The organism is Pseudomonas sp. PDM21 (assembly GCF_014852505.2).
Taxonomy (GTDB): Bacteria; Pseudomonadota; Gammaproteobacteria; order Pseudomonadales; family Pseudomonadaceae; genus Pseudomonas.
In genome coordinates this window covers 6123599-6181151 of record NZ_CM181223.1, presented here as the reverse complement: position 1 = coordinate 6181151, position 57553 = coordinate 6123599, and the positions used below count along the sequence as shown (strand labels likewise).

The 57553-nt window shown below is 65.8% G+C and carries 47 protein-coding genes (1 of these 47 only partly in view); 32 read left to right on the top strand and 15 right to left on the bottom strand.

Translation table 11 applies throughout. From position 1 onward, the window contains the following. Positions 1-210: 210 nt before the first annotated feature. Entirely contained in the window at positions 211-609 is a 399-nt protein-coding gene (locus tag IB275_RS28500) for a hypothetical protein (RefSeq protein WP_225601728.1), read from the bottom strand. A gap of 52 nt (positions 610-661) precedes the next feature. On the opposite strand from IB275_RS28500, the gene trmL reads away from it, so the two are divergent. After that, on the top strand, positions 662-1123 hold the full coding sequence (gene trmL / locus IB275_RS28495) for a tRNA (uridine(34)/cytosine(34)/5-carboxymethylaminomethyluridine(34)-2'-O)-methyltransferase TrmL (protein WP_081515348.1): 462 nt from the start codon (positions 662-664) through the stop codon (positions 1121-1123). A 325-nt stretch (positions 1124-1448) separates the two neighbouring features. Here trmL and ntrC read toward each other — a convergent pair whose 3' ends face one another. The 4 genes from ntrC to IB275_RS28475 form a co-directional block, all read right to left on the bottom strand. After that, positions 1449-2879 (bottom strand): two-component system response regulator NtrC, encoded by a 1431-nt coding sequence (ntrC, locus tag IB275_RS28490; protein ID WP_138213866.1) that lies wholly within the window; start codon positions 2877-2879, stop codon positions 1449-1451. 2 nt (positions 2880-2881) lie between these two features. Continuing rightward, positions 2882-3958, bottom strand: coding sequence for a nitrogen regulation protein NR(II) (gene glnL / locus IB275_RS28485; protein WP_192293288.1), 1077 nt, complete (start codon positions 3956-3958; stop codon positions 2882-2884). Between the two features lie 206 nt (positions 3959-4164). Beyond that, positions 4165-4755, bottom strand: a complete 591-nt coding sequence (locus IB275_RS28480; protein ID WP_192293286.1) for a DUF4124 domain-containing protein — start codon at positions 4753-4755, stop codon at positions 4165-4167. Positions 4756-4757: 2 nt separating this feature from the next. After that, entirely contained in the window at positions 4758-5306 is a 549-nt protein-coding gene (locus IB275_RS28475) for a DUF4124 domain-containing protein (protein WP_192293284.1), read from the bottom strand. A 193-nt stretch (positions 5307-5499) separates the two neighbouring features. On the opposite strand from IB275_RS28475, the gene IB275_RS28470 reads away from it, so the two are divergent. Continuing rightward, complete coding sequence (locus tag IB275_RS28470; RefSeq protein WP_192293281.1) at positions 5500-7707, top strand: mechanosensitive ion channel family protein; 2208 nt, start codon at positions 5500-5502, stop codon at positions 7705-7707. A gap of 12 nt (positions 7708-7719) precedes the next feature. Here IB275_RS28470 and IB275_RS28465 read toward each other — a convergent pair whose 3' ends face one another. Continuing rightward, a complete protein-coding gene (locus IB275_RS28465; protein ID WP_192293279.1) occupies positions 7720-8130 on the bottom strand; it encodes a hypothetical protein in 411 nt (136 codons plus the stop codon). 120 nt (positions 8131-8250) lie between these two features. Next, the gene (gene glnA / locus IB275_RS28460) at positions 8251-9660 is read right to left on the bottom strand and encodes a glutamate--ammonia ligase (protein WP_045215805.1); all 1410 of its coding nucleotides are present in this window, start codon (positions 9658-9660) and stop codon (positions 8251-8253) included. Between the two features lie 331 nt (positions 9661-9991). On the opposite strand from glnA, the gene thiI reads away from it, so the two are divergent. The 9 genes from thiI to IB275_RS28415 all read left to right on the top strand — a co-directional run bounded on the left by thiI (position 9992) and on the right by IB275_RS28415 (position 23501). Next, a complete protein-coding gene (gene thiI / locus IB275_RS28455; RefSeq protein ID WP_192293277.1) occupies positions 9992-11446 on the top strand; it encodes a tRNA uracil 4-sulfurtransferase ThiI in 1455 nt (484 codons plus the stop codon). Positions 11447-11616: 170 nt separating this feature from the next. Continuing rightward, a complete protein-coding gene (gene typA, locus IB275_RS28450) occupies positions 11617-13437 on the top strand; it encodes a translational GTPase TypA (protein WP_138523659.1) in 1821 nt (606 codons plus the stop codon). 201 nt (positions 13438-13638) lie between these two features. Continuing rightward, the gene (locus IB275_RS28445) at positions 13639-17352 is read left to right on the top strand and encodes a DUF2339 domain-containing protein (protein ID WP_192293275.1); all 3714 of its coding nucleotides are present in this window, start codon (positions 13639-13641) and stop codon (positions 17350-17352) included. After that, entirely contained in the window at positions 17349-18713 is a 1365-nt protein-coding gene (locus IB275_RS28440) for a DUF3999 domain-containing protein (protein ID WP_192293273.1), read from the top strand. Before IB275_RS28445 ends, IB275_RS28440 begins: the two co-directional genes overlap by 4 nt. A 100-nt stretch (positions 18714-18813) precedes the next feature. Beyond that, positions 18814-20721, top strand: coding sequence for an esterase EstP (gene estP / locus IB275_RS28435; protein WP_192293271.1), 1908 nt, complete (start codon positions 18814-18816; stop codon positions 20719-20721). A gap of 232 nt (positions 20722-20953) precedes the next feature. Next, a complete protein-coding gene (locus IB275_RS28430) occupies positions 20954-21967 on the top strand; it encodes a class 1 fructose-bisphosphatase (RefSeq protein ID WP_045215817.1) in 1014 nt (337 codons plus the stop codon). Then, positions 21967-22572: a DUF924 family protein gene (locus tag IB275_RS28425; protein WP_192293269.1), complete on the top strand. Its 606-nt coding sequence runs from the start codon at positions 21967-21969 to the stop codon at positions 22570-22572. The genes IB275_RS28430 and IB275_RS28425 overlap by 1 nt, the downstream gene beginning before the upstream one ends. 73 nt (positions 22573-22645) lie before the next feature. Beyond that, positions 22646-22900, top strand: coding sequence for an outer membrane protein assembly factor BamE domain-containing protein (bamE, locus tag IB275_RS28420; RefSeq protein ID WP_081515360.1), 255 nt, complete (start codon positions 22646-22648; stop codon positions 22898-22900). A gap of 37 nt (positions 22901-22937) precedes the next feature. After that, positions 22938-23501, top strand: coding sequence for a lipocalin family protein (locus IB275_RS28415; RefSeq protein WP_192293267.1), 564 nt, complete (start codon positions 22938-22940; stop codon positions 23499-23501). 85 nt (positions 23502-23586) lie between these two features. Here IB275_RS28415 and IB275_RS28410 read toward each other — a convergent pair whose 3' ends face one another. Continuing rightward, positions 23587-24951 carry a formimidoylglutamate deiminase gene (locus tag IB275_RS28410; RefSeq protein ID WP_192293265.1) on the bottom strand — a complete coding sequence of 455 codons (1365 nt, stop codon included), beginning with the start codon at positions 24949-24951 and terminating at the stop codon, positions 23587-23589. Between the two features lie 235 nt (positions 24952-25186). On the opposite strand from IB275_RS28410, the gene hutC reads away from it, so the two are divergent. Together hutC and IB275_RS28400 are read left to right on the top strand one after the other, a co-directional pair. Next, positions 25187-25897, top strand: a complete 711-nt coding sequence (gene hutC, locus IB275_RS28405; RefSeq protein WP_151188577.1) for a histidine utilization transcriptional repressor HutC — start codon at positions 25187-25189, stop codon at positions 25895-25897. Further along, positions 25894-26484 carry a HutD/Ves family protein gene (locus IB275_RS28400; RefSeq protein ID WP_192293263.1) on the top strand — a complete coding sequence of 197 codons (591 nt, stop codon included), beginning with the start codon at positions 25894-25896 and terminating at the stop codon, positions 26482-26484. The genes hutC and IB275_RS28400 overlap by 4 nt, the downstream gene beginning before the upstream one ends. Before the next feature lie 135 nt (positions 26485-26619). Here IB275_RS28400 and hutH (IB275_RS28395) read toward each other — a convergent pair whose 3' ends face one another. Next, positions 26620-28149 (bottom strand): histidine ammonia-lyase, encoded by a 1530-nt coding sequence (gene hutH / locus IB275_RS28395; protein WP_192293261.1) that lies wholly within the window; start codon positions 28147-28149, stop codon positions 26620-26622. Positions 28150-28384: 235 nt separating this feature from the next. On the opposite strand from hutH (IB275_RS28395), the gene IB275_RS28390 reads away from it, so the two are divergent. From IB275_RS28390 to hutG, 9 genes are all read left to right on the top strand, one after another. Next, positions 28385-29398, top strand: coding sequence for an ABC transporter substrate-binding protein (locus tag IB275_RS28390; RefSeq protein ID WP_192293259.1), 1014 nt, complete (start codon positions 28385-28387; stop codon positions 29396-29398). A 447-nt stretch (positions 29399-29845) separates the two neighbouring features. Then, positions 29846-31513 carry a urocanate hydratase gene (hutU, locus tag IB275_RS28385; RefSeq protein ID WP_192293257.1) on the top strand — a complete coding sequence of 556 codons (1668 nt, stop codon included), beginning with the start codon at positions 29846-29848 and terminating at the stop codon, positions 31511-31513. Positions 31514-31720: 207 nt separating this feature from the next. Further along, positions 31721-33133: a purine-cytosine permease family protein gene (locus IB275_RS28380; protein ID WP_192318837.1), complete on the top strand. Its 1413-nt coding sequence runs from the start codon at positions 31721-31723 to the stop codon at positions 33131-33133. 79 nt (positions 33134-33212) lie between these two features. After that, the gene (locus tag IB275_RS28375; protein WP_192293253.1) at positions 33213-34184 is read left to right on the top strand and encodes an ABC transporter substrate-binding protein; all 972 of its coding nucleotides are present in this window, start codon (positions 33213-33215) and stop codon (positions 34182-34184) included. A 62-nt stretch (positions 34185-34246) separates the two neighbouring features. Further along, positions 34247-35101, top strand: coding sequence for an ABC transporter permease (locus IB275_RS28370; RefSeq protein ID WP_045215843.1), 855 nt, complete (start codon positions 34247-34249; stop codon positions 35099-35101). Next, on the top strand, positions 35098-35913 hold the full coding sequence (locus IB275_RS28365) for a quaternary amine ABC transporter ATP-binding protein (RefSeq protein WP_192293251.1): 816 nt from the start codon (positions 35098-35100) through the stop codon (positions 35911-35913). Before IB275_RS28370 ends, IB275_RS28365 begins: the two co-directional genes overlap by 4 nt. Positions 35914-35962: 49 nt before the next feature. Then, positions 35963-37495 carry a histidine ammonia-lyase gene (hutH, locus tag IB275_RS28360; protein ID WP_192293249.1) on the top strand — a complete coding sequence of 511 codons (1533 nt, stop codon included), beginning with the start codon at positions 35963-35965 and terminating at the stop codon, positions 37493-37495. After that, a complete protein-coding gene (gene hutI, locus IB275_RS28355; RefSeq protein WP_192293247.1) occupies positions 37492-38688 on the top strand; it encodes an imidazolonepropionase in 1197 nt (398 codons plus the stop codon). Before hutH (IB275_RS28360) ends, hutI begins: the two co-directional genes overlap by 4 nt. A 277-nt stretch (positions 38689-38965) precedes the next feature. Continuing rightward, the gene (gene hutG / locus IB275_RS28350) at positions 38966-39769 is read left to right on the top strand and encodes an N-formylglutamate deformylase (RefSeq protein ID WP_192293245.1); all 804 of its coding nucleotides are present in this window, start codon (positions 38966-38968) and stop codon (positions 39767-39769) included. A 115-nt stretch (positions 39770-39884) separates the two neighbouring features. Here hutG and IB275_RS28345 read toward each other — a convergent pair whose 3' ends face one another. Then, positions 39885-40769, bottom strand: coding sequence for a tetratricopeptide repeat protein (locus tag IB275_RS28345; RefSeq protein ID WP_167523242.1), 885 nt, complete (start codon positions 40767-40769; stop codon positions 39885-39887). A gap of 129 nt (positions 40770-40898) precedes the next feature. Further along, positions 40899-41879, bottom strand: coding sequence for a LysR family transcriptional regulator (locus IB275_RS28340; protein ID WP_405307397.1), 981 nt, complete (start codon positions 41877-41879; stop codon positions 40899-40901). 63 nt (positions 41880-41942) lie between these two features. Here IB275_RS28340 and IB275_RS28335 point away from each other — a divergent pair, with 63 nt between their 5' ends. The 3 genes from IB275_RS28335 to IB275_RS28325 are packed head-to-tail and all read left to right on the top strand — an operon-like array spanning position 41943 to position 44502. After that, the gene (locus IB275_RS28335; RefSeq protein WP_192293241.1) at positions 41943-43187 is read left to right on the top strand and encodes a D-amino acid dehydrogenase; all 1245 of its coding nucleotides are present in this window, start codon (positions 41943-41945) and stop codon (positions 43185-43187) included. A 25-nt stretch (positions 43188-43212) separates the two neighbouring features. Beyond that, on the top strand, positions 43213-43563 hold the full coding sequence (locus IB275_RS28330) for a RidA family protein (RefSeq protein ID WP_192293239.1): 351 nt from the start codon (positions 43213-43215) through the stop codon (positions 43561-43563). 39 nt (positions 43564-43602) lie between these two features. Further along, positions 43603-44502 (top strand): transporter substrate-binding domain-containing protein, encoded by a 900-nt coding sequence (locus IB275_RS28325; RefSeq protein WP_192293237.1) that lies wholly within the window; start codon positions 43603-43605, stop codon positions 44500-44502. Positions 44503-44507: 5 nt separating this feature from the next. On the opposite strand, the gene IB275_RS28320 is transcribed toward IB275_RS28325, so the two are convergent. Together IB275_RS28320 and IB275_RS28315 are read right to left on the bottom strand one after the other, a co-directional pair. Continuing rightward, positions 44508-44984, bottom strand: coding sequence for an NUDIX domain-containing protein (locus IB275_RS28320; protein ID WP_192293235.1), 477 nt, complete (start codon positions 44982-44984; stop codon positions 44508-44510). After that, positions 44981-45409: a hypothetical protein gene (locus tag IB275_RS28315; protein ID WP_192293233.1), complete on the bottom strand. Its 429-nt coding sequence runs from the start codon at positions 45407-45409 to the stop codon at positions 44981-44983. The genes IB275_RS28320 and IB275_RS28315 overlap by 4 nt, the downstream gene beginning before the upstream one ends. 178 nt (positions 45410-45587) lie before the next feature. Here IB275_RS28315 and pip point away from each other — a divergent pair, with 178 nt between their 5' ends. The 7 genes from pip (at position 45588) to IB275_RS28280 (ending at position 54113) form a co-directional block, all read left to right on the top strand. Next, positions 45588-46559: a prolyl aminopeptidase gene (pip, locus tag IB275_RS28310; protein ID WP_192293231.1), complete on the top strand. Its 972-nt coding sequence runs from the start codon at positions 45588-45590 to the stop codon at positions 46557-46559. After that, entirely contained in the window at positions 46556-46993 is a 438-nt protein-coding gene (dtd, locus tag IB275_RS28305) for a D-aminoacyl-tRNA deacylase (RefSeq protein WP_081515381.1), read from the top strand. The genes pip and dtd overlap by 4 nt, the downstream gene beginning before the upstream one ends. Positions 46994-47194: 201 nt before the next feature. Continuing rightward, the gene (locus tag IB275_RS28300) at positions 47195-48763 is read left to right on the top strand and encodes a glucan biosynthesis protein G (protein ID WP_081515382.1); all 1569 of its coding nucleotides are present in this window, start codon (positions 47195-47197) and stop codon (positions 48761-48763) included. Further along, a complete protein-coding gene (mdoH, locus tag IB275_RS28295) occupies positions 48756-51329 on the top strand; it encodes a glucans biosynthesis glucosyltransferase MdoH (protein ID WP_192293229.1) in 2574 nt (857 codons plus the stop codon). Before IB275_RS28300 ends, mdoH begins: the two co-directional genes overlap by 8 nt. A 223-nt stretch (positions 51330-51552) precedes the next feature. After that, the gene (locus IB275_RS28290) at positions 51553-52350 is read left to right on the top strand and encodes a transporter substrate-binding domain-containing protein (protein ID WP_081515384.1); all 798 of its coding nucleotides are present in this window, start codon (positions 51553-51555) and stop codon (positions 52348-52350) included. Between the two features lie 73 nt (positions 52351-52423). Next, entirely contained in the window at positions 52424-53386 is a 963-nt protein-coding gene (locus IB275_RS28285; protein WP_192293227.1) for an amino acid ABC transporter permease, read from the top strand. Then, positions 53379-54113 carry an amino acid ABC transporter ATP-binding protein gene (locus IB275_RS28280; protein WP_081515386.1) on the top strand — a complete coding sequence of 245 codons (735 nt, stop codon included), beginning with the start codon at positions 53379-53381 and terminating at the stop codon, positions 54111-54113. The genes IB275_RS28285 and IB275_RS28280 overlap by 8 nt, the downstream gene beginning before the upstream one ends. A 347-nt stretch (positions 54114-54460) precedes the next feature. Here the strand turns inward: IB275_RS28280 and rhlE2 are convergent, their stop codons facing one another. Together rhlE2 and metF are read right to left on the bottom strand one after the other, a co-directional pair. Further along, the gene (rhlE2, locus tag IB275_RS28275) at positions 54461-56560 is read right to left on the bottom strand and encodes an RNA helicase RhlE2 (protein ID WP_192293225.1); all 2100 of its coding nucleotides are present in this window, start codon (positions 56558-56560) and stop codon (positions 54461-54463) included. Between the two features lie 154 nt (positions 56561-56714). After that, positions 56715-57553, bottom strand: partial view of a methylenetetrahydrofolate reductase [NAD(P)H] gene (gene metF, locus IB275_RS28270; protein WP_138213901.1) — the 3' portion only. Its footprint extends 10 nt past the window's final position; only the last 839 of its 849 coding nucleotides appear in the window; its start codon lies beyond the right edge, outside the window — the gene reads right to left on this strand; its stop codon occupies positions 56715-56717.

Sequence of the window (57553 nt, the reverse complement as noted above, 5' to 3'; positions counted from 1 at the left end):
GTCGCAGCCGGTTCGGGGGTCCTGGTACAGGCAGGCCGGGAAAGCCCCCTTTTTATGCCCGCAGGCGCGCCACGGCGCACCGCGCACCCGTTAGGGGTCCTGGTACAGGCAGGCCGGGTAAACCCCTCTTTTATGCCCGCGAGCCTCCTTTCGGAGGGTTCGCTTCCCGCTTCGGGGCCCCGGACCAGGCAGGCCGGGAAAACCCCGCTTTTATTCGGGCCGCGCGCTGATGGTCAGGCGCCACCGGCCCCCGACCTCGGTGCTGTCCCAGGTACCCTGCAGGCGCCGGGTCGACAGCAGCGTCAGCAGAACCCCACGCTCCCTTGGCTCCAGCTTCCAGCGCACCGGCGCATCGCCGATCCGCAACTGGCCCTGGCGTGCGTTGCCGCTGGCGTCGATCTGCACGGCCAGGGCGCCGTCCAGATGGCCGGCGCGAACGGCGGGCTGCGCGTCCAGAGTGACTACCAATCCATCGGCGGAAGGCTCTACGGCAAGGATCTGCGGAGGCCCCTCGTGTGGCGGATTCACCAGCCGGCCAAGCATCAGGCCCAGCAGCAGGCCGAGCACGCACAGCGAAACCAGCACCTTCAACCAGGGCCTGGGCCGCATTTGCTCCTTGGCGGGGGTAGAATGCCCGCCGTTCTCAGGCTCGGAGCGCTGCATGTTCCACGTAATCCTTTTTCAACCGGAAATCCCCCCAAACACCGGCAACATTATCAGGCTGTGCGCCAACGCGGGCTGCAGCCTGCACCTGATCGAGCCGCTGGGCTTCGAGCTGGACGACAAGCGCCTGCGTCGCGCCGGGCTGGATTACCACGAGTACGCCAGCGTGCGTCGGTACGCGAGCCTGGAAGAGTGCCTGGAGCAGCTTGGCCAGCCGCGCCTGTTCGCCTTCACCACCAAGGGTTCGCAGCCGTTCCACGAAGTGGCGTATGAGCGCGGCGACGCCTTTCTGTTCGGCCCGGAAAGCCGTGGCCTGCCGGAAGAAGTGCGTGACGCCCTGCCACCGGAACAGCGCGTGCGCCTGCCGATGCGTCCTGGCTGCCGTAGCCTGAACCTGTCCAACACCGTGGCTGTGACCGTCTACGAAGCCTGGCGTCAGCACGGCTTCGCGATGGATTGAGCGTTTTCTGATCAATTCTCGCAATCCCGCGCCAGGCGGGGAGCGCAGCGGGTTGCCCCAAGCTTATCCACAGGCGGGCACACAGTGGATGTGGGCAAGCCGGAAATTCCTGCACAGAAACCACGCAAACCTCCAGACCGCGCGTGCTCTGGGCTGTAGCACGTTCCTTCCCCGTTCCGTGCACAGTGTTATCCACAGATTCTGGGGATAGATGTTGCCGGGATATGACCGCGTTCAGCCTGCGTAGCCCTTGGGCCAGGGCCTTTTTTGGAGAGCGTCGCGCAAGAAAAAAGGGGCCTTCTGGCCCCTTTCTCGTGGAAGGACTTCAGTCCTCGCCGTCGTCATCCGGGCCGTCGATCTTCATGCCCAGTTCCTTGATCTTGCGGGTCAGGGTATTGCGGCCCCAGCCCAGCAGCACGGCGGCATCGCGGCGGCGGCCGGCGGTGTGCTTGAGCGCGGTCTCGATCATGATCCGTTCGAAAGCCGGCACCGCGGTATCCAGCAGGCTGGACTGCCCGCGGCCCAGCGCCTGGTCGGCCCAGTGGCGCAGGGCCTGCTCCCAGTTGGCGGCCGGTACGCTGTCCTGCGGCTGGGTCATCAGCTCCGGCGGCAGGTCATCGATGTGCACCTCGCGGCCGGAAGCCATGACGGTGATCCAGCGGCAGGTGTTCTCCAACTGGCGCACGTTGCCCGGCCAGCCGAGGTTCTTCAGGTATTCCTCGGTTTCCGGCTTGAGCAGCTTGGGCTCCACCGCCAGTTCCTGCGCCGCGCGGGAGAGGAAGTGCCGGGCCAGCGCGGGGATGTCCTCGCGGCGGTCGGCCAAACGCGGGATGTGCACGCGGATGACGTTCAGGCGGTGGAACAGGTCCTCGCGGAACTTGCCCTCGCGCACCAGGTTTTCCAGGTTCTGGTGAGTTGCGGCGATGATCCGTACGTCCACCTTCACCGGGGTGTGGCCACCCACGCGGTAGAACTCGCCGTCTGCCAGTACGCGCAGCAGGCGGGTCTGGGTGTCGGCTGGCATGTCGCCGATCTCGTCGAGGAACAGCGAGCCGCCGTCGGCCTGCTCGAAGCGGCCGCGGCGCTGGTTGGCCGCGCCGGTGAAGGCACCTTTCTCATGGCCGAACAGCTCGGACTCCATCAGGTCCTTAGGGATTGCCGCCATGTTCAGGGCGATGAACGGCGACGCCGCGCGGGGGCTGTGGCGGTGCAGGGCATGGGCGACCAGTTCCTTGCCGGTGCCGGACTCGCCGTTGATCAGCACGGTGATGTTGGAGTGCGAGAGGCGGCCGATGGCGCGGAACACCTCCTGCATCGCCGGCGCCTCGCCGATGATTTCCGGGGTGCGCGTCTGGTTGGCCGGCGCTTCCAGGCCTTGCTGCTCCTGGGCGTGCTGGTTGGCGCGCTTGACCAGGGAGACCGCCTCGTCGACGTCGAAAGGCTTGGGCAGGTATTCGAATGCGCCGCCCTGGTAGGAGGCCACCGCGCTGTCCAGGTCCGAGTGCGCGGTCATGATGATCACCGGCAGGCGCGGGTGTACCTCGCGGATCTGCGCCAGCAGGTCGAGGCCGCTGGAGCCGGGCATGCGGATGTCGGAGATGATCACGTCCGGCTGCTGCCGGCCCAGGCGGCTCATCACGCTGTCGGCGCTGTCGAAGCTGACGGTGTTCATGCCTTCCTGTTGCAGGGCTTTTTCCAGTACCCAGCGGATGGAGCGGTCGTCGTCGACGATCCAGACGGTCTCTGATCGGCTCATGGTCAATGCACTCCTTGTTCCAGGGGCAGGAACAGACTGAATACGGTGTGGCCCGGATGGCTGTCGCATTCGATCAAGCCCTGGTGCTGGCTGATGATGTTCTGGGTAATCGCGAGGCCCAGGCCTGTGCCGTCGGCACGCCCGCTGACCATCGGATAGAAGATGGTGTCCTGCAGTTCGGCCGGGATGCCCGGGCCGTTGTCCATGATCTCCACCTTGCACACCAGGCGATGACGCGTGTGGCCGATGGTGAACTGGCGCAGGGTGCGGGTGCGCAGGGTGATGCGCCCCAGCTTGAGTTCGTTCTGCGCGGAGATCGCCTGCATGGCGTTGCGCACGATGTTGAGCACGGCCTGGATCATCTGCTCGCGGTCGATCAGCAGGTCAGGAATGCTCGGGTCGTAGTCGCGCACCAGCGGGATGGTGCCCTGGGTCTCGGCTTCCACCAGGCTGCAGACGCGTTCCAGCACTTCGTGGACGTTGGTCACCGAGAGCTGCGGCAGCTTGTTGGAGCCGAGCATGCGGTCCACCAGATTCCTCAGGCGGTCGGCTTCTTCGATGATGACGTTGGTGTAGTCCTTGAGCGATTCCTCTGGCAGCTCGCGGGAAAGCAGCTGCGCCGCGCCGCGAATGCCGCCCAGCGGATTCTTGATCTCGTGGGCCAGGCCGCGCACCAGTAGCTTGGTGGTTTCCTGCTTGGACAGCTGCGCTTCTTCCTTGGTGATCCGCAGGAGTCGGTCGCGCGGGTGGACCTCCAGCAGCAGCAGGGTGTCGCGGCGGTCGAGGATCGGCGTCACCGCGTAGTCCACGGTGATGGTCTGGCCAGTCAGCGAGGTCAGGCTCGCCTCGCGCTTGGTGAAGGGATGCGCCTCTTCCACTGCCTGGCGCAGCGACTGCAGCGCCTCGGGCGATTCGGTGAACAGCTCGCTGATGAATTGCCCGTGGCTGCGCTGGCCACTGACTGCCAGCAGCATTTCCGCCGCCGGGTTCATGTACTCCAGGCGCAGCTCGGCATTGAGCAGGATCACCGCCGTGGTGAGGTTGTCGAGCAACAGGCGGAGCTGGGTTTCTGTAGGCATGGCGTAAGAGATGTCCCAAGACTGTGCGGGAAAATGCAAAAAGCAAACCAGGCCCTGAAAAGACGCGTATTTCGCGGCATCGCGCTGATTTGCGGTGCGCAGGAGGTCGATCCGGCCAGCGGAAGTGACCCGAAATGGGGAGAGTATAGAAAGTGGTGCAGGCGTATGCACCGATATGGTGCATTTGCGCCTGGCCGCACGCCGCGTCAGCGGTCGGCGGCAGCGAGCGGGTGGGAAGTGTCCAGATCGGCCGATTCGGCCACGGAAACGCGGAACATGTGGAAGGGCTGGCTGGGCGTCTGCTCGATGGTTCGGCCGAGGGTGTCGATGATCTCTACCGAAAGCTGGTGGGTGCCCCGGTCGATGTTGTTCAGCGGGAACACCGGGCTGCGGCCGGGCTCGCCCACGGGCTTGCCGTCCAGAAGCAGGCGGTAGAGATGCCCGGGCAGCAGGGCCGGGTCGCTGGTGGCGGAGACGATCAGTGCGCCGTCATTGGCTCGCACGGTGGCGTCAGGCTCCGGCACGATGATGCGTAGCAGCTGGTAGGCCGGCGGGCCGGGAGGCAGCTCGGGCGTGGCCGGCGCGTACAGCGGCGGCGGCATGCGCACGCCGTTGGGCGAGCCGGGCTGCGAGTTGATCGGCGCCAGTTGCAGCTTTTGCGCGTTGCCGCGCGGCGGCTGATCGGTGAAGACGCGATTACCTTCCTTGTCGATGTAGGTGTAGACCTCGGCGCTGGCCGACAGGCAGAACAGCGCCGACAACAGGGTCACCGACAGGAGAGTCGCCAGATAGCGCATCGTCAGCCGCCCGTCCTGGGTTGGACCTTGGGCCGTTGCGGACTGTTGGTGCTGATGCGTTGCAGGGTGAAACTCACCGGCGCGCTGGCCTGGATCACGCGGCTTCCCTGCAGCACCTGGACTGCCAGGGTGTGGTCGCCGCGGTCGATTTCCTGCAGGCCGATGCTGGTGCTGCTGGTCGGTGCGCCGTAGGGCTGGCCGTCGAGCACCAGTTGCAGCAGATGGCCGCCTGCCAGGGCGGGCTGCACCACGACATTGACGATGAAGGTGCCGTTGTTCTGCCGTAGCGACTCGTCATCCGGCAGGTTGCTCAGCGCAAGAATGGCGTAGGGAGTGGCGGTCTGGGTCGCAGTGCCGCTGTCGGCGGGCGCTGCGACCGGGCCTTGCGGGCCGACGGTGTTGGTCGGCGGCAGCTCCACGGGCTTGGCGTCGACATCGGTCGGCGGCTGGTTGGTGAACACTGTCTTGCCGTTGGCGTCGGTGTACTTGTAGATCTGCGCGCTGGCTGGCAATGCGGCGGCGAGCAGCAGGGCGGTGAGGATCAGGCGCATGAAAAATCTCCGGATGGTCATGCCAAGCCTTGCACCGCCGACGGCGGCTGGCAAGTTGCCTATTGTCTTTCAGCGGGGCGCCGCGCGTTGTGCGCTGCTGCTCGTGGGGGGACCTTTCCTGCGCGGGACGGGTCCGAGCTTGGCGCCGGCGTCTGTATGATGCGGCAAGCGTGATTGTCCATGTTGGTGGGGTATGCCTGTGAGTCCGATTCGTTACCTGCTTCGTCAGTGGCTGCTGCTGTGCTGTCTGGGCCTCGGCTTGTCCGTCGCCGGGCCCGCGCTGGCGGCGCTTCCCGGGCCGCTGGCCGGGGTGACGGGAGGTGGCGAGGCGAAGGTCAGCGACGCCCAGCTGGAGCAGTCGCTGAACCAGGTGATCAAGACCCTGGAGAACGACCAGCAGCGCGCCGACCTGCTGAAGAAGCTCAAGCAGTTGCGCGACGCCACGCAGAAGAGTTCCGAGGACCAGGGCGGCGTGCTCGGTCTGATCGGCGATACCCTGGGTAGCCTGGAGCGCCAGTTCGAGGGCGCCAACAGCCCGGTGGTGCGCTGGAGTGAACTGTTCCAGGGCGCCGGCTTTGAGCTCGACGCCCGCACCCCGTCGCTGGCGGAATGGCCGGGGATGATCCTCGATTTCGCCCTGGTCATCCTCATCTGGGCCTGCGTCGCGCTCGGCCTGCGCTGGATCGCCGGGCGCATGCGCAAGCGCTTCGGCCTGGAGGGCGAGCTGCCGCAACATCCCAAGACCCGCGACCTGCTGCTGTTCGCCCTGCGCAAGCTCGGTCCCTGGCTGGTGGCCTTCCTGATCACCGTCTACCTGTCCCTGGTGCTGCCCAGCTCGCTCGGCAAGCTGGTGGCGATGGTGATCGCCTACACCCTGGTGTGCGGTACGCTGTTCTCCGCGCTGTGCGTGATCTCCCTGTCGCTGCTCAGCGGCCCGCACCGCATGCGCGCGCTGGATATCCTGCGCCGCCGCGCCTTCCGGCCGCTCTGGCTGATCGGCAGCCTCGCGGCGCTGGGTGAAGTGATGCACGACCCGCGCGTCATCGAGAGTCTGGGGATGAACATCTCGCTGTTTGTCGGTTCTGTGGCGAACATCTGTGCCGCGCTGCTCACCGCGCTGTTCGTCCTGCAGTTCCGCCGGCCCATCGCCCACCTGATCCGCAACCAGCCGCTGGAGCGTCGCCTCAAGCGCCGGGGCCTGAGCGACCTGGTGGAGCTGATCGGCTCGATCTGGTTCCTGCCGGTGCTGGTGCTGGTGGGCATCTCGCTGTTCGCCACCATCGTCACCGCCGGCGACAGCAGCTACGCCCTGCGCCGCGCCCTGGTCTGCGCCGCCGTTGCGGTGGTGGCGATGACCGTCAACGGTCTGATCCGCCGCGCCCACCAGCGCTCCGCGCGGCGCGGTGCGCGTCGCCATGCGCCGTATATCGAGCAGTTGCAGAGCTTTGGCTACACGCTGCTACACATCGGCAGCCTGCTGTTCTTCCTGGAGATCGGCCTGCGCGTCTGGGGCATGTCGCTGGTGCGTTTCGCCGAAGGCGACGGCTCGCAGATCAGCCTCAAGCTGTTCAGCTTTGGTACCACCCTGCTGGTTGCCTGGCTGGTCTGGATTCTTACCGACACTGCGGTGCAGCACAGCCTCGGCCTGGGCGGCAAGAAGAGCGCCAACGCCCGCGCGCTGACCATGCTGCCGCTGATCCGAAACGTGCTGTTCGTGACCATCGCGGTGATTGCTCTGATCGTCGCGCTGGCCAACATGGGCATGAACGTCACGCCGCTGCTCGCCGGTGCTGGTGTCATCGGTCTGGCCATCGGCTTTGGTGCGCAATCACTGGTGGCGGACCTGATCACCGGCCTGTTCATCATCATCGAGGACTCGCTGTCCATCGACGACTACGTCGACGTAGGTGGCCACCTCGGTACGGTGGAGGGGCTGACCATCCGCACGGTACGCCTGCGTGACCTGGATGGCGTGGTGCACACCATCCCGTTCAGCGAGATCAAGAGCATCAAGAACTACTCGCGGCAGTTCGGCTACGCCATGTTCCGCTGGCCGGTGCCGGCAAGCATGCCGATCGATGACGCGCTGGCGCTGGTCAAGGAAGTCTCCGGCGAACTGCGCGGCGACCGCACCATCAACCGCGCCATCTGGTCGCCTCTGGAAATCCAGGGCATCGAGAGCTTCGACGCCGGCCAGGCGATCCTGCGCTTCCGCTTCAAGACCGCGCCGATCCGCCAGTGGGAAGTGCAGCGTGCCTTCAACCTGCGCCTGCGGCAGAAGCTCGACAAGGCCGGGCTGGAGCTCTCCATGCCGCGCCTGAACGTGCAGCTCTCGCGCATGCGCAAATCGCGCCGCGAGGACGACGAGGAGTCGGGCGTGCCGGCAGACGGCGGGATCTGATCCCGGAGGACTTCAGGGCATCTTCAGCGCACGGCAGGTGCGGCGCAGGTCACGATCGTCGATGCCTTCGCAATCAGCCGCGGTGCCGCTGGTCATCGCTCGACAGGTGCGGCGCATGTCGCGGTCATCAATGCTTTCGCAGTCGCCGGGGTTGTTGGTGACGATGGCCTGGCATTGCCGGCTGGTGTCACGGTCATGGATGTCGCTGCAATCGGTCCTGCCATTGTCGGGCGCAACCTTCGCCTCGCAGTACCGTCGGAGGTCACGGTCGCCAATGCTGTTGCAGTCCGTGATGCTGCCGCTCCTCACCGCCTCGCACATTCGTTGCAAGTCGCGATCTCGCACATCGTTGCAATCGGTCTGCGCGTGAGCGGAAAGCGGCAGGCAGAACAGCAGGGGCAGAATTCGGGACAAATGGTGCATCGAAACCCTTCCTGGGTAGTGGCGTCGGAGTGAAATCTAGTCATGGTCGATGCGGCCGGCAATAAAAAAGGCCTCCCGAAGGAGGCCTTAATGCTGTCGCTATTTATAGGTATTCGTGGATCAGACGCTGTAGTACAGGTCGTATTCCAGCGGGTGCACGAAGGTGCGCACCTTGATTTCTTCTTCCGACTTCAGCTCGATGTAGGCATCGATGAACTCGTCGGTGAACACGCCGCCCTTGGTCAGGAACGCACGGCCCTTGTCGAGTTCTTCCAGCGCCTCTTTCAGGCTGCCGCAAACCTGCGGGATTTCCTTCGCCTCTTCCGGCGGCAGGTCGTACAGGTTCTTGTCGGCGGCATCGCCGGGGTGAATCTTGTTCTGGATGCCGTCCAGGCCGGCCATCAGCAGAGCGGCGAAGCACAGGTAGGGGTTGGCAGCCGGGTCCGGGAAGCGCGCTTCGATGCGGCGGGCTTTCGGGCTGGAGACGTACGGGATACGGATCGAGGCGGAACGGTTACGGGCCGAGTAGGCCAGCATGACCGGGGCTTCGAAGCCCGGAACCAGACGCTTGTAGGAGTTGGTAGCCGGGTTGGTGAAGCCGTTCAGGGCCTTGCCGTGCTTGATGATGCCGCCGATGAAGTACAGGGCGGTGTCGGACAGGCCGGCATAGCCTTCGCCAGCGAAGGTGTTCTTGCCATCCTTGGAGATGGACATGTGAACGTGCATGCCCGAGCCGTTGTCGCCGTACAGCGGCTTCGGCATGAAGGTCACGGTCTTGCCGTAGGCGTCGGCAACGTTGTGGATGCAGTACTTCAGGGTCTGAACTTCGTCAGCCTTGGCAACCAGGGTGTTGAACTTCACGCCGATTTCGTTCTGGCCGGCAGTCGCCACTTCGTGGTGGTGAACTTCGATGACCAGGCCCATTTCTTCCATGGCGTTGCACATGGCAGTACGGATTTCGTGGTCGTGGTCGACCGGCGGTACCGGGAAGTAGCCGCCCTTGACGCCTGGACGGTGGCCTTTGTTGCCGGTCTCGATGTCAGCGTCGGTGTTCCAGGAAGCCTGCTCGGAGAAGATCTTGAACATCGAGCCAGAGATGTCGGACTTGAACTTCACTTCGTCGAAGATGAAGAACTCCGGCTCCGGGCCGACGAATACGGTGTCACCGATACCGGTGGACTTCAGGTATTCCTCGGCGCGCTTGGCGATGTTGCGCGGGTCGCGCTCGTAGCCTTGCATGGTGCTCGGCTCGATGATGTCGCAAACGATGATCAGGGTCGGCTCTTCGGTGAACGGGTCGAGCACGGCGGTGCTGTCGTCCGGGAGCAGGATCATGTCGGAGGCTTCGATGCCCTTCCAGCCTTCGATGGAGGAGCCATCGAACATCTTGCCGGCTTCGAAGAACTCGTCGTCCAGCGCGTCGCGGGCGGGCATGGTGACGTGCTGCTGCTTGCCTTTGGTATCGGTGAAGCGCAGGTCAACCCACTTCACGTCATGATCTTTGATCAGTTGTTGCGACTTGTACGACATGCTGTCCTCCAGGAGGGATTAGAGCTGGGAGCTTTCTGTGCCCCAGTAACGGGTGATGCCGGCCGGCATAGTCGGCCAGGGCAACCTGCCTCACAAGAGAGCAAGTTGCGTGCCAGTGCCCGTAAACGGGCAGGGGCCCTGAAATCACGGGGTGTAGCGGGTGTTGCAGAGAATTGCGCGATAATAGTGCACCGCTTTGGTGCTCCATCGTGGTGCGTCAGTCCATTTTGGTGCATCAAAAAGAAAGTCTCCGATTTCTGCTCAAGTCTTGAGCAATTTCGGATATAATTCCGCCCCTTTTTTTCAGTCCCATGGCAATCGCCCGATCCGCATGAAACTCATCGTCAAGGTCTTCCAGGAAATCACCATCAAGAGCCGGCCGGTGCGCAAGCGCTTCATCCGCCAGCTGGCGAAGAACATTCGCACGGTGCTCCGCGATCTCGATCCCGAGCTGCTGGTCGAAGGCGAGTGGGACAACCTCGAGGTCGAGACCAAGGTCACCGACCCGAAAGCCCTGCGCGAGATGATCGAGCGCCTGACCTGCACGCCGGGCATCGGCCACTTCCTGGAAGTGCACGAGTACCCGCTGGGCGATTTCGACGACATCCTCGAGAAGTGCAAGGCCCATTTCGGCGACAAGCTGCCGGGCAAGGTCTTCTCCATGCGCTGCAAGCGCGCCGGCAAGCACCTCTTCACCTCCATCGATGTGGAGCGCTACGTCGGTGGCGGCCTGCGCCAGCATTGCGGCGCGGCGGGGGTCTCGCTGAAGAACCCGGAAGTGGAAGTGCGCGTGGAAATCCGCCATGACCGCCTCTACGTGATCCACGCCCAGCACGATGGCCTCGGCGGCTACCCGCTGGGCGCGCTGGAGCAGGTGCTGGTGCTGATGTCCGGTGGCTTCGACTCCACCGTGGCGGCCTACCAGATGATGCGCCGCGGCATGATCAGCCACTTCGTGTTCTTCAACCTCGGCGGCCGTGCCCACGAACTGGGCGTGATGGAAGTCGCGCACTACCTGTGGAAGAAGTACGGCAGTTCCCAGCGCGTGCTGTTCGTCAGCGTGCCCTTCGAGGAAGTGGTCGGCGAGATTCTCACCAAGGTCGACGACAGCTACATGGGCGTGACCCTGAAACGCATGATGCTGCGCGCCGCGAGCCGCGTAGCCGAGCGCCTGGAGATCGATGCGCTGGTGACCGGCGAGGCGATTTCCCAGGTCTCCAGCCAGACCCTGCCGAACCTCTCGGTGATCGACCGGGTGACCGACACCCTGGTCCTGCGCCCGCTGATCGTCAGCCACAAGCAGGACATCATCGACACCGCGACGAAGATCGGCACCGCCGAGTTCGCCAAGCACATGCCAGAATACTGTGGCGTGATCTCGGTGAACCCGACCACCCAGGCCAAGCCGTACCGCGTCGACCACGAAGAAACCAAGTTCGACATGGCCGTGCTCGATCGCGCCCTGGAGCGTTCCACCCAGATGACCGTCGACCGCGTGATCGACGAACTGGGCAAGGACCTGGCCGTGGAAATGGTCGACGAAGTGCTGGCCGGGCAGATCGTGGTGGACATCCGTCACCCGGATGCCCTGGAAGATGAACCGCTGGCCATCGAGGGCATCGAAGTCCTGGCCATGCCGTTCTACGCGATCAACAGCAAGTTCAAGGAACTGGACCCCAATCGCCAGTACCTCCTGTATTGCGACAAGGGCGTGATGAGTCGCCTGCACGCCCACCACCTGGTCAACGAAGGGCACACCAATGTGCGTGTTTACCGTCCGCAATAAAGGCGCGGACCAACGCCGCCAGCCCGGACTGTTCGGCGGCAGTATCCGCCACCGACCTCCCGACACATTCGGTGCGTAGGCTCACGCCCTGACCTTTTGCACCGCCGCGCCAAGGCCCGGCCCCCGCTGCCGAAAACGGCAGCCGAAGATTCACTATCGAGACTGACACTGTGATCGAAAAACTGCGCAACATCGCCATCATCGCCCACGTCGACCATGGCAAGACCACCCTCGTAGACAAGCTCCTGCGCCTGTCCGGCACCCTCGACCGCAAAGAAGCGGAAAACGAGCGCGTGATGGACTCCAACGACCAGGAAAAAGAGCGTGGCATCACCATTCTGGCGAAGAACACCGCCCTGAAATGGAATGACTACAGCATCAACATCGTCGACACCCCCGGCCACGCCGACTTCGGCGGTGAGGTGGAGCGTGTGATGTCGATGGTCGACTCCGTACTGCTGGTGGTCGACGCCCAGGACGGCCCCATGCCGCAGACCCGCTTCGTGACCCAGAAGGCGTTCAAGGCCGGTCTGCGCCCGATCGTCGTCGTGAACAAGATCGACCGTCCGGGCGCGCGTCCTGACTGGGTCATCGACCAGATCTTCGACCTGTTCGACAACCTCGGCGCCACCGACGAGCAGCTGGACTTCCCGATCGTCTACGCCAGTGCCCTGAACGGCATCGCCGGCATGGACCACGAGAAGATGGACGACAACATGGACGCGCTGTTCCAGGCGATCATCGACCACGTTCCGGCGCCGAAAGTCGACGTCGACGGTCCGTTCCAGATGCAGATCTCCCAGCTGGACTACAACAGCTTCCTCGGCGTGATCGGCATCGGCCGTATCGCCCGCGGCAAGGTCAAGACCAACACCCCGGTCGTGGCCATCAGCGACGACGGCACCAAGCGCAACGGCCGCATCCTGAAGATCATGGGTCACTCGGGCCTGCAGCGCGTTGAAGTCGCTGAAGCCGAAGCCGGTGACATCGTCTGCGTCTCGGGCATGGACGAGCTGTACATCTCCGACACCCTGTGCGACCCGCAGAACGTCGAAGCGCGCCCGCCGCTGACCGTTGACCAGCCGACCGTGAGCATGACCTTCCAGGTCAACGACTCGCCGTTCGCCGGTAAAGAAGGCAAGTTCGTCACCAGCCGCAACATCAAGGACCGTCTGGACAAGGAACTGCTGCACAACGTGGCCCTGCGCGTTGAGCAAGGAGACTCCCCGGAGAAGTTCAAGGTCTCCGGCCGTGGCGAACTGCACCTCTCGGTACTGATCGAAACCATGCGCCGTGAAGGCTTCGAGCTGGCCGTAGGCCGTCCGGAAGTGGTCATCATCGAGACCGCCGAAGGCGAGAAGCAGGAGCCTTACGAGAACGTCACCATCGACATCGAAGAGCAGCACCAGGGCTCGGTGATGGAGCAGATGGGCCTGCGCAAGGGCGATCTGACCAACATGATCCCCGACGGCAAGGGCCGCGTGCGTCTGGAATACACCATTCCGGCGCGTGGCCTGATCGGCTTCCGTAACAACTTCCTGACCCTGACCTCGGGTACCGGCATCCTGACCTCGACCTTCAGCCACTACGGCCCGATCAAGGCAGGCGAAGTGACCAACCGTCAGAATGGCGTACTGGTTTCCATGGCCACCGGCACCGCGCTGACCTACTCGCTGGAAACCCTGCAAAGCCGCGGCAAGCTGTTCCTCGGCCCAGGCGACGAGATCTACGAAGGCCAGCTGGCCGGCATCAACAGCCGTGACAACGACCTGGTGATCAACCCCACCAAAGGCAAGAAGCTCGACAACATGCGCGCTTCGGGCAAGGACGAAGTTATCGCCCTGGTTCCGCCGATCCGCTTCACCCTGGAGCAGGCGCTGGAATTCATCGCTGATGACGAGCTGGTGGAAGTGACGCCGAAGTCGATCCGTCTGCGCAAGAAAATGCTCAACGAGAACGACCGCAAGCGCTACGAGCGCGCCAAGGTCTGATTCGACTGGTAGCAAGGAAAAGCCGGGCATTTGCCCGGCTTTTTCGTTTCTGCGTAGCCGAAAGGCTGTGTCCGACGTCTGATTCGATGAAGCTGAGAGTTAGTGGACGCAGGCCAGGGAACTGGGCCGATATACTCAGCCTGCCGGGCCTTGCTGCCCGGTTCGGGATGGATTCGCACAGAACCTCAAGGATTCGAAAGCATGCAATGGATTTTCATGCTGGTCGGCCTGGTCATCGGCGCCGCTGCGGGCGAGTCGATCGCCGGGGCGGTATTGGGCGCGGTGGTTGGCCTCGCGCTGGGACAGACCTTCGCGCTGCACAGCCTGCAGCGGGAGAACGCCAGCCTTCGCGGTGAGCTGAAGGCCTTTGGCGAGCGCTTCGACCAGGGCACCAAGGCCTTGTATGAGCGGCTGCTGCAGGTGGAACGTGGCGCGAGCGGGCAGACGCCGCCGGCCGTTGTCGAGTACGTTGCACCGGAAATGCCGGTTGCGCCGACCGTAGTCCAGCCCGAGGACGAGGCACCCGTCAGCGAACCCGCTGCCACCGAGCTTGATTGGAACATCGAGCTGCCCGCCGACGAGCTGGCGCCGGCCGCTGCCGCTGCCGCGCGGGTGGAAGAGCCCATCGAGTGGTCCGACCTGGTGCTCGAACCGATGCAAAGGCCCGCCTTCCAGGCTCGCGCCGAGGAGTCCGAGGCCCATCCGCAGCCGACTCCTGCCGCCCCACCGCTGCCACCATCTCCGCCCGCGCCGTCCCTGTTCGACCGCGCCTTCGGCGCCGCCCGCGACTGGCTGCTGGGCGGCAACACCGTGCTGCGCGTCGGCGTTGTGCTGCTGTTCCTCGGCCTGGCCTTCCTGCTGCGCTACGCCACCGAAGGCATGACCATGCCGCCGCAAGGCCCTTACATCGGCACCGCCGCCGCCGCGCTGGCGCTGCTCGGGCTCGGCTGGTGGTTGCGTCATCGTCGCCCGGCCTATGCCTTGGTACTCCAGGGTACCGGCGTCGCGGTGCTCTACCTGACGGTGTTCGCCAGCATCAAGCTGTACCCGGCGATGAACCATGGCGAAGTGCTGATCGACCCGAAAGCCGGCTTCGTGCTGCTGGTGGCGGTCACCCTGTTCTCGGCGATCCTCGCCATCCTGCAGGACGCCTTGGGCCTGGCCGCCGCCGCGGCGCTGGGTGGTTTCGCCGCGCCGATCCTGGCGTCCACCGGCGGTGGCAGCCATGTCGCGCTGTTCAGCTACTTCGCCCTGCTCAACGCCGGCATCTTCGCCATCGCCTGGTTCAAGGCCTGGCGCATGCTCAACCTGATCGGTTTCTTCGGCACCTTCGGCATCGGCCTGGCCTGGGGGCTGCGGTCATACAAGCCGGAGCTGTTCGGCACGACCGAGCCGTTCCTGATCCTGTTCTTCCTCACCTACGTCGCCATCGGCCTGCTGTTCGCCCGCCGTCGCCTGCGCGAGGCGGCTGGCGCGCCGGAGGACGACTCCCGCGAGGCGCTGCTGCGCTGGTCGGCGCGGCAGACCGACTACGTCGACGGCACCGTGCTGTTCGGCACGCCGCTGGTGGGCTTCGGCCTGCAGTACGGAATCATCCAGCACCTCGAGTTCGGTGCGGCGTTCAGCGCCCTGGCGCTGGGCCTGTTCTATATGGTGCTTGCCCGCCTGCTCGCCGGGCGCACCGCCGGCCGCGCGCTGCTGCTGGTGGAAACCTGCCTGGCGCTGGGCGTGGTGTTCGGCACGCTGGCGATCCCGCTGGGTCTGGACGCACGCTGGACCTCCGCCGCCTGGGCCGTGGAAGGCGCCGGCATCTTCTGGCTCGGCTTGCGCCAGCAGCGGCCGCTGGCGCGGATTTTCGCCTTGCTGTTGCAAATCGGTGCCGCGCTGGCCTTCCTCGGCGAACTGCGTGCCGTCCCGCAGTCGCTGACGCTGCTCGACGGCGCACCGCTGGGCGCGTTGATGCTCGGTGTAGCGCTGCTGTTCAGCTTCTGGAATCTGCGCGGTGCCGATGCGCAGACCCTGCGCAGCTGGGAGCCGAACGCCCGCCCGGTGCTGGCGGCCTTCGGTCTGGCATTCCTTTACCTGATCGCGCCGCTGCTGATGGGGGCGGACGGCACGGCCATGACCTGGGCCGTCGCCGGGCTGGCGACACTGTTCGCCGCGCTGCGCCTGCGTTCGCGCACCTTCCTGGCCTGCGCCTTTGCGGTGCAATTGCTGGGCGGTGCGGTGTTCCTCCTGCATCTGCACGGCGCGCAGGAGGGCAGTGGTGTGCTTGGCTCGGGATGGCGCGGGCTGGTGACTGCCTCGCTGATCGGCCTGGCGCTGATCGCCGCCATGCTCATCGCCTCGCGCGATTCACTGGTACGTGACGACCGCCGGCTGATGCTCGGCCTGAGTGTGGTTCTGCTGCTGGGCCTGGCCTTCATCAACCTCGCCGTACTCTTCGTGCTGCCTTGGCAGACCTCCGCCGCCGTCTGGGCCGGCAGCGGTCTGCTGATCCTCTGGCTGAGCCTGCAATTGCAGCAGCGCGCGGCCTTCGTCTTCGGCCTGGTGCTGCAGGTGATCGGCGCGGGAGCCTTCCTGCTCGGCGGCTCCGCACTGTTCGGCGACCTGCCCAGTGAAGGTCTGAGGCCGATGGCGCACATGGGCTTCTGGACCCCGGCGGTGCTGGCGCTGGCCGCGTTGGTCGGCGCCTGGCGACTGCACCGAGCCAGCGAGCGCGAGCGCAGCCTGGCGCTGGGTGGCCTTGGCCTGGAGCAACTGTCGCAACTTCTACTGGTGTGGGGCGCCGGCTGGTGGGCACTGACTGCACTGTGGGAGATCGCCCGATTCGTGCCGAGCGAGATGCGTGAACACACGGCGTTGCTGGTGGCAGCGGCCAGCGTCGGCCTCTGGTCGCTGCTGGCGCGGCGCGAACAATGGCGCGCGCTGGCGCTGCTGTGCCTGGCGCTGGTGCCGGTGTCGTTGGTGGCGCTGGCCAGTGCCTGGAACCTGCAATACCACCCGTTGGCGGAACTGGGCTGGCTCGGCTGGCTGGCGGTGTTCGCGGTGCATTTCTTCACCCTGCGCCGGCTCGCTGCACTGCTGCCGCACCGTGCGGCACAGGCAGCCCATGTGCTGGGCTGCTGGCTGATCCTCGGTGTGCTGGCGCTGGAGCTGCGCTACCTGTTCTTCGCCCTGGCCGAGCATTACAACGCCTGGCGCTGGCTGGGCTGGGCGCTGGTGCCGAGCCTGTTCCTCATCCTCATGGGCGGAGTCGCGCGCCTGCCGTGGCCGGTGGCGGCCTTCGAGCGCGAGTACCGCGCCATCGCCGCCGCCCCGGTAGCCCTGGCGCTGCTGGGCTGGTTCTGGCTGGTCAACCTGTTCAGCAACGGCGCGGCCGACCCGCTGCCCTACCTGCCGCTGGTGAACCCGTTGGAGCTGGGCATGCTCATCGTGCTGGCGGCGGTCTTCCAGTGGACGCGCCTGGGCCTGCCGCAATTGGGCGTGGCCGAGTCGACCCTGCGCCTGCCGGTGCAGGCGGTGCTCGGTGCTTCGCTGTTCGCCCTGCTGACCATGGCCGTGTGCCGCACCGCGCACCACTGGGGGAGCGTGCCGTTCGAGTTCGACTCCCTGAGCCAGTCCATGCTGGTGCAGGCCGGGCTGTCCATCGTCTGGGCGCTGATCGCCCTGGGCCTGATGATCGCCGGGCACCTGCGCGGCCGCCGCGACTTCTGGCTGGTCGGTGCGGTGCTGCTGGTCGTGGTGGTGATCAAGCTGTTCCTCGTCGACCGCGCCAGCGGCGGCAGCCTGGAACGCATCATTTCCTTCATCGGCGTCGGCGTGCTGATGCTGATCGTCGGCTACTTCGCGCCGCTGCCGCCGCGCCGGCCGGTGCCCGAAGCGCAACCGCAACAGGAGCAACCCTCCGCATGAAGCTCAAGACCCTCGTCCTGCTCGCAGGTGCCTGCCTGTCGGGCAACCAGGCCAGTGCCGCACCCACGCCGGCCGACTTCGCCCATCGTGTTCCGCTGGAGGTGTCCGGCGACGGTCCGTGGTACCGCGTGCAATTGCCTATCGAGGTGCTGTTCGCGGCCCGCCATGGCGACCTGCGAGACGTGCGCATCTTCAATGCCGAAGGCGAGGCGCTGCCCTACAGCCTGCGCACCAGCGCGGCCAGCGAGAAGGAGGTGCGCAGCGAAGTGCAGGCGCGCATCTTCCCGCTGCGCGGTGCTTCCGGCAGCGCGGCCGGCGACAACCTGAAGATCGTCCGCAGCACCACCGGCACCATCCTCGAAATCACTCCGAACGCGCCTGCTCAGGACAAGACCCAGGTACTGCGCGGCTGGCTGCTGGAAACCGGCTCCGGCGATTTGCCGCTGGACCGCCTGCTGCTGGACTGGACGGCGGACAGCGACGGCTTCCAGCGCCTGCGCATCGAGGCCAGTGACGATCTGGAGCACTGGCGTTCCCTGGGGGAAGGGCAGCTGGCGCGGCTGGATTTCAACGGCCAGCGCATCGAGCAGAACGACATCGCGCTGCCCGGCCAGACGGCGCGCTACCTGCGCCTGTGGTGGGAGTCGCCGGAGCAGGCCGCACAACTGATCGGCGCCACGCTCAGTGGCAGCCGCAGCAGTAGCGGGCCGGTGCCGATGCTCTGGTCCGAGCCGCTGGCGGCCAAGGCCGACAATAATGGCGATTTCAGCTGGAGCCTGCCGCTGGCGCTGCCGGTAGAGCGCGTGCGGATTCCCCTGCAGCAGGACAACACCCTGGCGCCGGTGGTGATCTCCGGCCGCCATGACGGCAATGTTCAGTGGACTCCCCTGGCGCGAGGCGTGCTGTATCGCCTGCCGGGGCAGGGCGGCGAAATCACCCAGGAGGAGCTGGAACTGCCCGGCACCACCCTGGGCCAGCTGCGTCTGCAGGTGGATTCGCGCGGTGGCGGCCTCGGCGGTTCGACGGCGCACCTGAGCGTGGGCGTCCGCGCCAGCGAACTGGTGTTCCTCGCCCGCGGCGGCGCGCCCTATGAACTGGCGGTGGGCAGCGGCTCGCTCAGCGATGGCAGCCTGCCCCTGACCACCCTGGTGCCCGGCTACGAGCCCAAGCGCCTGGCGAACATGGGCGAGGCGCGTCTCAAGGGCACTCTGCAGGCGCCGGCGACACAATTGCCCGCCGATGTCGCGAAAACCGATACCCGCTGGAAACGCTACGGCCTGTGGGCGCTGCTGCTGGCTGGCGTCGGCCTGCTCGCGCTGATGGCGCTGAGCCTGCTGCGGAGCAATCGCCAGGCGAGCTGATCGACGCGGATCGCCGCAAGATAGGGGTGTCGCCTGTAGAAATTCTGATACTGTCTGGGTTGTTCTGATTACCAATAACAACAAAGCATGGAGTAGCAGAATGATCAGAAAGGCGCTCACCCCGCTGGCGGCTGCGTGCGCGTTGGCCATTGCCACACAGGCCTCCGCAGCCCCTTCGCCGTATTCCACCCTGGTCGTCTTCGGCGACAGCCTGAGCGATTCCGGACAGTTCGCCGACGCCGGCGGCCCTGCCGGCGCCAGCACCCGCTTCACCAACCGCGTCGGCCCGACCTACCTGGACGGCAGCGGCGAGATCTTCGGCCCCACCGCGCCGATGATCCTGGGCGGCAAGCTGGGTATCAGTGGCACCGACCTGAACCCCTCGACCTCGCTGGTCCCCGGCACCGTGGACGGCAACAACTGGGCCGTCGGCGGCTACCGCACCGACCAGATCTACGACTCGATCACCGCTGCCGGTGGATCGGTCGTCACTTCCGGTTCCACCAGCCGCACCCGTGATGGCTACCTGGTGAACAACCGCGCCGACCCGAACGCGCTGTACTACCTCACCGGCGGCGGCAACGACTTCCTCCAGCTGCGCATCACCAACGACCCCACCGCACGTGCTGCGGCCGGCCGTCTGGTGGATAGCGTGGATGCGCTGCATAACGCGGGGGCGCGCTACATCATGGTCTGGCTGCTGCCCGACCTCGGCCAGACCCCGGCCACCAACGGCACCGCGCTGGAATCCTTCGGGACCCAGCTGTCGGGCATCTTCAACGAGGAGCTGGTCAGCCAGCTGGCCGCCTCCGACGCCAACGTCATTCCGCTGAACATCCCGGCGATGTTCAAGGAAGTACTGGCCAACCCGGGCGCCTACGGCCTGGCCACCGACCAGAACCTGATCGGCACCTGCTTCAGTGGCAACAGCTGCCCCGAGAACGCGGTGTACGGCCGCCACGGCAGCAACCCCGATCCGACCAAGCTGATCTTCAACGACGGCGTGCACCCGACCATCGCCGGCCAGAGCCTGATCGCCGACTACGCCTACTCGGTGCTCTCCGCCCCATGGGAAGCGACCATGCTGCCGGAAATGGCCCTGGGCACCTACAACGCCTACCAGGACCAACTTCGCAGCCAGTGGCTGGCGGACTGGGAAAACTGGCAGGGCACCGGCCAGTGGCGCGGCTTCGTCACCGGGGGCGCACAGCACCTGGACTACGACGACCAGGACAGCGCGGCCGACGGCTCCGGCTACGGTGCCAACCTGACCCTGGGCACCAGCTACCGCCTCGATGACGCCTGGCGTGTCGGCGGCTCGCTGGGCTTCTACCGGCAGAAGCTGGAGCTGGGCTCCGACGACTCCGACTACAAGCTCAACAGTTACCTGGGCAGCCTGTTCGTGCAGTTCCAGCAGAACCGCTGGTGGGCTGACGCGTCCGTGACTGGCGGCAAGCTCGACTACGAGGACGCCAATCGGAAGTTCTCCATCATCAACCACGAGGTCGAAGAGAAGGCCGATACCGACGGCAGCCTGCTGGCGTTCAGTGGCCGCCTGGGCTACGACATCGCCCAGGGTGGCGAGAACTGGCACCTGTCGCCCTTCGTCAGTGCCGACTGGGCGCGAGTGAAGGTGGACAGCTACGAAGAGGACAGCGGCCGCTCCACCGCGCTGGCCTTTGAAGAGCAGAACCGCTACTCCCGCCGCCTCGGCGTCGGCCTGCAGGGCAAGCTGGATCTGTCCCAGGACACCCAGCTGTTCGGCGAGGTCGCCGTGGAGCGCGAATACGCCGACGACACCCAGAACGTCGGGATGAACTTCACCAGCCTGCCGGACGTCGGCTTCAGCCTGCAGGGCTACACCCCGCAGAGCCACCTGCAGCGTGCCACCATCGGCTTCGCCCAGAAGCTGACCCCGGAGCTGTCGCTGCGCGGCGGCTACAGCGCGCACCGCAGCAGCGACGACCTGGCCCAGGGCATCAACCTGGCGCTGAGCCTGGACTTCTGATCGTCTGATCCGAGCGTCGCGGGGTGACGGGCGGTTGCGGCCGTCACCCCGCTTTCTTTCCAGTGCACCGCTCGCCGCGCGGCCGAAGGTCGCGGGGCCGATCGCCTTTGGGGAACTGCCCGTGCGCGGCGGGCTCCAAGCATTCGGCGAGCCTCTGCGCAAGGAGGCATCGCGGTCGTTTCCACGCTAGAATGCGCCCTGATTTTTTCCATCTTCTCCCCTGGAGTCTTCCATGTCCCGCGTTACCCTGAGCCGCTACCTGATCGAGCAGACCCGCAGTCACAACACCCCGGCCGACCTGCGTCACCTCGTGGAAGTGGTGGCCCGCGCGTGCAAGGAGATCAGCCATGCCGTGTCCAAGGGCGCGCTGGGTGGCGTGCTCGGCAGCATGGAAACCGAGAACGTGCAGGGCGAGGTGCAGAAGAAGTTGGACGTGCTGTCCAACGAAATCCTCCTGGAAGCCAATGAGTGGGCCGGCAATCTGGCCGGCATGGCGTCCGAGGAAATGGACCACCCCTACCAGATTCCGGGCAAATACCCCAAAGGCGCCTACCTGCTGGTCTTCGACCCGCTGGATGGCTCCTCCAACATCGACGTCAACGTCTCGGTCGGCACCATCTTCTCCGTGCTGCGCTGCCCGCAGGAATACCTGAGCCAGAACGACAGCCTGCGCGAGGAAGCTTTCCTCCAGCCGGGCACCACCCAGGTCGCCGCCGGCTACGCCATCTACGGCCCGCAGACCATGCTGATCCTGACCCTGGGCAACGGCGTGAAAGGCTTCACCCTGGACCGTGAGCTGGGCAGCTTCGTGATGACCCACGACAACATCACCGTGCCCACCAGCACCGCCGAATTCGCCATCAACATGTCCAACCAGCGCCACTGGGAAGCCCCGGTGAAGCGCTACGTCGACGAGCTGCTGGCCGGCAAGGAAGGCCCGCTGGGCAAGAACTACAACATGCGCTGGATCGCCTCCATGGTGGCCGACGTACACCGCATCCTGACCCGCGGCGGTGTGTTCATGTACCCGCGCGATTCCCGCGAACCGGAGAAGCCCGGCAAGCTGCGCCTGATGTACGAAGCCAACCCGATGTCCTTCATCATCGAGCAGGCCGGCGGCGCCGCCACCAACGGCCGCCAGCGCATCCTCGACATCCAGCCCGACAGCCTGCACCAGCGTGTTGCGGTGTTCCTGGGCTCGAAGGAAGAAGTCGAGCGCGCCACCGCCTACCACCAGGAAGGCTGATGAGCACCGCGCCCTGGCAGACCCTGCTCGACTGGTGGTTCGGCACTGCGCTGGATGCCAATGAGGTTGCCGCCCAGCGCAACGCGCTGTGGTTCGGCAAGAGCGGCTGCCAGGACGTGGACTCGGAAAACCGTTTCGGCGGCCTGGTGCGCCAGGCCCTGGACGGCGGGCTGCAGGAGTGGGAGCGCGAGCCGCAGAGCTGGCTGGCGCTGATCCTGCTGCTGGACCAGCTGCCGCGCATGGTCTTCCGCGATTCTCCGCGTGCCTACGCCGGCGACGCCCGCGCCCAGCAACTGGTGCGCATGGGCCTGCAGGCCGGTTTCGACCGCCAGCTGCCGCGCATCGAGCGGGTGTTTGTCTACATCGTGCTGGAGCACGCCGAAGACCTGGCCAGCCAGAACGAGGCAGTGCGTCTGTATGAAGCCCTGCAGGGCGAATCCAGCGAGAGCGAGAAGGTGCTGTTCGCCGGCTACCTCGCCTACGCACGCAAGCATCAGGTGGTAGTCGAGCGCTTCGGACGCTTCCCTCACCGCAACGCCATTCTCGGCCGCGACTCCACGGCTGAAGAAGCTTCGTTCCTCACGGAACCTGGCTCACGTTTCTGACTCCAACCCCGCGGCCGAACCGGTCGCCCTGTGCCAAGCTTGTTGGCCTCCCCCAAAAACAATGGAGTTGTCGATGTCCTTCCGCCGCCTCGCGCTCGTCGCGTTCTGTGTCGTCCTGGCCGCTTGCAGCAAAGTGAACCAGGAGAACTATTCCAAGATCAAAACCGGCATGGCCAAGGCTGAAGTGGAAAGCCTGCTCGGCAAACCCACCGAATGCTCCGGCGCACTGGGCGTTTCCAGCTGCACCTGGGGTGACGACAAGGCCTTCATCAGCATCCAGTACGCCGGCGACAAAGTGCTGCTGTTCTCCGCCCAGGGTTTGAAGTAAGAGCACTCGGGCAGGGCAGGCGGCCAAGGAGGAGAGAATGCGTCGATACACCCCTCGATCCCTCACCTGGCTGGCCTGCCTCGCCGCTCTGAGTGGCTGCGCGGGCTCCGCCCAGCAGCCACCGCAGACCGTGCAGGTCGACCTCAAGCGCTACGAGGGCACCTGGTACGAGCTGGCGCGCAAGCCGATGTTCTTCCAGCGCCACTGCGCGCAATCCGAAGCTCACTACCGCCTGCAGGACGATGCCAGCGTCGCCGTGACCAACCGCTGTCTGACCACCGATGGGCAGTGGGACCAGGCCACCGGCCGCGCCGAGGCGCAGGTGCCGGGCCGTACCGACAAGCTCTGGGTGCGCTTCGACAACACCTTCTCGCGGATCTTCCCCGGCCTCGCCAAGGGTGATTATTGGGTGCTCTATGTCGACGACGACTACCAGACCGCGCTGGTCGGCAACCCCAACCGCGAATACCTCTGGCTGCTCTCGCGCCAACCGGTGGTGCCGGACGCCACCCGCATGAAGCTGCTGGAGCTGGCTCACGAGCGCGGTTACCAGACCGACGACCTGATCTGGCGGGCGGGGGAAACCGCCACCGCGCCCTGACGAAAAAACGCCCCGAGGGGCGTTTTTTCATGGCCGGCCTTTCCCGAATTTCACCGGGAGCCTCGACGCAGGATGGGTGACAGGGTCAGCCCAGCAGCTCGCGGAGCACGAGGGCGAAGTCGCGGGCGCTCTGTTCTTCCAGCGCATGCCGGCCACCGCGGACGCGCCACTGCCCGGCAACCATCACGTCACGCACCTGGCGATCGCCACCAGCGAACAACCAGCGGTTGAGGATGGCGTCGCCACGGACGGTCTGCAGGTACGGATCGCCGCCGTCCAGCACCAGCAGGTCGGCGCGCTTGCCCACCGCCAGTTCGCCGGTGGATTGGCCGAGAGCCTGGGCGCCGCCGGCCAGCGCTGCATCGAACAGGGTGCGGCCGACCATCGGCTGGTCCTGGCCGTAGAGGCGGTTGCGGCGTTGGTCGCGCAGGCGCTGGCCGTATTCCAGCCAGCGCAATTCCTCGACCACGCTGAGCGATACGTGGCTGTCCGAGCCGATGCCGAAGCGACCGTGCTGGGCGAGGTAATCCACCGCCGGGAAGATGCCGTCGCCCAGGTTCGCCTCGGTGGTCAGGCAGAGGCCGGCGACCGCGCCGCTGCGGGCCATGGCGGTCACTTCGTCGGCTTCGGCGTGGGTGGCGTGGACCAGGCACCAGCGCTCATCCACCTCGACGTTCTCGTACAGCCATTGCAATGGACGACGGCCGCTCCAGGCCAGGCAGTCGTCGACTTCCTTCTGCTGCTCGGCGATGTGGATGTGCACCGGGCAACCGCTGGAGTCGGCGCCAAGCACCTCGGTGATCTGCTGCGGCGTCACTGCGCGCAGGGAGTGGAAGCACAGGCCGAGGCCCTGCTGCGGCTGCGTCGCCAGGTGGGCGCGCAGGCCGTCGGTCAGTTTCAGGTAGTCTTCGGTGCTGTTGATGAAGCGGCGCTGGCCTTCGCTGGGCGCCTGACCGCCGAAGCCGGCGTGGGAGTAGAGCACCGGCAGCAGGGTCAGGCCGATGCCGGCATCCGTCGCCGCCTGGCTGACGCGCAGGGCCAGTTCCGCCGGGTTGGTGTAGGGCTTGCCGTCGACGTCATGGTGCACGTAGTGGAATTCGGCGACGCCGGTGTAACCGGCCTTGAGCATCTCGATATACAGCTGGCGGGCGATGACGCCGACCTGCTCGGGCGACAGGCGGCCGACCAGGCGATACATCAGGTCACGCCAGGTCCAGAAGCTGTCGTTGGGGTTGCCGGCGACCTCCGCCAGGCCCGCCATGGCGCGCTGGAAGGCGTGCGAATGCAGGTTCGGCATGCCTGCCAGCAGCGGCCCGGCAACCTGTTCGGCGCCCACTGCACTAGCGTCCGGGGTGATCGCGGTGAACAGGCCGTCGGCATCGATCTCGAAGCGGACATTGCGCGCCCAGCCGGAGGGCAGCAGGGCGGTTTCGGCGAACAGGACGGGCATGCGCGGGGCCTCGCAGGGTTCTTGTTAAATAAGCGGGGAATTTGTATATACATATACAGATGTTTGCCGGGACCGTAAACTGCAAGGCACCCGACGGTCGTCAGAGGACTTGTATGCACCGGTCGAATCCGGTACATGCCGGAGTCAGACCAGCCGTCGCCACGACAAGGAGTTTCCCGTGCCCGCATCGTCCACGCCTACCCCGCCCGCCGAGGGTTCGTCGCTCGCCGCGCAGATGGGGGAAATTCCCGCGCCGCTGTATGCCCGTGTCAAGCAACTGATCATCCAGCAGATCCAGTCCGGCACCTGGCCGCCGCACCACCGCGTGCCGTCCGAGGCTGAGCTGGTCGAGGAACTGAGCGTCAGCCGCATGACCATCAACCGCGCGCTGCGCGAGCTGACCGCCGATGGCCTGCTGGTGCGCATGCAGGGCGTGGGCACTTTCGTCGCCGAGCCCAAGGGCCAGTCGGCGCTGTTCCAGGTGCAGAACATCGCCGAGGAAATCACCGCCCGCGGCCACAAGCATCATTGCGTGGTGGTCAGCCTGATCGAGGAACTGGCCACCGCCGAGCGCGCGCTGGCGCTGGATGTGCGCGAAGGACAGCGCATCTTCCACTCGATCATCGTGCACTACGAGAACGATATCCCGGTGCAGATCGAGGACCGCTACGTCAACGCAGCCGTGGCGCCGGACTACATGAAGCAGGATTTCACCGGGCAAACGCCGTTCGCCTACCTCACACAAGTGGCGCCGCTGAGCGAGGGCGAGCACGTGGTCGAGGCGGTGCTGCCCAGCCCAGAGGAATGCAAGCTGTTGTCCGTCGACCGCCATGAGCCGTGCCTGCTGATACGCCGGCGCACTTGGTCGGGGCGCAATACCGTCACCAGCGCGCGCCTGCTGTATCCGGGCTCGCGCTACCGCCTGGAAGGACGTTTCAGTTCATGATCGCAACCAAGTTACTGCGCGCCGCCGACTATCCGGCAATGCCCTGGAAGAACGGCGCGGGCACCACCCGCGAGATCGTCCGCGACGCCGGCGACGGCCTGGAAGGTTTCGGCTGGCGCGTGTCCATCGCCGACGTCGGTGCACCGGGCCCGTTCTCCGCGTTCACCGGCTACCAGCGCGTCATCAGCGTGCTGGAAGGCGAGGGCATGCGGCTGAAGGTGGACGGCGCCGACTCCCGCGACCTGCGCGCGCTCGATGCCTTCGCCTTCGATGGCGCGAGCGCGGTGGACTGCACACTGCTGGGCGGCGCGATCCGCGACTTCAACCTGATCTATTCGCCGGCTCGCTACCGTGCGCGCCTGCAATGGCTGAAGCTCGATGGTTCGGCGCACTTCTTCAGCAGCGCTTCGACCGTGCTGCTGTTCAGTGCCGGCGAGGGCATCCATATCAGCCTCAACGGCGTGGCCAGCGGAGTTCTGGGCCTGCATGACACATTGATCGCCGAGGGCGATGGAGCGCTGCGCGAGTGGCGGCTGACAGTGGCGGGTCGTGCGGATATCTGCGTGATCGAACTCGAAGCACGCTGAACAGAAAAGGGCGCCGGGAGGCGCCCTTTGCTTTTCCAGGATGTGTGGAGCGAAGCGATACCCATCAACCATTCCACGGTCCGCAAGAAGCGCCTTACAGGCGCTGTTCGCGGGCATGGCGTAAAACGCCATCTATCAGCCGTACAGCCGCGCGTAACCGATCCAGCGGCTCATCACCCCGTCTTCCACCCACGCCCGCGCCGCGGCGATGTCCGGGGCGAAGTAGCGGTCCTGCTCGTAGTGCGGCACCTGGCTGCGGATCAGCGTGCGCACTTCCTGCAGCTGTGGAGAACTCTGCAGCGGCGCGTGGAAGTCCACGCCTTGCGCGGCGGCGAGCAATTCGATGGCGACCACGCCGGCGCTGTTGCCGGCCATGTCCTGCAGGCGGCGGGCGGCGAAAGTGGCCATGGAGACGTGGTCTTCCTGGTTCGCCGAGGTCGGCAGGCTGTCCACCGAGGCCGGGTGGGCCCAGGTCTTGTTCTCCGAAGCCAGCGCCGCCGAGGTGACCTGGGCAATCATGAAGCCGGAGTTCAGCCCGCCTTCCTTGACCAGGAAGGCCGGCAGCCCGGACATCGCCGGGTCCACCAGCTGGGCGATGCGCCGCTCGGACAGCGCGCCGATCTCCGAGATCGCCAGCGCCAGCACATCGGAGGCCATGGCCACCGGCTCGGCGTGGAAGTTACCGCCTGACAGCACATCGCCGTCAGCGCTGAACACTAGAGGGTTGTCGGAAACGGCATTGGCCTCGCGCAGGAAAACGCCGGCAGCGAAGCGCAGGTGATCCAGGCACGCGCCCATCACCTGTGGCTGGCAGCGCAGCGAGTACGGATCCTGCACGCGCTTGCAGTCGATGTGCGAGTGGTTGATCGGGCTGTCGTGCAGCAACTCGCGGTACAGCGCAGCGACTGCGATCTGCCCCGGCTGGCCACGCACTTCCTGGATGCGCGCATCGAAGGGCACGAACGAGCCCTTCAGTGCTTCCACTGTCAGGCTGCCGGCGACCACGGCCGAGATGAACAGCTTCTCCGCCGCGAACAACCCGCGCAGGGCCAGCGCGGTGGACACCTGGGTACCGTTGATCAGCGCCAGGCCTTCCTTGGGCCCCAGCACCAGCGGTTCGGCGCCGGCGATGGCGAGGCCCTCGGTGGCTTCGAGGATGCGCCCTTCATGGCGCACCTGGCCGACGCCCAGCAGGGTCGAGGACATGTGCGCCAGCGGCGCGAGGTCGCCTGAGGCGCCCACCGAGCCTTGCGAGGGGATGCACGGGTAGACCCGCGCCTGGTACAGCTTGAGCAGTGTCTCGATCACCGGCAGGCCGACGCCGGAGAAGCCGCGCGCCAGGGAGCCGATCTTCAGCGCCATGATCAGCGCCACGCTGGCGTCGTCCAGCAGCGGGCCGGTGCCGGTGCAGTGCGAGAGGATCAGGTTGCGCTGCAGGGTGGCGAGCTGGTCCTCGGCGATGGAGGTGCGCGCCAGCAGGCCGAATCCGGTGTTGATGCCGTAGACGGTGCGCTGGTCGGCGATGATCTGGCTGACCGTCTGCGCACTGCGCAGGATGGCTTCGCGGCAATGGTCCGCGAGCTGCAGGTCGGGTTGGTGCTGGTAGATGGCGCGCAGCTGGTCGAGGTCGAACTGGCCGGGCGTCAGGAGCAGGGTTTCGGACATGTCAGCATCCTGGGTTCGGTGGAAGTGTTACCGTGGATCGTTCCTGTATATACAGGTATAGCAATCGCTATGCCATGGCGCGCAGGGCCGCGTGGTTCGACATTTCGCCTTGGCGTGCGGTGGTGCATGGAGGGAGTGAATGTCACCGCCGGTGGCATTTCCAGTCCGATGGTCGTGGGCAAATCGCGGATCGGCGGCTAAACCCAATGGGACACCGACGCGCCCGGAGACGCCCATGTCCACCCCCCGTTGCCTGTTCGCGCTGCTGCTGGCCCTGGGCCTGTGCGCGCAGACCTTCGCCGCCTGCCCCTACCCGAAGCCTGTGGTGTTCGCCGGGCTGAACTGGGAGAGCGGCATGTTCACCACCGACGTGTTGCGCTTCATCCTCGAGAAGGGCTACGGCTGTCAGACCGACGCCGTGCCGGGTAACACCGTGACCATGGAGAGCGCGCTGAAGCAGAACGACATCCAGGTCACCGGCGAGCAGTGGGCCGGGCGCAGCACCGTCTGGCAGCAGGCGGAGAAGGCCGGCCAGGTGTTCTCCGTGGGTGAGACGGTGAAGGGCGCGAATGAGGGTTGGTGGGTGCCGGATTACGTGGTGCACGGCGACGCGAAGCGGGGAATCAAGGCCTCCGCGCCGGACCTGAAGTCCGTCAGCGACCTGCCCAGGTACAAGGCGCTGTTCAAGGATGACGAGGAGCCGGACAAGGGCCGCTTCTACAACTGCCCCACCGGCTGGACCTGCGAGATCGTCAACACGCAGAAGCTCAAGGCCTATGGCCTGACGGCCAGCTACGTGAACTTCCGCACCGGCGCCGGCCCTGCGCTGGATGCGGCGATCAGCTCGGCCATCGCCCAGGGCAAGCCGGTGCTCTTCTATTACTGGGCGCCGACGCCGCTGCTGGGGCGCTTCAAGCTGGTGCAGCTGGAGGAGCCGCCGTTCGACGAGGCGGCGTGGAAGACCCTGACCGATGCCAACGATCCCAACCCCAAGGGATCACGCTCGCTGCCGGCGAAGATCAGCATCGGTGTGTCCCGCGACTTCCATGACAAGGCGCCGGCGCTGGTGCAGGTGTTCGAGAAGGTCGAGCTGCCGTTGCCGCTGTTCAACGCGCTGCTGGCGGACATGGCCGAGCACCACCGAGACGTGGCGGACGTGCGGGCGAAGTTCTTCCGCGAGCACCGGGAGCTGTGGTCGACGTGGGTGACGGCCGATGCGGCGACGAGGATCGATGCGGCGTTGAAGTGAGCGGGTGCCTGGGTGAAGTTGAGGGTGCTAGGGGCTCCCTCTCCCTAACCCTCTCCCTTCAGGGAGAGGGCGCATCCGGGAGATGCTGTGCCTAAATCTCGCTCCAATGAGCTTGTCTATACAACCTGTGTCCCTTGGTAGCGAGCGGTGTTACCGAACGCAACGAAACGGTGCAGCGAAGCCTGCTTCTGGTGCAATTGTCTGAAGGACAGCGATTGCTGTCAGCCGTTATCGAAGCACTCGAATTCTGCTTTTACTCCTTATAAATCAATAGTTTGATAGGAATCTCCGGCTGCTGGGATACCCCGCCAGCCAAGGTTGGCCCTCGCTTTGCTTATACTTGTACATACAAGCATAGACATGATGGTGACGACCCCTCGACACCGTCGGACGAACCGCCAGGCCGCCCCCACGGCCAACGACCCGAGCAAAGCGAAGGAGCCCTCCGTGACCAAATTCCGCGACGTCGAAATCCGTGCCCCGCGCGGCACCCAACTGAACGCCAAGAGCTGGCTGACCGAAGCACCGCTGCGCATGCTGATGAACAACCTCGACCCGGAAGTTGCCGAGAACCCGAAGGAACTGGTGGTGTACGGCGGCATCGGCCGCGCCGCGCGCAACTGGGAGTGCTACGACAAGATCGTCGAGACCCTGAAGGAGCTGAATGAAGACGAGACCCTGCTGGTGCAATCGGGCAAGCCGGTCGGCGTCTTCAAGACCCACGCCAATGCCCCGCGCGTGTTGATCGCCAACTCCAACCTGGTGCCGCACTGGGCCAACTGGGAACACTTCAACGAGCTGGATGCCAAGGGCCTGGCGATGTACGGCCAGATGACCGCCGGCTCCTGGATCTACATCGGCAGCCAGGGCATCGTCCAGGGCACCTACGAAACCTTCGTCGAGGCCGGCCGTCAGCACTACGACGGCAACCTCAAGGGCCGCTGGGTGCTCACCGCCGGTCTCGGTGGCATGGGCGGCGCCCAGCCGCTGGCCGCGACCCTGGCCGGCGCCTGCTCGCTGAACATCGAGTGCCAGCAGAGCCGCATCGATTTCCGCCTCGCCAGCCGATACGTCGACGAACAGGCCAAGAACCTCGACGATGCCCTGGCGCGCATCGCCCAGTACACCGCCGAAGGCAAGGCCATCTCCATCGCCCTGCTGGGCAACGCTGCGGAAATCCTCCCGGAACTGCTCAAGCGCGGCGTGCGTCCGGACATGGTCACCGACCAGACTTCCGCTCACGACCCGCTCAACGGCTACCTGCCGGCCGGCTGGACCTGGGAGCAGTACCGCGACCGCGCGCAGACCGACCCGGCAGCCGTGGTGAAAGCCGCCAAGCAGTCCATGGCCGTGCACGTCAAAGCCATGCTGGAGTTCCAGAAGCAGGGCATCCCGACCTTCGACTACGGCAACAACATCCGCCAGATGGCCAAGGAAGAGGGCGTGGACAACGCCTTCGACTTCCCCGGCTTCGTCCCGGCCTACATCCGCCCGCTGTTCTGCCGTGGTGTCGGTCCGTTCCGCTGGGCCGCGCTGTCGGGCGACGCCGAGGACATCTACAAGACCGACGCCAAGGTGAAGGAGCTGATCCCGGACGACGCCCACCTGCACCGCTGGCTGGACATGGCCCGCGAGCGCATCAGCTTCCAGGGCCTGCCGGCACGCATCTGCTGGGTCGGCCTGGGTCAGCGCGCCAAGCTCGGCCTGGCGTTCAACGAAATGGTCCGCAGCGGCGAGCTGAAAGCGCCGATCGTGATCGGCCGCGACCACCTCGACTCCGGCTCGGTGTCCAGCCCGAACCGTGAAACCGAGGCCATGCAGGATGGCTCCGACGCCGTGTCCGACTGGCCGCTGCTCAATGCCCTGCTGAACACCGCCAGCGGCGCCACCTGGGTTTCGCTGCACCACGGCGGCGGTGTGGGCATGGGCTTCTCCCAGCACTCGGGCATGGTGATCGTCTGCGACGGCACCGACGAAGCGGCGGCGCGCATTGCCCGCGTGCTGACCAACGATCCAGGTACCGGCGTGATGCGCCATGCCGACGCCGGCTACCAGATCGCCATCGACTGCGCGAAGGAGCAGGGCCTGAACCTGCCGATGATCACCGGCAAGTAATCGCGTAGGGCGGATAACCTGGAACAGGTTATCCGCCGTTGTGTTGGCGGATAACGCTGGCGCGTTATGCGCCCTACGGTCCTGCCATGCAGCAGAAATTCAGGACCAGGGAGAGGGCCGCCGCACGGCGTCGTGCGGCGGCCCGGTCCGTGAAGCAGCAGTACATCACATCGACAGACAATAAATCCCTTCGGGAGAACAATAACGATGTCCCAGGCCAGTGATAGCTCCAACCCCCTGATCGAAGTGCGTTCGATCAACTACATCCCCGAGGCCGAGCGCCACGGCAAGCTCTACAGCCAGTTCACCCTGTGGCTGGGTGCCAACCTGCAGATCACCGCCATCGTCACCGGCGCCCTGGCCGTGGTGCTGGGCGGCGATGTGTTCTGGTCGCTGATCGGCCTGCTCATCGGCCAACTGCTGGGCGGCGGCGTGATGGCGCTGCACGCTGCCCAAGGGCCGAAACTCGGCCTGCCGCAGATGATCTCCAGCCGCGTGCAGTTCGGCGTCTACGGCGCGGCCATTCCGATCGTGCTGGTGTGTCTGATGTACCTGGGCTTCACCGCCACCGGCACCGTGCTGTCCGGCCAGGCGCTGGGCCAGCTGTTCGGCGTCAGCGACAGCGTCGGCATCCTGATGTTTGCCAGCGTGATCGTGCTGGTGACCGTGCTCGGCTACCGGGTGATCCACGTGATCGGCCGCATCGCCAGTGTCATCGGGGTGATCGCCTTCATCTACCTGTTCAGCCGCCTGGTGAACCAGACCGACGTCGGCGCGCTGCTGCAGATTCGTCATTTCAGCTGGAGCAGCTTCCTGCTCGCAGTGTCCCTGGCCGCTTCCTGGCAGATCGCCTTCGGCCCCTATGTCGCCGACTACTCGCGTTACCTGCCGAGCAAGACTTCCTCGGTGAAGACCTTCCTCGCCGTGGGCGCAGGCTCGGTGATCGGCGCGCAGGTGGCGATGATCTTCGGCGTATTCGCCGCGGCCGGGGCCAACGGCCAGTTCGCCGGCCATGAAGTGGCCTACATCGTCGGCCTGAGCGGCAGTGGCGCCGTCGCCGCGCTGCTGTATTTCAGCATCGCCTTCGGCAAGATCACCATCTCGACGCTGAACTCCTACGGCAGCTTCATGTGCATCGCCACGGTGATCAGCGGCTTCCGTGGCCACCTGGAAGTGAGCCGCGTGCAGCGCCTGGTGTTCGTCCTGCTGATCGTCGGCGCCGCGACCCTGATCGCGCTGCTCGGCCAGCATTCGTTCCTCGGCGCCTTCAAGTCTTTCATCCTCTTCCTGCTGGCCTTCTTCACCCCGTGGAGCGCGGTCAACCTGGTCGATTACTACTGCATCACCCGCGAGCACTACGACGTGCCGGCTCTGGCTGATCCCGATGGCCGCTACGGCCGCTGGAACATCCCGGGCATCAGCGTCTACGTGATCGGCGTGCTGGTGCAGCTGCCCTTCATCTCCACCAAGTTCTACACCGGCCCGCTGGTGGACGCCCTGGGTGGCGTGGACATCTCCTGGATCATCGGCCTCGTGGTTCCGGCCGTTCTCTATTACCTGGTCGCCCTCCGCGTCACGCGGGCAGTACCGGACCGGCTGATCCTGCCGGCCCGCACCTGAACAGACCGGCCCGGCCGCGCGGCCACAAGCACTCGCGGCCCTTGCACTGCCCAACCTCATTCACGTTTAGGAGCATCAGATGAACAACACCAAGAAGACGCTGCTGGGCCTGTTCCTGTCTGCCGGTCTGCTGGGCGGCACCCTGGCATCGGCCCAGGCCGCCGGCTGGTGCGAGAGTGGCAAGCCGGTGAAGTTCGCCGGGCTGAACTGGGAGAGCGGCATGCTGCTCACCGACCTCATGCAGATCATCCTGAAGAACGGCTACGGCTGCGAAACCGACAGCCTGCCGGGCAACTCCATCACCATGGAGCAGGCGCTGGCGAACAACGACATCCAGATCTTCAGTGAGGAATGGATCGGCCGCAGCGACGCCTGGAACAAGGCCGCCGCCGCCAACAAGGTGGTCGGCGTGGGCGCGCCCATCGTCGGCGCCACCGAGGGCTGGTACGTGCCGCGCTTCGTGATCGAGGGCGACAAGGCGCGCAACATCGAAGCCAAGGCGCCGAACCTCAAGGCCGTGACCGACCTTGCGCAGTACTCCGAAGTCTTCCGTGACCCGGAAGAGCCGGGCAAGGGCCGCTTCTACAACTGCCCGGCCGGCTGGACCTGCGAGCTGGAAAACTCCGAGATGCTGAAGAAGTACGGCCTCGAGGACAAGTACACCAACTTCCGCCCCGGCACCGGCCCGGCGCTGGATGCCGCCGTGCTGTCGAGCTACAAGCGCAAGGAGCCTATCCTCTTCTACTACTGGTCGCCGACGCCGCTGATGGGCCAGGCCGACCTGGTGAAGCTGGACGAGCCGGGCGTGAACAAGGACGTGAAGATCCAGGTCGGCCTGTCCAAGGCCTTCCACGATCAGGCCCCGGAACTGGTGGCGGTGCTGGAGAAGGTCAACCTGCCCATCGACCTGCTGAACCAGAACCTGGCGAAGATGGCCAAGGAAAAGCTCACCTCCGAGCAACTGGCCAAGGCCTTCCTCAAGGAGCACCCGGAAGTGTGGACCACCTGGGTCAGCGAGGACGCTGCGAAGAAGGTCCAGGCCGCGCTCTGACGCCGCCGAATCCGGGGAGGCGCTGCTTCCCCGGCGATGCCCACTCCTGACGAGTACGTGCCATGTTTCCCGAGCGCTTCACTTTCTCCATCGCCGACTGGGTCAACGGTTGGGTCGATGCCCTGGTTACCAACTACGGCGACGTGTTCCGCCACATCTCCGACACCCTGCTGTGGGCCATCGTCAACCTGGAGAGCGTGCTGCGGGCCACTCCCTGGTGGCTGATGCTGGCCATCGTCGCCGGCATCGCCTGGCACGCCACCCGGCGCATCCTGCCGACCGTGGTCATCGTCGGCCTGCTGTTCCTGGTAGGCGCCGTGGGCCTGTGGGACAAGCTGATGCAGACCCTCGCGCTGATGATGGTGGCAACTATCATCTCGGTGCTGATCGGCATCCCGCTAGGCATCGTCGCCGCCCGCAGCGACCGCTTCCGCGCCGTGCTGCTGCCGATGCTGGACATCATGCAGACCATGCCCAGCTTCGTGTACCTGATCCCGGTGCTGATGCTGTTCGGCCTGGGCAAGGTGCCGGCGATCTTCGCCACCGTGATCTACGCCGCTCCGCCGCTGATCCGCCTCACCGACCTGGGGATTCGCCAGGTCGACCGCGAGGTGATGGAAGCCATCACCGCCTTCGGCGCCAACCGCCGCCAGCAACTGTTCGGTGTGCAGCTGCCGCTGGCGCTGCCAAGCATCATGGCCGGCATCAACCAGACCACCATGATGGCCCTGTCGATGGTGGTCATCGCCTCGATGATCGGCGCCCGTGGGCTGGGTGAGGACGTGCTGGTGGGCATCCAGACGCTCAACGTCGGCAAGGGACTGGAGGCGGGTCTCGCCATCGTCATCCTCGCCGTGGTCATCGACCGCATCACCCAGGCTTACGGCCGCTCGCGCCACCATGAGGCCAGCAAATGAGCAAGATCCAGGTCAAGAACGTCTACAAGATCTTCGGCGCCAAGGCCGACTCGGCGCTGGCGATGATCCGCCAGGGCAAGAGCAAGGCCGAGGTGCTCGCCGCCACCGATTGCGTGGTCGGCGTCAACGACCTCTCGCTGTCCATTGAGGCCGGAGAAATCTTCGTCATCATGGGGTTGTCCGGGTCCGGCAAGTCGACCCTGGTGCGCCACTTCAACCGCCTGATCGACCCCACCAGCGGGCAGATCCTGGTGGATGGCGAGGACGTGCTCGCCTATGACTCGGCCGCGCTGGAGAACTTCCGCCGGCGCAAGATCAGCATGGTGTTCCAGAGCTTCGGCCTGCTGCCGCACAAGAGCGTGCTCGACAACGTCGCCTACGGCCTGAAGATCCGCGGCGAGAGCAAGGCACTGTGCCAAGAGCGCGCGCTGCACTGGATCGCCACCGTGGGCCTGAAGGGCTACGAGAAGTCCTACCCGCACCAGCTCTCCGGCGGCATGCGCCAGCGCGTCGGCCTGGCCCGCGCACTGGCCGCGGACACCGACATCATCCTCATGGACGAAGCCTTCAGCGCCCTCGACCCGCTGATCCGCGCGGACATGCAGGACCAGCTGCTGGAGCTGCAGAAGACCCTGCACAAGACCATCGTCTTCATCACCCACGACCTCGATGAAGCCGTGCGCATCGGCAACCGCATCGCCATCCTCAAGGACGGCCAGTTGATCCAGGTGGGCGCGCCCGCTGACATCCTGCACAAGCCCGCCGACGAGTACGTCGACCGCTTCGTCCAGCGCCGCGTCGCCGCGCTGTAACACCATTCGCCGGCGGGGAAGGGGGCTTCCCCGCCTACAGGAGCTCCGCATGTCGTCCTCTTCCACCATCACCTTCGGCAACGGCCCGCTGCGCTGGCAGGACCTGGTCCAGGTGGCGCGCCAGGGTGCGCGCCTGCAACTGTCGACGGCCGCCTGGGCGCGCATCGACAACGCCCACGGCATCGTCGAGAGCATCGTCAGCCGGGGCGAGCGGGCCTATGGCATCAGCACCGGCCTGGGTGCGCTGTGCAACGTGGTGCTGCAGGGCGAGCAACTGGCGCAGCTGTCGCGCAACACCCTGCTCAGCCATGCCTGCGGCGTGGGCGAGCCGCTCAAGGACGAACAGACCCGCGCGATCATCGCCGCCGCCATCGCCAACTACAGCCATGGCAAATCCGGCCTGCACCGTCGCGTGGTGGAAGCACTGCTGGCGCTGCTCAACCACGGCATCACCCCGCGCGTACCGGCACAGGGCTCGGTGGGCTACCTGACCCACATGGCCCACGTCGGCGTGGCGCTGCTGGGCATCGGCGAGGTGAGCTATCGCGGCGAAGTGGTGCCGGCCTTCCAGGCCCTGGCCGCCGAAGGCCTGGAGCCGGTGCAACTGGGCGCCAAGGACGGGCTCTGCCTGGTCAACGGCACACCCTGCATGACTGGCCTGAGCTGCCTCGCCCTCGACGAGGCAAACCGCCTCGCGCAGTGGGCCGACGTGATTGGTGCCATGAGCTTCGAAGCCCTGCGCGGGCAGATCGACGCGTTCGACGCCGAGATCATTGCGCTCAAGCCGCACCCGGGCATGCAGAAGGTCGGCGCCAACCTGCGCGCGCTGCTTGAAGGCAGCGAAGTGATCGCGAGCAGCAAGGGCATTCGCACCCAGGATGCCCTGAGCATCCGCTCCATGCCGCAGATCCACGGCGCCTGCCGCGACCAACTGGAGCACGCGGCGAAACAGATCGAGACCGAACTCAATTCCGCCACCGACAATCCACTGGTGCTGGGCACGCCGGACGACTACCGGGTGGTGTCCCAGGCCAATCCCCACGGCGAATCCGTGGCCATGGCTGCCGACCTGCTGGCGATTGCCGTGGCTGAGCTGGGCGGGGTCTCCGAGCGACGCCTGGACCGCCTGATCAACCCGCTGGTCAGCGGCCTGCCGGCCTTCCTGGTCAGCAAGCCGGGGGTCAACTCGGGGATGATGATCGTGCAGTACGTCGCCGCTTCGCTGGCCGGCGAGAACCGCCAGCTGGCGCAGCCGGCGGTGGTGGACAACTACGTCACCTCCGGCCTGCAGGAAGACCACCTGAGCCTGGGCACCAGCGCCGCGCTCAAGCTCGGCCGAGCCCTGGACAACAGCCGGCGCATCCTCGCCATCGAATACCTGCTGGCCGCCCAGGCCTTCGAATTCCTCAAGCCGCAGCGCTTCGGCAGCGGCACCGACTGCGCCTGGAGCCTGCTGCGCGAGCAGGTGCCGGCCTATGACAGCGATCGCTGGCTGGCGCCGGACATCGCCCGCGCCGCCGAGCTGCTGGCCAACCCGGCGGCGCTGCACAGCGTCGGCGCGAGCATCGGGAGACTGCAATGAAACACCTCTGGCAGCACTGCCACGCAGCGACCATGAAGGACGGCCGTTACTCGATCATCGAGGACGCCGCGATCATCACCGAGGGCGAGCGCATCAGCTGGATCGGCCCGCGCGTCGAACTGCCCGAGCGCCCGATCCAGAGCACCGATCTGGGCGGCGCCTGGGTCACGCCCGGCTTCATCGACTGCCATACCCACCTGGTGTTCGGCGGTGACCGCAGCGGCGAGTTCGAGCAGCGCCTGAACGGCGTCAGCTATGCCGAGATCGCCGCAGCCGGCGGCGGCATCGCCAGTACCGTGCGCGCCACCCGCGAGGCCAGCGAGGACGAGCTGCTGGCCAGCGCCATCAAGCGTGCCCGCCCGCTGCTGGCCGATGGCGTGACCGTGCTGGAAGTGAAATCCGGCTACGGCCTGGACCTGGATAGCGAGCGGCGCATGCTGCGCGTGGCCCGCCGGCTGGAGCAGGAGCTGCCGGTGACGGTACGTACCACCTGCCTGTCCGCCCACGCCTTGCCGCCGGAATACGCCGGCCGCGCTGACGAGTACATCGAGCAGGTCTGCAATCATATCCTCCCGGCGCTGGCCGAAGGGGGGCTGGTGGACGCGGTAGACGCCTTCTGCGAGCACCTGGCGTTCTCCCCGGCGCAGGTCGAGCGGGTATTCCAGGCTGCCCAGCGCCTGGGCCTGCCGGTGAAGCTGCATGCCGAGCAATTGTCCTCGCTGCATGGCTCCAGCCTCGCCGCGCGGTATGGCGCGCTGTCCGCCGACCACCTGGAATTCATGGACGAGAGCGACGCCATTGCCATGGCCGAGGCCGGCACCGTCGCCGTGCTGCTGCCGGGCGCCTTCTTCGTCCTGCGCGAAACCCAGCTGCCGCCGATGGATGCCCTGCGCAAGCACGGCGTGAACATCGCCATCGCCAGCGACCTCAACCCCGGGACGTCGCCCGCGCTGTCGCTGCGCCTGATGCTGAACATGGCCTGCACCGCCTTCCGCCTGACCCCGGAAGAGGCCCTGGCAGGCGTCACCCTCAACGCCGCGCGCGCGCTGGGCATGGCCGACAGCCACGGTAGCCTGGAAGCGGGCAAGGTCGCCGACTTCATCGCCTGGGACATCCAGCGCCCCGCCGAACTCGCCTACTGGCTCGGCGGTGACCTGCCCAAGCGCGTCATTCGTCACGGCGAAGAGCTGTGAGTCTGCTCTTCGTAGGAGCGAGCTTGCTCGCGAACAGCCCCGCTGCGGAGCCAAGCGCAAAGACCCCTCTCCCTAACCCTCTCCCGCAAGCGGGAGAGGGGACCGTTCGGTGCAAGATGAAGCGGTGGTATCAGCCGGCACGGACGGCTCCCTCTCCCTTCGGAGCGGGGCGCGCAGCCAGGGCGGGGGAGAGGGAAACAGCGGCACGGATTTGCAGCAGGAAACCGCTGCTCCCAAGAACAACGAATACATCTCGCTAGGTTTGGAGATAGCCCCCATGGACAACGTTCTCGAATTCAAACGCGGCCGCGTGCCGCTGCTGATCAGCATGCCGCACCCCGGCACCCGCCTGACCCCGGCCGTGGAAAACGGCCTCGTAGATGAAGCCCGCGAGCTGGCCGACACCGACTGGCACATCCCACGGCTCTACGCCTTCGCCGACGAACTGGGCGCCAGCACCCTGGCTGCCGGCTACTCACGCTACGTCATCGACCTCAACCGCCCGGCCGACGACAAACCGCTGTACAGCACCGCTACCACCGGCCTCTACCCGGACACCCTGTTCGACGGCCGCCCGCTGTTCAAGGACGGCCAGACGCCGTCGCCAGAGGAGCGCGCGCGTTACCTCGCCGAAGTTTGGACGCCCTACCACCGCACCCTGGCCGACGAGCTGGCGCGCCTGAAGGCCGAGTTCGGCTACGCGCTACTGTGGGACGCCCACTCGATTGCCTCGGTGATCCCGCACCTGTTCGACGGCAAGCTGCCGGACTTCAACATCGGCACCAACAGCGGCGCGAGCTGCGATGCAGAGCTGGCCGAGCGACTGGTCGCGGTGTGTGCCGATGCACCGGCCTACCGGCACATCCTCAATGGCCGCTTCAAGGGCGGGTACATCACTCGCCAGTACGGCCAGCCGCAGGACAACGTGCACGCCGTGCAGCTGGAGCTTGCGCAGTGCAACTACATGGATGAACAGGCGCCCTTCGGCTACCGTGAAGACCTCGCCGCACCGACCGCCCGGGTACTCCGGCGCCTGCTGGAAACCTTCATCGCCTGGGGCCGCGAGCGCTACGGCCGCTAAGTTTTACGCAGCTTCCTGCCGCGCCAGGACTGTCGGCGCGGCGCCGCCGGACCACGCATCCCGGCGGCGCTTCCCTGGTGCGGCAGGGGGCTGTCTTTTCATTCGCAACATCGCTTCAGGAACGCACACCTTCCAGCGTGCATTCGATGTGCTCGACGCACCGCTGATCGTTCGCCCAGTCGGCCAGGACCGCGCGCAACTGGGCTTCGTCGTTGGTAGCGACGGCAAGCAACTGCTCCTGCTGCCAGCTTTCCTCTTCCTCCAGCTCGTGATCGTGCTGCTCGTGCGGGTGGCCTTCCGAGCATTGGCGGCACAGCACGCGCACGTTCTTCGACCAGGATTCGTTGGCGATCTCCAGCTCATCCAGGTGTTGCTGCAGCTCGTCGAGGTCTTCCGGCGAGCCGAGGCGGAGGTCGATTTCGTAGGTGCTGTGGGGGGAGGCGGTGAACAGCTCGAGGACGTTGAACACCGGATATTCGCGGCCCTGGTTTTCGCGGTAGCCGACCGCGGCGCCGTCGTGCAGGACGATGTCGCCATGGCGGAAGCCTGAATCCGGGTAGGGGATGTTCAGCAGGCTGGCGCGCACCGGGTCGATGCGCTGTGCCCACACGACCTCGGCACTCTCGTCGGCATTCAGGCGCACCGGGGTCATGCCGAAGTCGGCCTCGATGGGCTGGTCACCCAGCTCGATTGCGATCCCGAGCCGGTTCCACACGGCCCGCGCACAGCTCCAGTCGCGCAGCGCCGTGGCGGCGATGGCGAGGTTCCAGTTGGCCGCTTCATCGTCCGGCGTCAGGTCGACGGCCTGCTGGTTGTAGCGCTGCGAAGCCGGCCAGTCGCCGCGGTATTTGTAGATCAGGCCGATGTTGTAGTGGGTTTCCGACTTCTCCGGTGCGAGCTCGATGGCCTGGAGATACAGCGCCAGGGCCGCATCGCTATCGCCCTGGTCGTCCAGGTTCATGGCTTGTTGGTGCAGTGCGTCGGCTTGCTCGCGAGACATGGCTTTCCTTGTCGATTCCGGTTCAACGGTGTCCTGAACGCCCACGGGTGAAGACGGGCGCAGATGGGGCGCCACTTTAAACCAAGGATGCTGATCCGCCCGGTCTGCTTGCCCGCACTGCCGGGAAAACTATTCGAAGCGGTGCTGCGCCAGTTGCTTCTCGGCATGCCGCACCAGCATCTCCAGCAGCAGCGCCTGGGTGTGCGGCGGGGTTTCGTCGGCGCGGGTCAGGGCGTAGAGCGTCACCTTTACGGTGGGTGACAAGGTTCGCTGCACTGTCAGGCGCTTGTCTGCACCCAGGGCGGTAAAGGGGTCGACCAGCGCCAATCCCGTTCCGGCTTCCACCAGCGTTCTTGCCAACGCATAGGTCTGCACCGCGATGCGCACGCGCGGTGGCGGTTCGACGTTGGCCAGATGGCTTTCCAGGCGTGCCGACAGCGGGTCGGAAGTGGACAGCCCGATCATCGGTTCGCCGGCCAGTTCGTCCAGCGTCAGGGGCTGGCCCAAACGATCTTCCGGCCAGTGGCCGCATGGCGCCAGGGCGACCAGCGGGCCGCTGGCGATGGGCTGCGAGCGCAGGCCGGGGTGGTCGGTCTGCTGCAGGGTGAGGGCGAGGTCGAGTTCGCGCATCAGCAGGTTCTGCACCAGTTCGCGGGAGTGCTGGGTGGCCAGTTCGCAGCTGCTCTGCGGGTAGCGGTCGGTCCATTCGCGGATCACTGGCGGCAGCAGCGATAGCGCCATCGCTGGCGTGGCGCCCACGCGCAGGCGGTTCTCCGGCTGGCCGCGCAGGCTCTGCGCAAGGCGCCGCACGCCCTGCAGGCTTTCGCTGACCTTGGCCACTTCGCGCTCCAGCTCCAGCGCCTCGGGCGTTGCCTGCAGCTTGCCGCGTACACGCAGGAACAGCGGGAAACCCAGCTGCTGCTCGGCATGCTGCAGCACCTTGGTCACCGCCGGCTGCGAGACGTGCAGCAGTTGCGCAGCGCCGCTGACCGAACCGGTCTCGCGGATGGCCTGGAACACTTCGATATGGCGCAGGCGCATGGGCCTCTCCCGTGGTGTGGGTAACCTGTGCGTATAACGCAAGGTTATGGGTTGCCCATGTTTATTCATTGTTCGCCGCCTGTCACGCGGGCCTAAGGTCGGGGCCAGGAATGGATGGGCAGTGAGAAGGCAATGGCACAGCGGGTTTGCATCATCGGCGCGGGCGTGGTCGGGTTGGCCACGGCCCAGGCGCTGGTCCTCGAAGGCTTCGACGTCACCGTGCTGGAAGCTCGGGATCAGGCCGGGCTGGAAACCAGCTTCGCCAACGGCGGCCAGCTGTCCTACCGCTATGTCGCGCCGCTGGCCGATGCCGGCGTGCCGCAGCAGGCGCTGGGCTGGCTGCTGCGCGGCGATTCGCCGCTGCGCCTGCGCCCGCGCCTGGACCCGGCGCAATGGCGCTGGCTGCTGGAGTTCACCGCCGCCTGCCGGCGCTCGGTGAACCAGGCCAACGCCAAACACCTTCTGCGTCTTGCGCTGTTCAGCCAGGCTACATTGGCGCAGTGGCGCGAGGACGGGCTGACGGGTTTCGACTGGCGTCGCAACGGCAAGCTGGTGGCCTTCCGCGATGAAGGCAGCTTCCTCAGTGCGAGGCAGAACCTGTCCGACCCTGCCGAACAATTCGTGCTCTCGGCGCAGCAGTGCCGCGAGCTGGACCCGGCGCTGGAGCGTGCGCCCTTCGTCGGTGGCATCCATACGCCGGACGAGGAGGTTGCCGACTGCTTCCTGTTCTGCCAGCGGCTGGCCGAGCGGCTGCAGGCGTCCGGCCGCTGCCGCATCCTCTATGGCCATCCGGCATCCCGGCTGATTCTGTGCAATGGCGCGGTGGTCGGGGTGGAGGCGGGCGGGCAGAGCTTCAAGGCCGATCACGTCGTGCTCGCCGCCGGCTACCGCAGCGCAGCACTGCTGCCGCGCGGGCCGCGTCTGCCGCTCTATCCGCTGAAGGGCTACAGCCTGACCGCGCCGATCCGCGCCAATGATCACGCGCCGGACGTGAGCCTGACCGACTACGACCGCAAGGTGGTCTACGCGCGCATCGGCGAGCGCCTGCGCATTGCCGCCATGGTCGACATCGTCGGCTTCGACCCGAGCCTGGAGCCCAAGCGGCTGGCGCTGATCCGCCAGCAGGCGGCGGAGACCCTGCCCGACGCCTGCGATTACGGCGCAGCCGTCGAGTGGGCCGGCATGCGCCCAGCCACGCCCACCGGCGTGCCGTTGGTGGGCGCCTGCGGGCCGCGCGGGCTTTGGCTGAATCTCGGCCACGGTGCGCTGGGCTTCACCCTGGCCTGCGGCAGCGCACAGCTGATTGCCGCGCAGATTGCCGGGCGCCGGCCGGCTATCGACACCAGCGGCCTGACCCCCGAACGGCTGGCCGGCTGATTCCATCGGATTTAGGAGACCCACCATGCAACTCACACGCATCGCCACCAACGACCGCCTTTCCGGCGCTATGGTCTTCGGCTCGCTGGTTTTCCTCTCCGGGCAGGTGCCCGGAGAGGCCACCGATATCCAGGACCAGACCCGCGAAGTGCTGGCGAAGATCGACGCACTGCTGGCCGAGGCCGGCACTGACAAGGCGAACATCCTCAGCGCGACCATTTACCTGAAGGACATCGTCGCTGACTTCGAGGCCATGAACGGCGTCTGGTCCGCTTGGTTGCCCGAAGGCTGCGCGCCGACCCGCACCACGGTGCAGGCGCTGCTGGCGCGGCCGTCCGTGTTGGTGGAAATCACCGTGATCGCTGCACGGCCCTGAACCTCAACCCGACTCACAACAACAAGAGGGATCGAACCCATGAAACGACTCGCACTGGGAATGCTGGCGGCGTCCAGCCTGGTCTGCGCGCTGGCGCAGGCGAACGAAACGTTGGACGGCACGCTGAAGAAGGTCGCCGATCGCGGCACGATAACCCTGGGTTATCGCGACGCCTCGGTGCCGTTCTCCTACCTGGGCGACAACAGCGGCCAACCCATGGGCTACTCGGTGGACCTGGCCGGCAAGGTGGTCGAGCGCATCAAGCAGAAGCTCGACAAGCCGGACTTGAAGGTGAAGTACAACCTGGTGACCTCGCAGACGCGCATCCCGCTGGTGCAGAACGGCACGGTCGACCTGGAGTGCGGCTCCACCGGCGTCACCGCAGAGCGCCAGAAGCAGGTCGCCTTCTCCTACGGCTTCATCTACGTGAAGGGCCAGTTGCTGACCGCCAAGGACAGCGGCATCCAGGGCTTCGATGACCTCAAGGGCAAGAACGTGGTGACCACCGCCGGCACCACCAACGAGCGCTACCTCAAGGCCTACAACGCCGAGCACAAGCTGGGCATGAACGTGGTCAGCGCCAAGGACCATGGCGAAGCCTTCCTCATGCTGCAATCCGGCCGCGCGGTAGCCTTCTACATGGATGACGCATTGCTCTACGGCGAGAAGGCCAAGGCGCGCGACCCGCATCATTGGGTAGTGGTGGGCGAGCCGCAGTCGCGGGAAATCTATGCCTGCATGGTGCGCCGCGACGATCCGCAGTTCCTCGCGCTGGTCAACCAGACGCTGGCTGACCTCTACGCCTCGGGCGAGATCAAGGGCATCTACCAGCGCTGGTTCGAGCAACCGATCCCGCCGAAGAACCTCAACCTGGAATTCCCCATGACCGCAGAGCTGCAGGCGATCATCGCCAAGCCCACCAGCGAACCGGTGCAGTAACGCTGCTAGCGTTGCAGGCCGAGGTGGCGGATCAGTGGCTGCACCTCGGCCAGGCGCTCCCAGACATCGTCGAGCAATTCGGCGGGGTAGTAGGAGGGCAGGCGCGGCAGTTCCTGGCGCGGTACCCAGGCGACCTCGCGGATATCGAACTCGTCGCCGCCCATGCCGCGCAGGTTGTCCAGGCTGACCCGGCCATCCCAGGCATCCACGCGGTAGAACAGCTCCATGTGGAAGCGCCCGGCCACCGGCTCGGCGAACTCGCGCACGTAGACCAGCGGGCCGACTTCCACCGCCAGCCCGGTTTCCTCCCGGCACTCGCGCCGCACCGTGTCGCGGGTGGATTGGTCCTTGTCCGACTCGAAGCCGCCCCCCGGCGGAATCCAGTACACGTCGCCGGCCACCTCATGGCGCACCAGCAGGATCTCGTCGTTGCGCAGCAGCAGGCCGGCGGCGCGGATGCGGTGTTGCAGGAGGAGAGTCATTGCCAATCGAGCCTCGCCAGTTTCCATTCAGAGCCTTCGCGCCACCACTCCAGCTTCACGGCGTAATGCCCGGCGCTGTCGGGGATGAGGTTCTCGGCGCCGGTGAGGGCGACTTGCGCGTCAGTATGGCCGCGATTGGTATAGGTCGGGTCGATCCGGCTCTCGCTGCTGAGCAGGATCACCTTGACCTGCTGGTGGCGCAGGAACATCAGCGTCATGGTGCGCTTGGCCCAGTCGCGCTCGAACTCGCCATTGGCGCGGAACTCGCCGGCCAGCTGATCGATCACGGCCCCGCTATTCTTGGCTTCGAGGTTGTCCTGCAATTGTTTGACGGCGGCATCCAATTGCGCGCGCGGATCGTCCCGGCCACAGCCGCTCAGAGCGAACAGCAGCAGGAACAGAGAAAGAAACAACTTCCGTGGCATGGCTCACTAACTCCCTTATGGGTTTTTCGCTGGCCCGAGTATCATGCCCGACACCGTGGGGGCCGAAGACTTTCGATGGAAGTCGCGCCGCGGCAACGCGACTTTCTATAAGGTGGCGACAGGCCCTAGGATGGTTACTGGTCCGGAGCGACCGTACGTACTGATCCAGGAGCGAGCCATGCAAACTTTGTATCCGGAAATCAAGCCTTACGCGCGCCATGAACTGGCCGTCGAAGAGCCGCACGTCCTCTACGTGGACGAGAGCGGCACGCCCGACGGACTGCCGGTTCTGTTCATCCATGGCGGCCCGGGCTCCGGTTGCGATGCCATGTCGCGGCGCTTCTTCGATCCCAATATCTACCGCATCGTCACCTTCGACCAGCGCGGCTGTGGCCGCTCCACGCCCTACGCGAGCCTGGAGAACAACACCACCTGGCACCTGGTCGCGGATATCGAGCGCATCCGCGAGCACCTGGGTATCGACAAGTGGGTGCTGTTTGGCGGCTCCTGGGGCTCGACCCTGTCGCTGGCCTACGCCCAGGCACATCCCGAGCGCGTGCTGGCGCTGATCGTACGCGGCATCTTCCTCTGCCGCCCGCAGGAGATTCGCTGGTTCTACCAGGAAGGCGCTAGCCGCCTGTTCCCCGATTACTGGGAGGACTACCTGGCGCCGATTCCTGCCGACGAGCACGACGACCTGCTGCACGCCTTCCACCGCCGCCTGACCGGCCCGGACCAGATCGCCCAGATGCACGCTGCTCGTGCCTGGTCCACCTGGGAAGGCCGCACTGCCACGCTGCGGCCGAACCCGGCGGTGGTCGAGCGCTTCGCCGACCCGCACCGCTCGCTGTCCATCGCCCGGATCGAAAACCATTACTTCGTCAACGACGGCTTCCTCGAGCCCGACCAACTGCTGCGCGACATGCACAAGATCGCCCACCTGCCGGGCGTGATCGTCCATGGCCGCTATGACGTGGTCTGCCCGCTGGACAACGCCTGGGCGCTGCACAAGGCCTGGCCCAACAGTGAGCTTCAGATCGTCCGCGACGCCGGCCATGTGGCCGGTGAGCCGGGCATCACCGATGCGCTGGTGCGCGCCACCAACGAGATCGGCCGGCGTCTGCTGAACCTGCCGCCGGAGGCTGAATGAAGGGTCTGATCCAGCGGGTGCGTGGTGCCCGCGTCGAGGTCGACGGCGAAATCGTCGGCGCCATCGACCATGGGCTGCTGGCCCTGGTGGGGGTAGAACCCCAGGATGATGAAGAGTCAGTGAACCGTTTGTTGCACAAGCTGCTTAACTATCGAGTGTTTGGCGACGATGAAGGTAAAATGAACCTTTCATTGAGCGATGTCGGCGGCGGTCTGCTGCTGGTCTCGCAGTTCACCCTGGCCGCGGATACCCGAAAGGGGCTGCGACCGAGCTTTTCCAGCGCGGCGCCACCTGAAAAGGGCGCCGCGTTGTTCGATCTACTCGTGGAACAGGCGCGAGAGCGTCATCCGCTGGTCGCCACTGGCCGTTTTGGCGCCAACATGCAGGTCCACCTGGTCAATGACGGCCCGGTGACCTTTCTACTGGAGGCTTGAACGCGCGGCAGCTTGTCATATCGCCGTGGGATGATGGTTAGGGCTTATGCACTTAGAACAATGCGCCTCCGGGAGCCTGAAGTACCCGCGGAAAAAATCGGGGAATCATTCAGGCTCACCGGGGTCGGAATTCAATCGCCAGCAGATTGGCATCGCCTTTGCTGGCTTTAATCGTTTTGTGTTCACGGACGAGGGGGACTCGTGATTTTCCGTTCCGTTCAACAACCGCTTTCGCGCCAAATCCTTCGCGGACTGGTCGGCTCCGCCCTGTTGGCGTTGAGCGCTACCCATGCCTGGGCCTTCAATCTCGACGACGTTGGCGAAAAGGCCAAGGCGCTGGCTGCAGAGAAGTACAGCGCACCGACGAGCAACCTGCCATCGGAATTCAGCGAAATGAAGTTCGCCGATTACCAGCAGATTCGCTTCCGTAACGAGAAGGCCTACTGGGCCGACGAGAAGACCCCCTTCAAGATCAGCTTCTATCACCAGGGCATGCACTTCGACACCCCGGTGAAGATCAACGAAGTCACGGCGACCGACGTCAAGGAGATCAAATACGATCCCTCCCGTTTCGACTTCGGTTCCCTGAAGTTCGATGCCAATGCCACCAAGGATCTGGGCTACGCCGGCTTCCGCCTGCTGTACCCGATCAACTCGCCGGACAAGCAGGACGAGATCGCCACCTTCCTGGGGGCGAGCTACTTCCGCATCATCGGCAAGGACCAGTGGTGGGGCCTGTCCGCCCGTGGCCTGGCGCTGGACACCGCGCTGCCGTCGGGTGAGGAGTTCCCGCGCTTCCGCGAGTTCTGGATCGAAAAACCCAAGCCCAAGGACAAGCACCTGGTGATCTTCGCGCTGCTGGATTCGCCCCGTGCGACTGGCGCGTACCGCTTCACCATCCGTCCGGGCAATGACACCGTGGTCGATGTGAAGGCCCGCGTGTTCCTGCGCGACAAGGTGACCAAGCTGGGCCTGGCGCCGCTGACCAGCATGTTCCTGTTCGGCTCCAACCAGCCGTCGCCGGAGCACAACTTCCGTCCGGAGCTGCATGACTCCACCGGCCTGCAGATCCATGCTGGCAACGACGAGTGGATCTGGCGCCCGCTGAACAACCCGAAACACCTGTCCGTCAGTGCCTACAGCGTCGAGAATCCGAAAGGCTTCGGCCTGCTGCAGCGTGGCCGCGAGTTCTCCCGCTACGAAGACCTCGACGACCGCTACGACCTGCGCCCGTCGGCCTGGGTCGAGCCGCAGGGCGACTGGGGCAAGGGCACCATCGAGCTGGTGGAGATCCCGACCCCGGACGAGACCAACGACAATATCGTTGCCTTCTGGAACCCCGAGAAGCGTCCGGAAGCTGGCGAACCGCTGGACTTCGCCTACCGCATGCGCTGGACCAAGGACGAGCAGGCCCTGCACGATCCGAAGAACGCCTGGGTCATGCAGACCTTGCGCTCGGTTGGTGACGTGAAGCAGAAGAACCTGATCCGCCAGCCGGATGGCAGTGTCGCCCTGGTCGTCGATTTCGTCGGCCCGACTCTGAAGGCGCTGGCAGGCGATGCGCCGGTGAGCACCCAGGTGAGCACCGACGACAACGCTGAAGTGAAGGAAAACAGCCTGCGCTACAACGCAGTGACCCAGGGCTGGCGTCTGACCCTGCGGATCAAGGTCAAGGATCCGAAGAAGCCGACGGAAATGCGTGCTGCCCTGGTGAACGGCGGCCAGACCATTTCCGAAACCTGGAGCTACCAGCTGCCTGCCGATGAATAACTCCACCGCTACCACCGCGCCGGTGGCCGATTATCTCGCGCACCTGCCCCTTTCGGCGCAGGAGCGTGAGCGGCTGGCCAGGGCCGGTTCCATCAGCGAGCTGCACGAGCAGCTCGCTGGCGACGTCGAGGGTGAAGACGCTGCGCTGGCTTCGGTCGGTGCGCGTCTGCGCCACGGCTACGGCCAGGACCTCGACGATGCCCAGATGCTGGGCATGGACGACAACGGCCGTACCTACCTCAAGGCCGCACCGCCGATCCAGCGCACCAAGGTGATCCCCGAACCCTGGCGCACCAACCCGATCATGCGCGGCTGGCGTCGCCTGACCGGGCGCAGCAACCCCTCCAAGCCCTCCCGCGACCTGCCCAAGGCGCGCTGGCAGCGGGTCGGCTCGCTGCGCCGGTTCATCCTGGTCCTGCTCATGCTCGGCCAGACCAGCGTCGCCACCTACTACATGAAAGGCATCCTGCCCTACCAGGGCTGGGCCTTCGTCGACCTCGAAGAGATCAACCGCCAGACCTTCCTGCAGACCCTGGAACAGGTGCTGCCGTACGTCATCCAGTTCGGCGTGCTGGCGCTCTTCGCCATCCTCTTCTGCTGGGTCTCGGCAGGTTTCTGGACTGCCCTGATGGGCTTCTGGGAGCTACTCACCGGCCGCGACCGCTACCGCATCTCCGGCAGCAGTGCGGGCAGCGAGCCGATTGCCGCCGAGGCGCGCACCGCCATCGTGATGCCGATCTGCAACGAGGATGTCCCGCGAGTCTTTGCCGGCCTGCGGGCGACCTACGAGTCGGTCGCGGCCAGCGGCGAGCTGGATCGCTTCGACTTCTTCGTGCTCAGCGACACCAACCAGCCCGACATCGCCATGGCCGAAGAAAAGGCCTGGATCGAGCTGTGCAAGGAAGCCCTGGGCTTCGGTCGCATCTTTTACCGTCGCCGCCGGCGCCGGGTGAAGCGCAAGAGCGGCAATATCGACGACTTCTGCCGTCGCTGGGGTGGCCAGTACAAGTACATGGTCGTCATGGACGCCGACAGCGTGATGAGCGGCGACTGCCTGACCAAGCTGGTGCGCCTGATGGAGGCCAACCCCGAGGCTGGCATCATCCAGACCGCGCCCAAGGCGTCGGGCATGGACACCCTCTATGCGCGCATGCAGCAGTTCGCCACCCGCGTCTACGGTCCGCTGTTCACCGCCGGCCTGCACTTCTGGCAGCTGGGCGAATCCCACTACTGGGGCCACAACGCGATCATCCGGGTGAAACCCTTCATCGAGCATTGCGCCCTGGCGCCGCTGCCGGGCAAGGGTTCCTTCGCTGGCGCGATTCTTTCCCACGACTTCGTCGAAGCCGCGCTGATGCGCCGCGCCGGCTGGGGCGTGTGGATCGCCTACGACCTGGAGGGCAGCTACGAGGAATTGCCGCCCAACCTGCTGGACGAGCTCAAGCGCGACCGCCGCTGGTGCCACGGCAACCTGATGAACTTCCGCCTGTTCCTGGTCAAGGGTATGCACCCGGTGCACCGCGCGGTGTTCCTCACCGGCGTGATGTCCTACCTGTCGGCGCCGCTGTGGTTCTTCTTCCTGGTGCTGTCGACCGCGTTGCTGGCGGTGCATCAGTTGATGGAGCCGCAGTACTTCCTGGAGCCGCGCCAGCTGTTCCCGATCTGGCCGCAGTGGCACCCGGAGAAGGCCATCGCCCTGTTCTCCACCACCCTGACTCTGCTGTTCCTGCCCAAGCTGCTCAGCGTCATGCTGATCTGGACCAAGGGCGCCAAGGGCTACGGCGGTGTGATCAAGGTGACCCTGAGCATGCTCCTGGAGATGTTCTTCTCCGTGCTGCTCGCCCCGGTGCGCATGCTGTTCCATACCCGCTTCGTGCTGGCCGCGTTCCTCGGCTGGGAAGCCCAGTGGAAGTCGCCGCAGCGTGACGATGACGACACCCCGTGGAGCGAGGCGATCCGTCGCCACGGCCTGCAGACCCTGCTGGGCCTGTGCTGGGCCCTGCTGGTGGCGTGGCTGAACCCGCGCTTCCTGTGGTGGCTGTCGCCCATCGTCGGCGCCCTGATGCTGTCGATCCCGGTCTCGGTGATCAGCAGCCGGGTCAAGCTGGGCCTGGCCTCGCGCGACGAGAAGCTGTTCCTCATCCCCGAGGAATACGACACCCCGCGCGAGCTGCGTGCCACCGACGAGTACACCTACCAGAACCGCTGGCAGGCGCTGAAGGACGGCTTCGTCCGCTCCGCCGTCGACCCGGTGCTGAACGCCCTGGCCTGCGCCATGGGCACTGCCCGCCACGGCCAGTCCGCCGCCATCGAGGCGACCCGCACCGCGCTGGTCGAGAAGGCGCTGGAAGCCGGCCCCGAGCAGCTCGACGGCAACCGCCGCCTGGCGCTGCTGAGTGACCCGGTGGCGCTGTCGCGCCTGCACCTGGCGCTCTGGCAGGGTGACAAGGAACAGTGGATCGGCCCCTGGCGGCAATCGCTGCAGGCCGACGCTCATGCTCCGGCCGTGCCCCTGGCGCCGGTCGCGGAGCAGGGCGCCATGGCACTGCCCGCCGCGCAATCCTGACCCAGCGCCTCCCTCGTCCCGTCCGGGGCGAGGGAGGCGTGGCGGTTTAGCCTGTTTTCCCCGCGCACCGCTGCTGGTACCCTTCGCCAGCTATCCAGAAAAGATTGAGATATCTGCCGCATGGGGTACGCTTCGCACCCTTCTGCGCCCGGCATGCCTGGGCGCGCGCGATTCGATCGCTGGAAAAAACAAGAAGTTCTTTCACTTGCTTGGGAGTTTGGGGATGAAAAAGTACCTGGCATCGCTGGTGATGGGCGTCTGCGCTCTGGTCAGCGTCAGCGCGGCTCAGGCCGGCGCCATCGATGAAGCGGCCAAGCGCGGCACCTTGCGCGTAGGCATGGACCCGACCTACATGCCGTTCGAGATGACCAACAAGCGCGGTCAGATTGTCGGTTTCGAAGTGGACCTGCTCAAGGCCATGGCCAAATCCATGAACGTCAAGCTGGAGCTGGTCTCCACCGCCTATGACGGCATCATCCCGGCCCTGCTCACCGACAAGTTCGACATGATCGGTTCGGGCATGACTCTGACCCAGGAACGCAACCTGCGCCTGAACTTCTCCGATCCCTTCATCGTGGTCGGCCAGACCCTGCTGATCCGCAAGGAACTGCAAGGCGAGATCAAGTCCTACAAGGACTTGAACGACGCGAAATACCGCATCACCTCCAAGATCGGCACCACCGGCGAATTCGTTGCCAAGAAGCAGCTGTCCAAGGCTCAGTACCACGGTTTCGACAACGAGCCCGAAGCGGTCATGGACGTAGTCAACGGCAAGGCGGACGCCTTCATCTACGACTCGCCCTACAACGTCGTCGGCGTGAGCAAGTTCGGTGCCGGCAAGCTGGTGCACCTGGACCAGCCGTTCACCTACGAGCCGCTGGCCTTTGGTCTGAAGAAGGGCGACTACGACTCGATCAACTTCATCAACAACTTCCTCAAGCAGATTCGCGAAGACGGCACCTACGATCGCCTGCATGACAAGTGGTTCAAGAACACCGACTGGCTTAAGGACATGGAATAATCCACGTCTGACGCTGGTTGTCCCGACGCGCAGGCCATGAGCCTGCGCGTTCGCATTTTCACGGTAGAGATTCGTGGCTAGAACGAAACGCCCAACCTGGCCCTGGCATGGGCTGACCGGACTGATCCTCCTGCTGATCGGCCTGGCCCTCTGGTACTCCACTTCGCTGATTTCCTACGAGTGGCGCTGGAATCGCGTCCCGCAGTACTTCGCCTACCAGGCAGAAGAGCCGCTGCGCGCGGACAACGTCTCGCGGGTCGAGAAGATCGAGGATCAGGGCGGCAACGCCCGTGTCACCCTGGTGGACGAGGACGGCAAGCAGCAGGTGCTGAGCGTGGCTGCCGACACCCTGCAGTTTTCCGAGAACGACGACGTCGCCGAGGGCGATGTAGTTGGCTCGACCCGCCACTGGGCTGCCGGCCCGCTGGCCTGGGGCCTGTGGACCACGGTGTGGATCTCCTTCGTGTCCGGCGCGTTCGGCCTGTTCATCGGCCTGTTCACCGGTCTCTGCCGCCTGTCGAAGAACCCGACCCTGCACGATCTCTCGACCCTCTACGTCGAACTGGTGCGCGGCACGCCGCTGCTGGTGCAGATCTTCATCTTCTACTTCTTCATCGGCACCGTGCTGAACCTCTCTCGCGAGTTCGCCGGTGTGGCGGCGCTGGCGCTGTTCACCGGCGCCTACGTGGCCGAGATCGTCCGCGCCGGCGTGCAGTCCATCGCCCGCGGTCAGGATGAAGCCGCGCGCTCCTTGGGCCTGAACGCTGCGCAGTCGATGCGCCATGTGATCCTGCCGCAGGCCTTCAAACGCGTGCTGCCGCCGCTGGCCGGGCAGTTCATCAGCCTGGTGAAGGACACTTCCCTGGTCTCGGTGATCGCCATCACCGAACTGACCAAGAGCGGCCGCGAGGCGATCACCACCTCGTTCTCCACCTTCGAGATCTGGTTCTGCGTCGCCGCGCTCTACCTCGTGATCAACCTGCCGCTGTCGCATCTGGCGGGGCGTCTGGAGCGGAGGCTCGGCCAAAGTGATTGAAGTCCGTAATCTGACCAAGGTTTACGACACCCGCGGGCTGGTCGTGCGCGCGGTGGACGATGTCAGCACCGGCGTCGCCCGCGGCGAAGTGGTGGTAGTGATCGGGCCGTCCGGCTCGGGCAAGTCCACCTTCCTGCGCTGCCTGAACGGCCTGGAAGAGTTCGACTCCGGCTCGGTGAGCATCGACGGCGTTGACCTCGCCAACCCGAAGACCGACATCAACGCCTACCGCCGCGAAGTCGGCATGGTGTTCCAGCACTTCAACCTGTTCCCGCACATGACCGTGCTGGAGAACCTGTGCCTGGCGCAGAAAGTCGTGCGCAAGCGCGGCAAGGCCGAGCGCGAAGCCAAGGCCCGTGCGCTGCTGGAAAAGGTCGGTATCGGCCAGAAGGCCAATGAGTACCCGTCGCGCCTCTCCGGTGGACAGCAGCAACGCGTGGCGATTGCCCGTGCGCTGTGCATGGAGCCGAAGGTGATGTTATTCGACGAACCCACCTCGGCACTCGACCCGGAAATGGTCGGCGAGGTGCTGGACGTGATGAAGACCCTGGCCGTGGAAGGCATGACCATGGTCTGCGTGACCCACGAAATGGGCTTTGCCCGCGAAGTGGCTGACCGCGTGCTGTTCTTCGATCACGGCAAGCTGCTGGAGGACGCCGCTCCGGCGGAGTTCTTCGCCCAGCCCAAGGATGCGCGCGCGCAGAGCTTCCTGCGGCAGGTGCTGTGAGTTTCATGCACTGCTGAAAAAGCCGCCTTCGGGCGGCTTTTTTGTGTCCGGCCGGTGAGTTGGCGGCATGTGCGGGAGCAGCTCACCTCTTTCGGGAAGTCTGTGCCATCCCTGTGCCCTCACCCCAACCCTCTCCCAGAGGGAGAGGGGGCAGGACGTGCTGGCTGACGCTGCGGTTTCATCCTGCACTGAGCGGTCCCCTCTCCCGCTTGCGGGAGAGGGTTAGGGTGAGGGGCCCTTGATCCTGAAATCCGCGATCGCGCCCATGGGGCGCTCCCACAGGATTTGGTGTTGGCCAAATCCCAGGCAAAAAGAAACCGCCCCGGAGGGCGGTTTCTTCTACAGCATCACTCGCGGTTGCGGGTCAGCAGCGCGGGACGCTCGGTCTTGCGGCGCGGTTCCAGCTCTTCCAGCTGCTCCGGCGTCGGGAAGCGGTCGGTGCGAACCAGGTCGCGCTTGTTGATCACTACCGGCTGGCGGGTCGGCTTGGCGGCGCCGTACTCGCTCGGCTCGCGCAGCGGGGCGTCGTTCATGCGCGAAGCCGGAGCCTTGCCACCGCGCTTGCGCTGGCCGGCCTTGCCCTGAGCGTTGCCGCCCTGGCCTTGGCCCTGGGTGCGACCACCGCCGTTAGGCTTCTTGGCGGCGCGGCCCTGACCTTGTCCTTGGCCCTGGCTACGGCCTTGACCGCTTCCACCCTGGCTGCCGCCCTGACCACCCTGGCTGCGGGCGCGTTGCTGGCCCTGACCCTGGTTCTGGCCCTGACCTGCGCCTTGCCCCTGGCCCTGACCGCCACGGCGGCGCTGGCCGCGTTGCTGGTCCTTGTCCGGGAACGGGCTGACGTAGTCGGCGCGGTTGCCGAAGTTGTCGAAGTCGTCGTCGAGGAACTCTTCCGGGTCGCGGTTGCCGTCGGCTTTCGGTGCGCGAGCCGGCTTGGCCTGCTGCTGACGGCCCTGGCCCTGCTGGCCCTGCTGGTCTTGCTGCTGGCGGGGCTGGCGCGGTTGACGGGGTTCGCGCGGCTCACGAGCCTGAGTGTTGGCGTTCGGTTGCGCGTCGCTGCCCTGGCCGTCGCCCTTCTTCTTGCCGCGCCCGCCTCGACGGCGGCGCTTGCCGGCCGGCTTGTCGCCGTCAGCGGCTTCGCCTTCAGCGTTGGGAGCGGCGCTCTGCTGCTCTTCGGCCTGCGGTTGCTGCGGCTTGTCCTTGTTGCGGTCCTTGCGCTCGCCGCGCTTGGCCTTGTCCTTGCGCGGTTGGCGCTGCGGGGCTTCCTTCGGCTCGGGCTGCTGGACTTCCGGCAGCACGGTGTCGGGGTCGAAGCCCAGGGTATCGCCATCGGGGATACGCTGCTTGGTCAGGCGCTCGATGGCCTTGAGCAGCTTGTCCTCGTCCGGCGCCACCAGCGAGATGGCTTCACCGGTACGACCGGCGCGGCCGGTACGGCCGATGCGGTGGACGTAATCTTCCTCGACGTTGGGCAGCTCGTAGTTGACCACGTGGGGCAACTGGTCGATGTCCAGGCCGCGGGCGGCGATGTCGGTGGCGACCAGGATGCGCACGTCGTTGGCCTTGAAGTCGGCCAGGGCCTTGGTGCGCGCGTTCTGGCTCTTGTTGCCGTGGATCGCGGCGGCCGGCAGGCCGTGCTTGGTCAGGTACTCGGCCAGGCGGTTGGCGCCGTGCTTGGTGCGGGTGAACACCAGCACCTGTTCCCAGGCGCCCATGGTCACCAGGTGCGCCAGCAGCGCGCGCTTCTGTACCGACGGAATGCGGAACACGCGCTGCTCGATACGCTCGACGGTGGTGTTCGGCGGGGTGACCTCGATGCGCTCCGGGTTGTGCAGGAGCTTGTTGGTGAGGTCGATGATGTCTTTGGAGAAGGTCGCCGAGAACAGCAGGTTCTGGCGCTTGGCCGGCAGCTTGGCGAGGACCTTCTTCACGTCGTGGATGAAGCCCATGTCGAGCATGCGGTCGGCTTCATCGAGGACGAGGATTTCCACGCGGGACAGATCGACGCTGCCCTGACCGATCAGGTCGAGCAGGCGGCCGGGGCAGGCGACCAGGACGTCGACGCCCTTGGACATCGCCTGGACCTGCGGATTCATGCCGACGCCGCCGAAGATGCAGGCGCTTTTCAGGGGCAGGTCGCGGGCGTAGACCTTGAAGCTGTCGTGCACCTGGGCAGCCAGCTCGCGGGTCGGCGTCAGTACCAGGACGCGAGCCTGGCGCGGGCCGTGGCGGTGTTCGCGGTCCGGGTGGCCTTCGGGGAACAGGCGTTCGAGCACCGGGAGGGCGAAGCCGCCGGTCTTGCCGGTGCCGGTCTGGGCGGCAACCATGAGGTCGCGGCCTTGAAGTACGGCGGGGATGGCGCGTTCCTGGACGGGAGTGGGGCGCGCGTAGCCGGCGGCTTCAACGGCGCCAGCCAGGGCCTCGGAGAGACCGAGGGAAGTAAAGGACATGCGGGGTTCCTGTAGGCCGGCGACCTGCCGGCTCGAGGGCGCGTGATTTCAGGCTCGGGGCGAGCGCTCAGCCGATGGCTGGAAGCACCCCGTCCACGATACGCCGGCGTTGCGCTGGCCGGGATCGCGGACGGTAAGCCCGGAGCAATGATCCTCAGCGGGGGAGCTTGAGGTTGTTCCAGAGCGCCAGGCTGGGTTCAGCCTGGTTCAGGGTGTAGAAATGCAGACCGGGTGCGCCGCCCTCGAGGAGGCGTTCGCACATTTCGGTGATGACCTGCTCACCAAAGGCCTGGATGCTGGCGATGTCGTCGCCGTAGGCTTCCAGCTGCTTGCGAATCCAACGGGGGATTTCCGCGCCACAGGCGTCGGAGAAGCGGGCCAGTTTGGTGTAGTTGGTGATCGGCATGATACCCGGTACAACCGGAATGCTGACACCGAGTTTCTCCGCACGCTCGACAAAATGGAAGTAGCTGTCGGCGTTGAAGAAGTATTGTGTGATGGCAGAGTCGGCGCCGGCTTTGACCTTGCGCACGAAATTCGCCAAATCATCCTCGAAATTGCGCGCCTGCGGGTGAACTTCCGGATAGGCGGCAACTTCGATGTGGAAGTGATCGCCGGTTTCGGCGCGGATGAATTCCACCAGCTCGTTGGCGTAGCGCAGCTCGCCGCTGGCCATGCCCATGCCCGAGGGCAGGTCGCCGCGCAGGGCGACGATGCGACGGATGCCGGCGTCCTTGTAGTGGGCCAGCAGGGCGCGCAGCTCGGGCTTGGTGTCGCCGACGCAGGACAGGTGCGGTGCGGTCGGCACCTTCACCTCGCCATCCAGCTGCAGCACGGTGGTCAGGGTGCGATCGCGGGTGGAGCCACCGGCACCATAGGTGCAGGAGAAGAAGTCGGGCTTTTTCGCGGCCAGCTGGCTTGCGGTGGCCAGCAGTTTTTCATGGCCGGCTTCGGTCTTGGCGGGGAAGAACTCGAAGCTGAAACGGCGTTCTT

Excerpts from the sequence above, each read along its gene's own strand:
- IB275_RS28500 (WP_225601728.1), bottom strand. The coding sequence starts at position 609 with ATGCGGCCCAGGCCCTGGTTGAAGGTGCTGGTTTCGCTGTGCGTGCTC.
- trmL (WP_081515348.1), top strand. The coding sequence starts at position 662 with ATGTTCCACGTAATCCTTTTTCAACCGGAAATCCCCCCAAACACCGGC.
- ntrC (WP_138213866.1), bottom strand. The coding sequence starts at position 2,879 with ATGAGCCGATCAGAGACCGTCTGGATCGTCGACGACGACCGCTCCATC.
- glnL (WP_192293288.1), bottom strand. The coding sequence starts at position 3,958 with ATGCCTACAGAAACCCAGCTCCGCCTGTTGCTCGACAACCTCACCACG.
- IB275_RS28480 (WP_192293286.1), bottom strand. The coding sequence starts at position 4,755 with ATGCGCTATCTGGCGACTCTCCTGTCGGTGACCCTGTTGTCGGCGCTG.
- IB275_RS28475 (WP_192293284.1), bottom strand. The coding sequence starts at position 5,306 with ATGCGCCTGATCCTCACCGCCCTGCTGCTCGCCGCCGCATTGCCAGCC.
- IB275_RS28470 (WP_192293281.1), top strand. The coding sequence starts at position 5,500 with ATGCCTGTGAGTCCGATTCGTTACCTGCTTCGTCAGTGGCTGCTGCTG.
- IB275_RS28465 (WP_192293279.1), bottom strand. The coding sequence starts at position 8,130 with ATGCACCATTTGTCCCGAATTCTGCCCCTGCTGTTCTGCCTGCCGCTT.
- glnA (WP_045215805.1), bottom strand. The coding sequence starts at position 9,660 with ATGTCGTACAAGTCGCAACAACTGATCAAAGATCATGACGTGAAGTGG.
- thiI (WP_192293277.1), top strand. The coding sequence starts at position 9,992 with ATGAAACTCATCGTCAAGGTCTTCCAGGAAATCACCATCAAGAGCCGG.
- IB275_RS28445 (WP_192293275.1), top strand. The coding sequence starts at position 13,639 with ATGCAATGGATTTTCATGCTGGTCGGCCTGGTCATCGGCGCCGCTGCG.
- IB275_RS28440 (WP_192293273.1), top strand. The coding sequence starts at position 17,349 with ATGAAGCTCAAGACCCTCGTCCTGCTCGCAGGTGCCTGCCTGTCGGGC.
- estP (WP_192293271.1), top strand. The coding sequence starts at position 18,814 with ATGATCAGAAAGGCGCTCACCCCGCTGGCGGCTGCGTGCGCGTTGGCC.
- IB275_RS28430 (WP_045215817.1), top strand. The coding sequence starts at position 20,954 with ATGTCCCGCGTTACCCTGAGCCGCTACCTGATCGAGCAGACCCGCAGT.
- IB275_RS28425 (WP_192293269.1), top strand. The coding sequence starts at position 21,967 with ATGAGCACCGCGCCCTGGCAGACCCTGCTCGACTGGTGGTTCGGCACT.
- bamE (WP_081515360.1), top strand. The coding sequence starts at position 22,646 with ATGTCCTTCCGCCGCCTCGCGCTCGTCGCGTTCTGTGTCGTCCTGGCC.
- IB275_RS28415 (WP_192293267.1), top strand. The coding sequence starts at position 22,938 with ATGCGTCGATACACCCCTCGATCCCTCACCTGGCTGGCCTGCCTCGCC.
- IB275_RS28410 (WP_192293265.1), bottom strand. The coding sequence starts at position 24,951 with ATGCCCGTCCTGTTCGCCGAAACCGCCCTGCTGCCCTCCGGCTGGGCG.
- hutC (WP_151188577.1), top strand. The coding sequence starts at position 25,187 with ATGGGGGAAATTCCCGCGCCGCTGTATGCCCGTGTCAAGCAACTGATC.
- IB275_RS28400 (WP_192293263.1), top strand. The coding sequence starts at position 25,894 with ATGATCGCAACCAAGTTACTGCGCGCCGCCGACTATCCGGCAATGCCC.
- hutH (WP_192293261.1), bottom strand. The coding sequence starts at position 28,149 with ATGTCCGAAACCCTGCTCCTGACGCCCGGCCAGTTCGACCTCGACCAG.
- IB275_RS28390 (WP_192293259.1), top strand. The coding sequence starts at position 28,385 with ATGTCCACCCCCCGTTGCCTGTTCGCGCTGCTGCTGGCCCTGGGCCTG.
- IB275_RS28380 (WP_192318837.1), top strand. The coding sequence starts at position 31,721 with ATGTCCCAGGCCAGTGATAGCTCCAACCCCCTGATCGAAGTGCGTTCG.
- IB275_RS28375 (WP_192293253.1), top strand. The coding sequence starts at position 33,213 with ATGAACAACACCAAGAAGACGCTGCTGGGCCTGTTCCTGTCTGCCGGT.
- IB275_RS28370 (WP_045215843.1), top strand. The coding sequence starts at position 34,247 with ATGTTTCCCGAGCGCTTCACTTTCTCCATCGCCGACTGGGTCAACGGT.
- IB275_RS28365 (WP_192293251.1), top strand. The coding sequence starts at position 35,098 with ATGAGCAAGATCCAGGTCAAGAACGTCTACAAGATCTTCGGCGCCAAG.
- hutH (WP_192293249.1), top strand. The coding sequence starts at position 35,963 with ATGTCGTCCTCTTCCACCATCACCTTCGGCAACGGCCCGCTGCGCTGG.
- hutI (WP_192293247.1), top strand. The coding sequence starts at position 37,492 with ATGAAACACCTCTGGCAGCACTGCCACGCAGCGACCATGAAGGACGGC.
- hutG (WP_192293245.1), top strand. The coding sequence starts at position 38,966 with ATGGACAACGTTCTCGAATTCAAACGCGGCCGCGTGCCGCTGCTGATC.
- IB275_RS28345 (WP_167523242.1), bottom strand. The coding sequence starts at position 40,769 with ATGTCTCGCGAGCAAGCCGACGCACTGCACCAACAAGCCATGAACCTG.
- IB275_RS28340 (WP_405307397.1), bottom strand. The coding sequence starts at position 41,879 with ATGAATAAACATGGGCAACCCATAACCTTGCGTTATACGCACAGGTTA.
- IB275_RS28335 (WP_192293241.1), top strand. The coding sequence starts at position 41,943 with ATGGCACAGCGGGTTTGCATCATCGGCGCGGGCGTGGTCGGGTTGGCC.
- IB275_RS28330 (WP_192293239.1), top strand. The coding sequence starts at position 43,213 with ATGCAACTCACACGCATCGCCACCAACGACCGCCTTTCCGGCGCTATG.
- IB275_RS28325 (WP_192293237.1), top strand. The coding sequence starts at position 43,603 with ATGAAACGACTCGCACTGGGAATGCTGGCGGCGTCCAGCCTGGTCTGC.
- IB275_RS28320 (WP_192293235.1), bottom strand. The coding sequence starts at position 44,984 with ATGACTCTCCTCCTGCAACACCGCATCCGCGCCGCCGGCCTGCTGCTG.
- IB275_RS28315 (WP_192293233.1), bottom strand. The coding sequence starts at position 45,409 with ATGCCACGGAAGTTGTTTCTTTCTCTGTTCCTGCTGCTGTTCGCTCTG.
- pip (WP_192293231.1), top strand. The coding sequence starts at position 45,588 with ATGCAAACTTTGTATCCGGAAATCAAGCCTTACGCGCGCCATGAACTG.
- dtd (WP_081515381.1), top strand. The coding sequence starts at position 46,556 with ATGAAGGGTCTGATCCAGCGGGTGCGTGGTGCCCGCGTCGAGGTCGAC.
- mdoH (WP_192293229.1), top strand. The coding sequence starts at position 48,756 with ATGAATAACTCCACCGCTACCACCGCGCCGGTGGCCGATTATCTCGCG.
- IB275_RS28290 (WP_081515384.1), top strand. The coding sequence starts at position 51,553 with ATGAAAAAGTACCTGGCATCGCTGGTGATGGGCGTCTGCGCTCTGGTC.
- rhlE2 (WP_192293225.1), bottom strand. The coding sequence starts at position 56,560 with ATGTCCTTTACTTCCCTCGGTCTCTCCGAGGCCCTGGCTGGCGCCGTT.